Raw genomic sequence first — 57,671 nt, 5'->3', positions numbered from 1 at the left:
CCGGGCACCGGACGAACCGCCGCCGCTGCCGCCCGTGCACGCGCCCGCGCCTCTTCGAGATCGGCGCCCGTTGCGAGCGCGACACCCATGCGGCGCTTCACGAAGCTCTCCGGCTTGCCGAACAGGCGCAGGTCCGCGCCCGGCACGGCCAGCGCGTCCGCGACGCCTTCGAAGGCGATGCCGTGCGCGTCCATGCCGCCATAGATCACCGCCGACGCGCCCGGACCACGCGCCGTCGTGTCGACGGGCAAACCGAGAATCGCGCGTGCATGCAGTTCGAACTCCGAGAAACGCTGCGACGCCAGCGTGACGAGCCCCGTATCGTGCGGACGCGGGCTGACTTCCGAGAACCACACTTCGTCGCCGCGCACGAACAGCTCCACGCCGAACAGGCCACGGCCGCCCAGCGCCTCGGTGACCTTGTGCGCGATTTCACGCGAGCGCTCCAGCGCCTTCGCACTCATCGGCTGCGGCTGCCACGATTCGACGTAATCGCCGTCCACCTGCTTGTGGCCGATCGGGTCGCAGTAATACGTTTGCACCTGGCCGCTGACCGGCTCGGTCGCGCGCACGGTCAACTGCGTGATTTCGTATTCGAAGTCGATGAAGCCCTCGACGATCACGCGGCCATGATTGACGCGCCCGCCCGCGAGCGCGTATTGCCATGCGCGTTCGACGTCGGCGTCGCTGCGCAGCACCGACTGGCCCTTGCCCGACGACGACATCACCGGCTTGACCACGCACGGATAACCGACCTTGGCGATGCCGGCCTTCAGTTCGTCGAGCGAATCGGCGAAAGCGTACGGCGAAGTCGGCAGGCCCAGTTCTTCGGCGGCGAGGCGGCGGATACCTTCGCGGTTCATCGTGAGTTGCGCGGCGCGCGCGGTGGGGATGACTTCGGCCACGCCTTCGGACTCGACGGCCGCGAGCGCGTCGGTGGCGATCGCCTCGATCTCCGGCACGACGAGGTGCGGACGCTCGGCGTCGATCAGCGCGCGCAGCGCGAGGGGATCGGCCATGTCGATGACGTGTGCGCGATGTGCAACCTGATGGCCGGGCGCGTTCTCGTAGCGATCGACCGCGATCACTTCCACGCCGAGGCGTTGCAGCGCGATGATCACTTCCTTGCCGAGCTCGCCTGCGCCGAGCAGCATGACACGGGTGGCGGAAGCGGAAAGCGGCGTGCCGATGCGTTGGCCGGTCTGCATGATGTCTCCAGAAATCACGATGAAGAATGACGATGAAGCGGGCGTGCTTCACGAATGACGCACGAATGCGGATAAGCGTCGATGTTAACACGCGCAACGATGCATTTTGCCTGGCCAAACGGCCAGTACGGGGTGCGCACGGCCCGCATCGCAAGCGAGCGACATCGCCGCGATCGCGCGCAGAAGTCACCATTTGGCGAACGTTTGCGCTCGCATGGCGTCTCCTGGTGCGTTACCCTTACGCCTTCGCCAGTTACCAGGAAATGCGATGCCCCACCGCTCGAGCACACGTCCCACCGGGCACACGATGGCGCGCCTGCTCGCGTCGCGCGCGGCGCCGCTCGCTGCCGCCGCTGCCGCGGCGCTGATGCTTGCCGCCTGCAAGCTGCCGGTTCATCAGGACTCGTCGGCGCCCGCGCCCGATCCGTTCAATCCCGCGGCCACGCAATTGCTCGACAACACGCAATGGCAGCTCGCCGAATGGAAGCGCGCCGACGGCACGCTGCGCTCGATCCCCGGCCCGAATGCCGACGCAGGCGCAGCCGCGACGCCCGGCGCGCGCCCGATCACACTCGATCTGTCCACCGCGAACGGCCAGCGCCGCGCGAGCGGCTTCTCGGGCTGCAACCGTTACATGGGCCGCTACACGCTCAAGAACGGCCTGCTCTCGTTCGACCAGCTCGCGGGCACGCGCATGGCGTGCATCGGCGCGGGCGGCGAGATCGAAGGCCCCTACCTGGACGCGCTCACGCACATCGCGCGCACCGGCGTGCAGATGCGCACGCCGCAAGGCCTGCTGCTGATCCTCGACAACGGCGATCACCTGACCTTTACGCAGGTCGGCGCAAGCGCCGCTGCGGGTGTCGGTGCGAGCGCACCGGCTGGCGCATCCGCCACGCCGGGTCAGTGATACGTCGCACTGCCCCGCAGCCGCGCGCTCTCCCCGCGCGGCTGTTTTTTTTGCTGAGTGCCCCCGCGATTGCAGCGCCGCGGCAACGCGCATCGCGGCGCACGAGGGCCGAGCGGTTACACTCGGCAGATTGCCCATTCTTTAATCGTAGATCTCTGGCATGCACACGGTAGTTCCTGGCTGGTTCGGCTTATCGGCCGTCTGGTTCATCCCTCTGATCTGGCGTCTCGTGAAGTCGGTGCTGCCTGGCGGCGCGGGCCTGCGTGGACCCGGCACGATCCGGCTGTGGCTCGGCTTTTTCTGCGTGCTGCTGTCGAGCTGCGCGCTCGAAGCGTCGGTCCTCAATATCAATGGTTTCGATGCGCTCGGCCACGCACTCGCGGGCGGACTCGGCAAGTTGATCGGGCACGCCGCCGCGCCGCTCGTGATGGCTGCACTGTTCTTCGTGAGCCTGCCCTGGCTGATCGAATTCCGCTGGCGCGACTTCTTCGCGTGGGCCGACATGTCGCTCGGCCTCGGCCTGAATATCCGCCCCTCCAGCGACGACGATGACAGCGAGCGCCCGGCGCGCAGCAGCCGTCGCGCAGCGCAGGACGGCGCGAAAGCGTCGGGTGGCGTGAGCACGGGTCTCGCCGGGCTCGGCAGTCTCGGCAGCGCGCTCGGTCTCGGTGGCGGCCTCGCCGCCGGCGACGGTCCGAACATCGGCTCGGGCGCGGGCACGACCGAACCGCTCGACGGCCCGCGTCGTCAGCGTCCGACGGTGTGGCGTCCGCAGATGCCGGGCAAACGCGCGGCTGCCGCTGCGGGTGCGGCTGGCGTCTCGGGTGCCGCCGTTGCCGCGCAGGAGGCGCAAGGCGCCGCAGTCGCGACGATGGGCGGCTCGCCGTGGCGCGCCGAACCGGATTTCGCTTCGCCGCCGCCCAGCCCCGCCGCCGCGTGGGCACGCAGCGAGCCGACCGCGCCCGCTGGCTGGCTGCGCGAGGGACAACCCGGCGCGCGTGCGCCGATGGCGTCCGCGCCGCAGGGCGCTGTGGGCGGGTCGATGGCTGGGTCGATGGCCGGCGAGCTTCGCCGCCCCGCGCCCGCCGCGATGAATGGCGCGCCGCTGCCTTCCTCTGCTGGGATGCCAGGCGATGCGCGCCGCGCAGGCGTTGGCAGCCCGAATAGCATGCAACTGCCTACGCCGCCCGTCCCCTTGCCTACCGATGTGCATCGTCAGGCGATGGCAGGCCTCGGCGGGGTCGCCGTTGCGAGCGCCACGCAAGGCGCAGCACTCGCAGGCGCGGCGGCTGGCGCACCTGCGTGGCGCGTCGCGCCGCCGCCGCGCGCCGCAGCGCCGTCGCTCAACACTGTGGCCAACGCTTCAGCCAGCAAGCCAGGTATCGTTCAAGGCAGCGCACCGATTCGCGCGCCTTCGATGCGCCCGCCCGCGCCCATCGCGGCCCAGGCCGCGCCGCTCGCTTCGACCGCTTCGGTCACGCCACGCAGCGCAGCACCCGCGATCGACCCACTGGTCTCGCCGTACGCGAACCCCGCGCCCATGCGCCGCAGCACGCCGCCGCCGGTGGCGGGCAGCACAGCCGCGCGCGCCGCAGCCGCCGCTGCGCCGCAACCGCGCCAGACCAAAGCGCCGCGTCCCTTTGTGTGGCCGACGAAGACCACGCCCAGCAGCGCGCTGCGCGCGCCTTCGACGGTCGGCCCGCAGATCGGCGTGCCCGTGACGGCGCCAGTCGCCGACCTGAGCCCCGTCACGCCCGCCTATTCGCGTCCGACGCCGCCCGCACCCGCCGCCGAGCCCGCGCCGCTCTCCTCCAGCGTGCTCGAAACGCTGCGCTCGATCGAGGAGAACGCCGCACGCTGGACGTCGCTCGCGGGAGCCAGCCTCGCGCGACGCAATAGTGTCGACGAGACGATCGCGCAACCCGATGCGCCCGTTGACGCCGAAGCGAGCACGCCCGTGACGGCATCCGCAGTCCCCGCAATCGCCGATGCTGAAGTCGAGGAGTCGAGCTCCGCGACGCACGGCAAGTTGCCGCTGGCCTCGCCCCAGACTGCGCTGGCTGATGACCCGGCCACGCACGCCGAAACGGCAGCGACCGCGGCGCCTCATGAGTCAGTGGCGCGCGTCGATCCTGTCGTGGCTGTTGAGGCTGTCGAACCGTCGAGCAACGACATGGTTCAGGCAGCGCCCGACGTCTACGAGGCCCCCGTTTCGACATCCGAAGCGATCGAGACCAAACTCGAATTCACGCCTGTCGCCACGTTCGTGACCACGCAGGTACAAGCGTCCCCGGTCCACGCGCAGCCAGATGCGGACGATGCCCTGCCCGCGTTCCTGATCGGCGCGCAAGAGGAGGAACCTGCATCGGTAGAGACGCTCGCGCAGGAGACCACGCACGTCGAGCCGACACCGGCGCACGCGCCCGCCGCCGACCCGGTGAGCTGGCCGAGTTTCGACAACGGCATGCCGTGGGTTCTGCTGGACGACGAGCCCGCCGAATCCAGCAAGCCCACCGAGCCGGTCGCCGAAGCGCCCGAAGTCGCCGCTGCGTCGTCTGTCGCCGCTAGCGACGCAGCGCCGCACGCGCCTGAGTCGGTCCAGCAATCCGCCAGCCCGGTCGTCTCGACGCAGGATCGAACGCAGACGTTCGAAGACACGCCGGTTGCGCCGCCCGTCGAGCCCGCCAGCAACATCGTCCGCTTCCCGCGCCTCGCGACGCAAGCCGCGCGCGTCGAGGAGCCGGTAAGCGCACACGCCGCGGTGACGAGCTTCGAGGAACCCGAGCCCGAGCCCGACCTCGCCGAACCGTCGATTCCCGATGTGGACGCCTTCACGGCCGCATTCAGCGCCGCACTGCCGACGTTCATCGCCAAGGCAGCCGCCGAGGAAGCCAAAGCGGCCGAGGAACCGGCTGCGGCGGCCATTGTGGAATCGCCCGCACACGTTGAAACGGCAAGCGTCGATGAAGCCGTTCGAGACGCGGCGATTCAAGAAACCGTTGCGACCGTCGATCAATCAGTGCAGGAGGCCGTGCACGCGCCAACCCCGGTAATCGAAGTCGCGCCGGTTGAAGCCAAATGGACGGAGCCCGCGCCTGACGTCGAGCCCGCCGTTGAAGCCGCCCTTGTGGAATCCGCTTCGCTTGAAAGCACCACGCCCATCGCAGCGGATGAACCGAACGAACCGACGTTCGCGGCACAGCCGTTCGGCGCCGCCATGCCGTTCGCGGCCGCGACAGCAGCGACCATAGCCACCGCCGCCACCGCCACCGCAGCCACCCTCACGCCGACGATGGCCAGCGCTGCCGCGCTCGGCGCGATTGTGCCGGCCTTCGGCGCCATGCAGACGGTTGCGGCAGCAACCAGCGCAGCGACACCCGCGCCCGCCGCACCGATTGCCGAAACACCGGCCACGGCACCGGCCGCTGCCCCTGTTACCCCCGCTGCCGCGCAAACCCCGAGCGACGAGGTAGACGTCGACCCGGCAGACACCCTGCCCGAGGTGCTCCCCGAACCGGCCGCGCATGCGTGGCGGGTTCCGGTTGCGCCAACGCAGGAAACCGCCTCCGCTCCTGCCGTTGCGGGCACGCCCCCGTGGGAGCAGGTTCAAGCACCTGCACCTGTTGTCACGCCTGCGGCTTACGAGCCCATCGCACCGATCGAGGCCGCTGTGCCCGCGTGGCCCATGCCCGCCGTGCCCGCTCCGGCCGCTGCGCCCGCCCCGGTCGTTCCCACGCTGAACGCACTCAACGCACCGACGGCGCTGCCGACGCCGCCGTGGGAGCAAGCTCAAACAGCGCCGCCGGCAATCAAGCTCCCGGAGTTCGAGCCGGTCGTGCCATTCGAGGCGTTCACGCCCGTCGCGCCGCCGCCGATGGCGCCGCAGGCTTTTGCCGGGATGCCGACGCTGCCCCCTGCACTGGCCCCAACGCCGGCCCCGGCACCCGCCCCGACGCCTGCCCCGGCTCCCGAACCCGCTCGCCCGACCGTTCGCGGTCACGCACCGACGTCGTTCGAGTTCCAGCCGCTCAGCGCTTCGGCGGTCGAGTTGCCGGGCTTCGATCTGCTCGAACGCGCGTCGAGCGAAATCGAATACGTCTCCGAAGAGAAGCTCGCCGAAACCAGCCAGTTGATCGAACAGCGCCTGCAGGAATTCAAGGTGCCGGTCACGGTGGTCGGCGCCTCGGCGGGTCCGGTCATCACGCGCTTCGAAGTCGAGCCCGCGCTCGGCGTGCGCGGCAGCCAGATTGTCGGCCTGATGAAGGATCTCTCGCGCGGCCTCGGCCTCACGTCGATCCGCGTGGTCGAAACGATTCCGGGCAAGACCTGCATGGGTCTCGAATTGCCGAACGCCAAACGGCAGATGATCCGCCTGTCCGAGATTCTCGAATCCACGCCGTATCAGCGTTCGCAATCGAAGCTCACGATCGCGCTGGGCAAGGACATCGTCGGGCATCCGATCGTCACCGATCTCGCCAAGGCGCCGCACATGCTCGTCGCGGGCACGACCGGTTCGGGCAAGTCGGTGGCGATCAACGCGATGATCCTCTCGCTCCTCTACAAGGCGACGCCCGAGGACGTGCGGCTCATCATGATCGACCCGAAGATGCTGGAGCTGTCGGTCTACGAAGGCATTCCGCACCTGCTCGCGCCGGTCGTGACCGACATGAAGCTCGCGGCCAACGCGCTCAACTGGTGCGTCGGCGAGATGGAGAAGCGCTACCGGCTGATGTCGGCCGTGGGCGTGCGCAACCTCGCGGGCTTCAACCAGAAGATCCGCGACGCCGAAGCGAACGAGAAGAAGATCGGCAATCCGTTCTCGCTCACGCCCGAAGCGCCCGAGCCGCTCTCGCCATTGCCGATGATCGTCGTGGTGATCGACGAGCTGGCCGACCTCATGATGGTCGCGGGCAAGAAGATCGAAGAGCTGATCGCTCGTCTCGCGCAGAAGGCGCGCGCGGCCGGTATTCACCTGATTCTCGCGACGCAGCGTCCTTCGGTGGACGTCATCACGGGTCTCATCAAGGCGAACATTCCGACCCGCGTGGCGTTCCAGGTGTCGTCGAAGATCGACTCGCGCACGATTCTCGACCAGATGGGCGCGGAGTCGCTGCTCGGCCAGGGCGACATGTTGTTCCTGCCGCCGGGCACGGGCTATCCGCAGCGCGTGCACGGCGCGTTCGTCGCCGACGAGGAAGTGCATGCCGTGGTCGAGTATCTGAAGCAGTTCGGCGAACCCGAATACGTCGAGGGCATTCTCGACGGCCCGGCATCCGAAGGTGCGCCGCAGGATCTGTTCGGCGAGTCGCCCGAAGCCGAAGCCGACCCGCTCTACGACGAGGCCGTGGCCTTCGTCGTGCGCACGCGGCGCGCGTCGATTTCGTCGGTGCAGCGGCAATTGCGCATCGGCTATAACCGCGCCGCGCGTCTGGTCGAGCAGATGGAAGCGGCCGGCCTCGTCTCGCCGATGGGCATCAACGGCAGCCGCGAAGTGCTCGTGCCGGGGCAGCCCGACGCTTAACGTCACGCAGACGCTCAAGCTGGCCGGAAAGAAAAAACGCCGCGCGGAATCACTTCCGCGCGGCGTTTTTATTTGCCAGTCGAGTCTGGCTGCGTTACGGCATCAAGGCGTCACGAACTTGAAATCGACCGGCGAACCGATCTCGACCTGCTTCGGATTCGCTTCGAGCAGACCCGTTTCCTGATCGCGGCGGAACACATAGGCCGTGTCGCTACCCTGATTGCCGACGATCAGCCACTGACCCGACGGGTCGATCGCGAACTCGCGCGGCGACTTGCCGAGGCTCGCCTGCCGGCCCACGCGCTTGAGCTTGCCGCTCGTCTGATCGACCGCGAAGATCGAGATGTCGTTGGCGTCGCCGCGGTTCGACACGTAAAGGAACTTGCCGTCCGGCGAGAGGTGCAGCGCCGCTGCGCCCACCGCGCCCTTGAAGCCCGGCTCGGCGAGTTTTTCGACCTGCTCGAGCTTCAGATGACCATCGTCGTAGCTGAATGCGCTCACGGTGCCCGCGAGTTCGCTCGTGAGATACGCGTGGCGGCCATCGTTGCTGAAGACAAGGTGACGCGGGCCGGTGCCGGCCTTCACATCGGTATAGCGCCATTCAGCGGGGCTCAGGAGTCCGCGCGTGCCGTCCGGCGTGTAGCGGTAGGTCCAGAGCTTGTCGGTGCCCAGATCCTGCGTGAACAGGTAATGGCCGTCCGGCGAGAACACCGTCGAGTGCACGTGCGCATTGTCCTGGCGCCCCTTCACCGGGCCGCCGCCTTCGTGATGCACGGTCAGCACGGACTGGCCGAGCTTGCCGTCCTGCTCGACCGGCAGCACCGCGAAGCTGCCGCCCGGATCGGCCGCGACCGAGTAGTTGGCGACCAGCAGATACTTGCCGTCCGGCGACAGGCTCAGATAGCACGGGTCGTTGCCCTGGGCCGAGACCTTGTCGAGGAAGGTGAGCTGGCCGCTCGCGGCGTCGAAGCCGAAGGCGCTCACATCGCCGCGCAGACTTGCCGGGCCGTTGTCGCCGGGCAGTTCGTTCACGGCATAGACGAAGCGCTTGTCGCGGCTCACGACGAGATACGACGGGTTCACCGTCTTCGCGACGCTCACCTGCTTCATGTCGCCCGTCTTCGAATCGAAGCGATAGACGTAGATGCCCTCGCTCTTGGCACCCGTGTAGGTGCCGACGATCAGGTCGTACACCCCGTTGCCCGCGACATCGGCGGGGGCTGCGCCCGCGCCGGTTTGCGCGAACGCCTGGGTCGCGGCGACTGAGGCCATGATGGCGATACCCTTGATGATCTGATGAATGAGTCCGCGCTTGCGGGTGCGCAAAGCGCCCGAAGTGCGCGCGGGCATGGGCACGGCGATTGCGGCGGCATGGCCTTGGAACATGTCGACCTCCTTTCTTCTTGTCGAACCTGGAGCTGATCGGCAGCGCGCCGTGGCGTGTGTCCGCGAAAACCGGAAACACGCGTTGCGCGAGCGCGAATGTTATGAGGGTTGGAGGCGAAGTATACGAGAGGTTGTGCGCCATCGCGCTGCCAGCGCGCAGCGAGACCCGACATTGCGCCTCTCATGCGAGCCGACACCCTCGCCCCGTCACACACAAGGAGTGAAGATGAATATCCATGTCGCCATCGGCCCGCTCGTCGCGCTCATCGCCGGCATTCTGATCCTCGTCGTGCCGCGCCTGCTCAACTACATCGTTGCGCTCTATCTGATCATCATCGGGATCATCGGCCTGTTCGGCACGGGTGGGCATTTCTGAGCGCCGAACGCCCCTCAATCCCGCCTGTTCACCGCCTGCGCGCCCCGAGCGGCGCGCGGCGGCGTCCCCGCCACACGCTTTTGCGTGCGGCGTCATGCTGTGCGCCGCAAAACGCGTTGCGCTTTCGGCCCCGCAGCCACTAATCTTGTCCGTGCATGCGCCGCCGCTGTAAGGGTCGCGTCCGTACCGCACCACGCACGCTGTCAATCTGCTTACCATGCCCGCACTTATCGAAGACTATGCATTGATCGGCGACGGCCACACCGCCGCGCTCGTGTCCCGCGAAGGCTCCATCGACTGGCTCTGCTGGCCGCGTTTCGACTCCGGCGCCTGTTTCGCGGCGCTGCTCGGCACCGAGAAGAACGGCCGCTGGCAGATCGCACCCGCCCCCGCCGCCGACGGCACGCCGGCTCAGGTCAAATCCACGCGCCGCTATCGCGGCGACACGCTGATCCTCGAAACCGACTTCGAAACGCCCGAGGGCGCCGTCACGCTCATCGACTTCATGCCGCCCGGCAACGGCTGGACCGAACTCGTGCGCATCGTCGTGGGCCGCCGCGGCACCGTGCGCATGCAGTGCGAACTGATCCTGCGCTTCGATTACGGCTTTTCGGTGCCGTGGGTCAGCCGCCTGGCCTACGAGAGCGGCATCAAGGCCACGGTCGGCCCCGACACCGTCGTGCTGCGTACGCCCGTCGATCTGGAGGGCGAGAACATGCGCACGGTCGCCGAATTCGAGGTCAAGGAAGGCGAGCGCGTACCGTTTTCGATGGCCTATGCGGCCTCGCATCTGCGTCTGCCGCCGCCGCGCGACCCGTTCACGGCGCTCGCCCGCACCGAGAACTTCTGGGAAGAATGGGCCGCGCGCAGCACCGTCGAAGGCCGCTGGGCCGCACCGATCCGCCGCTCGCTCATCACGCTCAAGGCGCTCGCCTACGAGCCCACGGGCGGCATCGTCGCCGCGCCCACCACCTCGCTGCCGGAGCAACTGGGCGGCACGCGCAACTGGGACTACCGTTACTGCTGGCTGCGCGACGCCACCATCACCCTGCTCGCCATGATGCGCGGCGGCTACTACGACGAAGCACGCGCCTGGCGCGCGTGGCTCGGCCGCGTGATGGCGGGCTCGCCCTCGCAGTTGCAGATCATGTACGGCCTCGCCGGCGAACGGCGCCTGCCCGAGATCGAGATCGACTGGCTGCCCGGCTACGAGGGCGCCAAACCCGTGCGCGTGGGCAATAACGCGGTCGGGCAGTTGCAGCTCGATGTCTATGGCGAAGTGATGAACGCGCTGCACCTTGCACGCGTGGGCGGCCTGCAAGCCGACGACACGGCGTGGTCGATCCAGTGCGCGATGCTCGAACATCTGGAAACGATCTGGACCGAACCCGACGAAGGCATCTGGGAAACGCGCGGCGGTCGCCAGCACTTCACCTTCTCGAAGGTCATGGCGTGGGTCGCGTTCGACCGCTGCATCCGCTCGGCCGAGAAGTTCGATCTGCCCGGCCCGCTCGACCACTGGCGCGAAATGCGCGCCACCATCCACGCGCAGATCTGCGAGCGCAGTTTCAACCCCGAATTGAACTCCTTTACGCAGATCTATGGCGGCACCGACCTCGACGCGAGCCTGCTGCTGATGCCGCTGGTGGGCTTCCTGCCCGCCGACGATGCGCGCATCGCGGGCACGGTCAAGGCCATCGAGCGCGACCTGATGTGCGAAGGCTTCGTCATGCGCTACCGCACGACCGAGTTCAACGACGGCCTGCCGCCCGGCGAAGGCACCTTCCTCGCCTGTAGCTTCTGGATGGTCGATAACCTCGCGCTCCAGGGCCGCATGGACGATGCGCGCAAGATGTACGAACGCCTGCTCGCGCTCGCCAACGATGTCGGCCTGCTGGCCGAGGAATTCGACCCGGTCGCGGGCCGGCTTGTGGGAAATTTCCCACAGGCCTTCTCGCATGTCGCGCTCGTTCACACGGGGCTGAATCTGATGCGCCATGAGCAGGAAATGGCCAAGGAGACGGGCCATCCGGCGGGTATCCCAGCGATTGAGGCCGATATCGAAGCCGCAGCGTCGTGAAGGGGACGCACACGAGGAGAAACACAGGATGGCGAAACGCAGGACGGCGAAGCGGTCAACGTACGAAAGCGCCTACACGTTTGTATGAGGTGCGCTAAACTTGACTTGCTGCGTTGCACAACGTTCTGGGGTCCGATAGGATCGGTCCGCAATTCGTCGTCACGCGGCAGTTTCAAGCGGCGCACCGTAGATTTTCATTCAAGCGGCGCGATGCAAAGCCGATAAACAGCCTGACCGATCAACATGCGGGCCGCATCCGCGCCGCGCTTCGCCGCGCGACCTGGATTCGATCCGGCCCCTGATGCTGGAGCATCCATGCTCTACCAAATCCGCGAATACCAGCGCGCATTGCTTAGCCCACTCACCGCGTGGGCTCAGGCTGCTTCCAAATCGTTTTCGAATCCGTCGAGCCCGTTCTCGCTCGTGCCGGGCGCCACGCGCCTCGCCGCCGGCTACGAACTGCTCTACCGACTCGGCAAGGACTACGAAAAGCCCGAGTTCAATATCCGCCAGATCGAGAAGGATGGCTTCCACATCCCGATCGTCGAGCAGACCATCATCGAAAAGCCGTTCTGCCGGCTGCTGCGCTTCAAGCGCTACGCCGACGATCCGTCCGCGGTTACCGCGCTCAAGGACGAGCCTTCCGTGCTGGTGTGCGCGCCGCTGTCCGGCCACCACTCCACGCTGCTGCGCGACACCGTGCGCACGCTGCTGCAGGACCACAAGGTGTACATCACCGACTGGATCGACGCACGCATGGTGCCGCTGGAAGCCGGCGCGTTCCATCTGGACGACTACGTCGCCTACATCCAGGAATTCATCCGTCATATCGGCGCGAAGAATCTGCATGTGCTGTCGGTTTGCCAGCCCACGGTGCCGGTGCTCGCGGCAATTTCGCTGATGGCGAGCCGTGGCGAACCCACGCCGCTCACCATGACGATGATGGGCGGCCCGATCGACGCGCGCCGCAGCCCCACCGCCGTCAATTCGCTCGCCACCGAGCATTCGCGCGAGTGGTTTGCGAACAACGTGATCCATACGGTGCCGGCCAACTATCCGGGCGAAGGGCGCGAAGTGTATCCGGGCTTCCTGCAGCACGCAGGCTTTGTTGCGATGAATCCGGGCCGTCACACCACGGCGCACTGGGACTTCTACAAGAGCCTGCTGCGCGGCGACGAAGAGGATGCCGAAGCACATCGCCAGTTCTACGACGAATACAACGCGGTGCTCGACATGGCCGCCGAGTATTACCTGGAGACGATCCAGACGGTATTCCAGGACTTCAGCCTCGCCGAAGGCACCTGGGACGTCGCGGGCGAACGCGTGCGGCCGCAGGATATCCGCGACACGGCGCTCTTCACGATCGAAGGCGAGCTCGACGATATTTCGGGCTCCGGACAGACGCGCGCCGCGCACGACCTGTGCACGAGCATTCCGGAAAAGGACAAGCACCATCTGACTGCGGAAAAATGCGGCCACTACGGCATTTTCTCGGGCCGTCGCTGGCGCACCATCATCTATCCGCAACTGCGCGACTTCATTCGCCAGCATCAACCGCAGGCGAAGCAGACGGCAAAGGAAAGCGCTGTCGTGTAAGTGTGGCGGCGGGTGCGAACCCGCTCGCTCGATGAGCAGACCGAACAGACGCCGCGCCTCATCATGAGGGCGCGGCGTTTCTTCTTGCGGGCTCGACGACTACGGCGTGCCGCTTACTTGCGCATCAGGAACGCGAGCAGCATTTCCGTATTGAGCTGGATGATCTCGGCGCGTTCGGCGCTCGTGCTGAAGTCGCGGCCGAGCGTGGCGTTGAGCGTATAGCGGTTGGACACGATGTAGTAGCCCATGCCCGAGAGCGTCACGTACAGGCGCAGCGGATCGATGTTCGTGCGGAACAGCCCCGCGGCCTCCCCACGCGCGAGAATGCTGCCGAGCGTGGCGACGATCGGCGACACCATCTCGTGGATGCGCGTGGACTTCATCATATAGCGCGCTTCGTGCAGGTTCTCGTTGTTCACGAGCCGCAGCAGTTCGGGATGGTCGCGGTAGTAGTCCCAGACGAAATGCGCAAGCCGCGTGATGGCCTCGACGGGTGCGAGGCCCGCCAGATCGAGTGCGCGTTCGGCTTCGTTGAGCGCGCCGAAGGCGTGCTCGAGCACTGCGGTAAACAGTTGCTCCTTGCTGCCGAAGTAGTAATAGAGCATGCGCTCGTTGGTTTCGGCGCGTCGCGCGATCTGGTCGACGCGGGCACCGAACAGGCCCCCGCTCGCGAACTCTTCCGCCGCGGCTAGCAGGATGCGACGGCGCGTGCCTTCAGGATCTCTTTTGATTTTCGGCTGATTCATGGTGGCAGGATCGCTCGATAGGCGCGCGGGTTCCCACTGGGCACTGCCGGGTCTCTCCAAAAAACCCATGTAGCGGCAGCGATTTGCGGGGCGCGCCAGGTTAATGGACTGACACCCTTCGTTTTTCGATCTTCGTTATTGTGGTTCGCAGCCCGTCCGGAGCCCTCGTCCGGCGCCGCGTGTTTGAAGCCGTCCTCCATGCCCGATCCGATTGCCCCGCCTTTTGCGCGTACTACGCGTGCTGCGAACATTCGAATTAAGCGCTTTGATTATGGCACATGCCCTGCCGATGGCAATCCGGGAAATCGGCGATAATGCGGGCTTTGGCGCCGCACGTGCGCACCCCGGCAGGCGGCGACGCAACCGGGTCCACGTCAGCGCGACCTTGCACCGGCCAGGCCCTGGCCTGTACCTGGTCAGCGCGCGTGTGCGGGCCGCCCGCCTGTCCCGCTTGCCCCACTTTCCCCCTGTCGGGCCAGCGTAGAAATTGCGACCGTGAACGATTCCAGAACACTCGCAGATCGCATCGAAGATCTGCTGCCCCAGACACAATGCACCAAGTGCGGCTACGACGGCTGCCGGCCCTATGCCGAAGCCGTCGCCGCCGGCACCGCCAGCTATAACCAGTGCCCGCCGGGCGGCGCCGAGGGCGTCGTGCGTCTCGCGCACCTGCTCGGCAAGCCCGTCATTCCCATCAATCCCGATAACGGCGTCGAGCGGCCACGCCCCGTGGCGTTCATCGACGAGCAGTTGTGCATCGGCTGCACGCTCTGTATACAGGCGTGTCCGGTCGATGCGATCGTCGGCGCGCCCAAGCAGATGCACACCATCGTCCAGGACCTCTGCACGGGTTGCGACCTGTGCGTGGCGCCCTGCCCGGTGGATTGCATCGCGATGATCCCCGTGACCGGCGACGCGACCGGCTGGGACGCCTGGACCCAGCAACAGGCCGATGAGGCGCGCTTGCACCACGACCGCCATCAGGCGCGTCTGGCCGCTGAGCGTGACGCCGCAGAGGCACGCGCAGCCGCACGTCGCGCTGCTGCTTCTGTTGCTGCGCCTGCGCCCGTGGAAGCCGCGGCGGCAACGCCTGCTGCCCCCGCCGCCGACGCCCCCGCCGCCGACGCCGCAGCGAAGAAGAAAGCGATCATCCAGGCCGCGCTGGAACGCGCGCGCCAGAAGAAGGCGGAACTGGCCGCAAGCGGCGACGGCCCGCGCAATACGGAACATGTGAGCGCAGATGTACAGGCGCAGATCGATGCGGCCGAAGCGCGCCGCAAGCGTCTGGGCATCGACGAGCAAGCGCAGAAGGACGAAAGCGCCCCCGACGGCGACAAAGACAAGCCCGCCTGACAACAATCGGCCCCCGCCTACGAGCCATGAACGCCACCAAGCGCCGCGCCATCTACGAAACGCTGCAAAGCCTCAATCCGCATCCCACGACCGAGCTGGAATTTTCGACGCCGTTCGAACTCCTGATCGCCGTGTTGCTCTCCGCGCAGGCCACCGATGTGTCGGTGAACAAGGCCATGCGCAAGATGTTTCCGGTGGCGAATACACCCGCCACCGTGCTCGCGCTCGGCGAAGAAGGCGTGGCCGATTACATCAAGACGATCGGCCTGTACCGCACCAAGGCGAAGAACGTCATTGCCACCTGCCGGATCCTGATCGAGCAGTACGGCGGCGAAGTCCCGCAGACGCGCGAGGCACTCGAAGGTCTGCCGGGCGTGGGCCGCAAGACGGCGAACGTGGTGCTCAACACGGCCTTCGGTCATCCGACCATCGCCGTCGATACGCACATCTTCCGCGTGGCCAACCGCACGGGTCTGGCGCCCGGCAAGGACGTGAAGGCGGTCGAGATCGCGCTGGAGAAGTTCACGCCGCAGGAGTTCCTGCAGGACGCGCACCACTGGCTGATCCTGCATGGCCGCTACGTGTGCAAGGCGCGCCGCCCGGAATGCTGGCATTGCGTGATCGAGCCGCTGTGCGAGTTCCGGCCGAAGACCCCTGCGCCCGAACTCTGACAAAGCGCCCAGCGGCCCCCTGCGAGCACTCCGGCAGGCGCGCGCGGGGCGACGTAGAATGGCCCGTCAGAATCTCCGGATCCGCCGAAAAAGGTAGAGCCCGCGTCTTCTGGCCCCAGTAGTGCAAAGACGCCAAACCCCACGAACCACCGCACGACCCACGATGTTCAATCCCAGCCGCGACGAAGTCCGCCGATTTTTCACCGAGACCTGGCGCAAGCAGCGCGCAGGCGAAATCCTCACGCCTCTGGAGGCGATCGCCGCCGACTGGATCATCGAGCATCCGGAGTACCACGCGGAACTCGCCGATGCCGATCAGGCCGCCGCCCAGGACTATTCGCCGGAGCGCGGTCAGAGCAACCCCTTCCTGCATCTGTCGATGCATCTGGCGATCAGCGAGCAGTTGTCGATCGATCAGCCGCCGGGCATTCGCGCCGCGCACGACCGTCTCGCGGCGCGCATGGGCTCCACGCATGATGCGCAGCACGCCATCATGGAGTGCCTGGGCGAAACGATCTGGGAAGCGCAGCGCACCAACACGCCGCCCGACACCGACGCCTATCTCCAGCGCATCGAGCGCCGCGCCACGCGCGATTGAGCGTCGACCATTACGCAGCACCATGAAAAACACCCCGCTTGCCGCGCCACACAGCGCGCCGCAAGCGGGGTGTTTCGTCTCTGCGATCAGCGCGACCAGGAGAGATCGCGCACCTCATGCACCACGCATGAGACTCACTTCTTGTCGATCAGATCGCCCTTGAGCGACTCGATATAGGCCGCCAGGTCCTTCATATCGCTCTGCGACAGGCTCTGCACCTGCGCCTGCATGATCGGATTGTTGCGGCCGAGATGCGGATTGCCGTTGCCCATCTGATACTGGCGCAGCGCCCAGTAGACGTAGTCGGAATGCTGGCCGGCGAGCTTCGGATACTCGGGGCTCACGGGCTTGTTCAGGTTCACGCCGTGGCAAGCCGCGCAATTGTGGCTGTCGGAGAGCACCTTGCCGTTGGACGCGTCGGCGGCATGCGCCGGATGCAACGCGAGCGAGGCGACGAGCGCAGCCGCGCCCGACGCCAGCATGGCAGTCTTGAAAAACGCTTCGCGCTTGCTCGAAGCAACACGCAAGCGCGCACCGGAGCGCACGGCCGTATAGGGCTTGTTCATGGATTCTCGTCTCCCGTGCCGGTTACTTCTCGGGGTTGTTTTTGGAGGTGGCCGTTTGCGACGAGTAATAAGCCGCGATATCGGCGATATCCTGGTCGGTGAGCGTGGCCGCGATCGCATGCATCGTCTCGAAGTGGCGATCGCCCTTCTTGTAGCCGTGCAGCGCGTTCTGGATGTACTGCGCGTTCTGGCCGCCCAGGATGGGCACGTGATAGACCTCGGGATAGGCGGTGCGGTAGTCGGGAATACCATGACAGCCGATACACATCGCAACCTTGCCTTGACCTGCCTTCGCGTCGCCCACGACATCCGCGTGTGCCGTGGCCGCGAAGCCCGCCAGCACGGTCACTGCACCGAGCATGACGTGCTTGCCGACAATTTTTTTCATAGCATCCAACCTGGCTTGAGGGGATTCGAACGCCCGAATCGCAGGCCACGGCCTGCGCCGCATTACTGCTGTTTTACTTTTGGGTCGCCGTGCAGGCCGAAAAAAATCGGTCTGAGTATACCGCGACGCCGCCTGGCCCGTCCACGGGCTGCCGCCCGCCCCGCGCCCGCTAAGGCCCGCCCCACGGGGCTCGGGCGTTGTGCGAGCGGCCTTTGAGGCGGGTCGTGCGGGTGATCCCTGATGTGCTGCGCGCGACACGCGCGGCACCGCAACGGGCGATGCAAACCTGGCGATTCGGACCGGAAAAGGTACGGATGCGGCGCTGAATCAGTACCGCATCGGGCGGACCCAACGATACGCGAGCGCCCTCCGACGCAACACCCCATCTGACTTATACTGGGATTTTTTTCAGCGAGCGGTTCATCATGCGCGCCACGCGTTTCGAAGGCTCTTCGCAGTACGTCGCCACCGACGATCTCAAGCTCGCGGTCAACGCCGCGATCACCCTGAAACGGCCGCTGCTCATCAAGGGCGAACCGGGTACGGGCAAGACCATGCTGGCCGAGGAAGTGGCGGCCGCGCTGGACATGCCGCTGATGCAATGGCACATCAAGTCCACCACCAAGGCGCAGCAAGGCCTCTACGAGTACGACGCGGTCTCGCGCCTGCGCGACTCGCAGCTCGGCGACGAACGCGTGAAGGACATCGGCAACTACATCGTCAAGGGCGTGCTGTGGCAGGCGTTCGAGTCGGAGCAGCAAAGCGTGCTGCTGATCGACGAAATCGACAAGGCCGACATCGAATTCCCCAACGACCTGCTGCGCGAACTCGACCGCATGGAGTTCTACGTCTACGAGACGCGCGAGCTCGTGAAGGCGAAGCAACGCCCGCTCGTCATCATCACGTCGAACAACGAGAAGGAACTGCCGGACGCCTTCCTGCGCCGCTGCTTCTTCCACTACATCAGCTTCCCCGATCCCGCCACGATGCAGCGCATCGTCGAGGTCCACTATCCGGGCATCCGCCGCGACCTGCTCAGCGCGGCCATGGAAAGTTTCTTCGAACTGCGTAACGTCGCGGGCCTGAAGAAAAAACCTTCGACCTCCGAACTGCTCGACTGGCTCAAGCTGCTGCTCGCCGAAGACATTCCGCCCGAGGCGCTGCGCGCGGTGGACGGCTCGAAGTCGATGCCGCCGCTCGCGGGCGCGCTGCTCAAGAACGAACAGGACATGACGCTGTTCGAGCGGCTCATCTACATGAACCGCCACAACCGCTGATGCCCACCGCGCACGCGAGCGCCGGAGAACCCGCATGCTGATCGACTTCTTCTACACCCTGCGCGACGCGAAGCTGCCGGTCTCCGTGAAGGAGTACCTGACGCTCGTGGAGGCGCTCAAGGAGCGCGTGATCGCACCCTCGCTCGACGACTTCTACTACCTCGCGCGCATGACGCTGGTGAAGGACGAGCAATACTTCGACCGCTTCGACCAGGCGTTCGGCGCGTATTTTCGCGGCATCGAGGCGAAGTCGGCGCAGGCCTTCGAGATTCCCGAAGACTGGCTCAAGAAGAAGCTCGAACGCGATTTCACGCCCGAGCAGCGCGCGCAGATCGAAGCGATGGGCGGGCTCGACAAGCTCATGGAGCGCCTGAAGGAACTCTTCGAGGAGCAGAAGGAGCGCCACGAAGGCGGCAGCAAGTGGATCGGCACGGGCGGCACCTCGCCCTTCGGCAACGGCGGCTATAACCCCGAGGGCATCCGCATCGGCGGCGAAGGCGGCCAGCGCAGCGCCGTGAAGGTGTGGGACGCGCGCGCCTACCGTGACTACGACGACCAGGTCGAAATCGGCACGCGCAACATCAAGGTGGCCTTGCGCCGCCTGCGCCGTTTCGCACGCGAGGGCGCGGCCGAAGAGCTCGACCTCAACGACACGATCCGCAGCACGGCCGCCAACGCGGGCTGGCTCGATCTCAAGATGGTCCCGGAGCGCCACAACAAGGTGAAGGTGCTGATGCTGCTCGACGTGGGCGGCTCGATGGACGATCACATCCGGCGCACCGAAGAGTTGTTCTCGGCGGCCAAGGCCGAGTTCAAGCATCTGGAGTTCTACTACTTCCACAACTGCGTCTACGACTACCTGTGGAAGAACAACCGCCGCCGCCACGCGGAGCGCACGCCCACGTGGGACCTGCTGCACAAGTTCACGCCCGACTACAAGCTCATTTTCGTCGGCGACGCGACCATGAGCCCCTATGAAGTGCTGCAGCCGGGCGGCTCGGTCGAGTACAACAACCCTGAAGCCGGCGCCGTCTGGCTGCGGCGTCTGGCCGACCAGTTCCCGCATTTCGCGTGGCTCAATCCCGAGCCCGAGCGGCTATGGGAATACCGTCAATCGGTGTCGATCATCCGCGAGATACTCGGCCACCGCATGTATCCGCTCACCGTCGCCGGGCTGGAAACGGCCATGCGCGTGCTGAGCAAATAACGGGCATATCCGCCGCTTACACGCCTTTCACCACGCGCAACACGAACCATCGAGCCGACCACGAAGGTCGGCTCGTCCGTTGCGCGCACAACAAAAACGAGGAGAATTCCAGCATGACCGCGCCTTCATCCCCCGACCTGCCGGCGAACCTCCGGCCGGGACCGCTGCGGCCTTTGGCCGACACATCGGTTGCCACGATCGTGGCCGGTTTCGTCGCGATGATGACGGGCTACACCAGTTCGCTGGTCTTGATGTTTCAGGCAGGCCAGGCGGCCCACCTCACCGACGCGCAGATCTCCTCGTGGATCTGGTCGCTTTCGATCGGCATGGCGGTGACCACCATCGGGCTGTCGCTGTGGTTTCGCGCGCCCACTGTGGTCGCGTGGTCAACGCCGGGCGCGGCGTTGCTCATCAGTTCGCTGCCGCATGTGCCTTATGCGGAGGCAATCGGCGCCTATATCGTCTGCGCCCTGCTGCTCACCGCCGTCGGCCTGACGGGCTGGTTCGACACGCTCATGAAACGCATTCCAGCGGGCATCGCGGCGGCATTGCTCGCGGGCATCCTGTTCGAGATCGGCATCGAGATCTTTCACGCCGCCCAGGTGCAGACGCCGCTCGTGCTCACCATGTTCTTCGCCTACTTGCTGATGAAGCGCTTCGTGCCGCGCTATGCGATCGTCGGCACGCTTGTCGTGGGGATCGCGGCGGCGGCGGCGCTCGGGTTGCTCGACTTCAGCCACTTCCGCGTGGCCGTGGCCAAGCCCGTGTTCACGATGCCCGCGTTCTCCGTTCAGGCCATCGTCAGCATCGGCATTCCGCTGTTCGTGGTCGCGATGGCGTCGCAGAACGTGCCTGGCATCGCCGTGATCCGCGCCGACGGCTACGACACGCCCTCCTCCCCGCTGATCGCCACCACGGGTCTTGCTTCGCTCGTGCTCGCGCCGTTCGGCTCGCACGGCATCAACCTCGCGGCCATCACGGCGGCCATCTGCACCGGCCCGCATGCGCACGAGGACCGCACCAAGCGTTATATGGCGGCGGTCTGGTGCGGCATTTTCTATCTGATCGCCGGCACCTTCGGCGCGACCATCGCGGCACTGTTCGCAGCGTTTCCGCAGGCGCTCGTCGTGTCGATCGCGGCGCTCGCGCTGTTCGGCTCGATCATGAGCGGCCTGACCAACGCGATGCAGAACCCGAAGGAGCGCGAGGCGGCGCTCGTGACCTTCATGGTGACGGCCTCGGGCCTCACGCTGCTGTCTATCGGCGCGGCGTTCTGGGGGCTGGTGGCGGGCGTGATCACCCAGATCGTGCTCAACGCGCGGCGAGCCTGAGGACGATCCAGGCGTGCGGCCGGGCACGGCAATGGCGCCCGATTTTTTTCGAAACGCGCGCGTCATCGCACCGCCTCCCGATCCGCCATAAAATGATGCAGTGAGCCGCGCGGGTCCAACCGATCGGCGCGGCACCGCCTTTCGCGTACAGGCGTAAGCATTTAGCGTTCCGCCCTGCGCGCCACGAGCCAGCCTCGGGCGCGCAGGCCGTTCAACTTCCACCGACGCCGGCGCGCATGCGCCCACAAGGCCAGACATGACTACCGCACTCGATCAGCTCAAGCAGTACACCACCGTCGTCGCCGATACGGGCGACTTCCAGCAGTTCGTCCAGTACAAGCCGCAGGACGCGACGACCAATCCGTCCCTGATCCTCAAGGCCGTGCAGAAGGCGGAATATCGTCCGCTGCTCGAAAAAACCGTGCGCGATCACGCGGGCGAATCGGTCGAATCGATCATCGACCACCTGCTGATCGCCTTCGGCACCGAAATCCTCAAGATCATTCCGGGTCGCGTCTCGACTGAAGTCGACGCGCGTCTGTCGTTCGACACGAAGAAGTCGATCGACAAGGCCCACCACATCATCGACCTCTACAAAAAGGCGGGCATCGAGAAAGAGCGCGTGCTCATCAAGCTCGCCTCGACGTGGGAAGGCATCCGCGCCGCCGAAGTGCTGCAGAAGGAAGGCATCCGCTGCAACATGACGCTGCTGTTCTCGCTCGCCCAGGCCGCCGCCTGCGCCGAAGCGGGCGCACAGCTGATCTCGCCGTTCGTCGGCCGCATCTACGACTGGTACAAGAAGGCCAAGGGCGCGGACTGGGACGACGCGAAGGACGGCGGCGCCAACGATCCGGGCGTGCAGTCGGTGCGCAAGATCTACGCGTACTACAAGAAGTTCGGCTACAAGACCGAGGTGATGGGCGCGAGCTTCCGCAACACCAGCCAGATCGTCGAGCTGGCCGGTTGCGACCTGCTCACCATCAGCCCGGACCTGCTGCAAAAGCTTCAGGACAGCACGGAAAAGGTCGAGCGCAAGCTCTCGGCCGACGCGTTCGCTAACGAGAAGATCGAGCGCGTGGGCGTGGACGAGCCGACCTTCCGCTTCCTGCTCAACGAAGACGCGATGGCGACCGAAAAGCTCGCCGAAGGCATCCGCGCTTTCGCCGCCGACGCCGTCAAGCTCGACAAGATCGTCGACGAACTGCGCGCGAAGTAAATTGTTTTAAGCGCTCGCTGACCGGGCGCCAGTTACACCAGAAGGCCGCACACTTCGCGTGTGCGGCTTTTTTTCATGCCGGCGCGCCCGGCAAACTCCATTCCTGTCTGCGCTCTCGCAAACCCTGGCGACATGCCGTGCCGAAGCGGGCATGCGCACGCCTAGAATTCAGGGCAGCGGCCAACGAGCCGCGCGATTCCGGTCCTCGATGTCGTGCGACGCCTCCCCACAACGCGCAACGGCGCGCCCAAGAGCGCAGAAGACCGGCCAACCTGGGGTCCCCCAAGGTCCAATCCGCAAGGAAGATGACGATGCAAATCCAGCCCTATCTGTTCTACAACGGCACCTGCGAGGAAGCGATCGCGTTCTATCACGAAGCGCTCGGCGCCACGGAGCTGTTCAAGATGCGCTTCAAGGACGGTCCACCCGATCCGCAGCGCCCGTTGCCGCCCGAACTGGCCGACAAGATCATGCACGCGACGATCCAGATCGGCGACGCGCATTTGATGATGTCGGACGGCGGGTGTATGACGCAGACCGACAAGTTCACCGGCTTCAGCGTCTCGCTCACCGCGCCCGACGCCGCCACGGCGCAACGCTATTTCGATGCGCTGTCCCAGGGCGCGCAGGTCGGCATGCCATTCCAGAAGACCTTCTGGTCGCCAGGCTTCGGCATGCTGACCGACAAGTTCGGCGTGCCGTGGATGGTCACCGCGCCGCCGCTCGAAAACCCGGCGCCTTGAACGGCTGGCCCATCGGCCCGCACAGCGCGCGTCACACCATGCGGTGCAGATGCGCGCGCTCGATGTTCCATCTCGGTTCGATTTCGAGGAGCAAGGCACGCAGTTGCCCCACCTGCTCCTCGAAACGTTGTTCGAGCCAGTAAGGCCCCTGCATTTCCGGTGCGAGCGGCACAGCGGCAGGTTGCGCGAGCGGCTCGCAGCCACGGGCCGCGCCCGCATCCAGCGGACTCGAGCGCAAGGCTCGGGCTGCGGCCTCCGGATGCCGCCCGCCGCCAAAACGTAGCGCCCGCGCCGTCGTCAACAGCGCCTCGCGCACGCATGCGCTGCGCTGTGCGAAGGCCACGCGCACGCGCTGCTGCTCGTAGCCCCCTAGCCCCGTCGACATCATCTCCAGCGAACTGAGCAGCGAGCGATGCAGCCGCTGCACCTGCTCCAGGCGCGCGACCGGCACGTCGATCTCCTTGGCCACCGAAGGCATCAGCGCGCGCAACTGCACGAGACGTGTGTTCAGGCGGCGGAACTGCTCGACCTGCGCGTCGCTATCGAGGTGCACGCCGCTCACCACCTGCGCATAGACGCGCGCGCACTCGCGCAGATTGTCGGCGAGGCGGTAGCGCCACGAATACGTGGCGTGCAACGGCAGCGCGAACGAGAACGCCAGTGCGATCACAATGCCGATCATCACGTTGAGCGTGCGCCACAGGCCCACATCGATGAGGTTATCGCCATGACCGGCGACGATGCACATCGTAATGGCCGTCAGGAGCGCGACGTAACCGGGCTTGCCGATCGCGTAATAGCTACAGATGGCCGCGACGATCGACATCAGCGAATAGGTGAGCCACGTGGAGCCCGTGACCGCCTGCACGACGATCAGCGTGAGCCCGATCAACGCGCCGAGCAGCGTGCCCAGCGCGCGCTCGGTGGCCTTCTTGCGGATATTGCCGTGATGCTGGAGCCCGCCGATCACCACGAGCAGCGTGACCGACGCCCAGATGCCGTGCGGAATGTCGATCCCCGTGGTGGCGAGGATCGACACCAGCATCGCCAAGCCCACACGCACCGCGTGAATGACGCCCGCGTTGCGGTAGCGATAGAACGGCGACGTGAGCGCGCGCCACATGCGCGCCGCGCGCGAGCGCCGGCGCACGGAACGGGTCTTGGCAGGCACGTCGATTCCGGATTCAGACGAAGTCATGGCGCGAAGAAAGTTGCCGACACGGCGAACATCGTGCACCAGAAAAACAACAGCCCGCAACCGTGACGTTGCGGGCCTGGCCTCACCACCCCGTGGGCAGGAAGAAACGGATCAGCTTTCGATCACGTCGAGATAATCCTCGGGGCGGGTGCGATCCTCGCCCTTGCGCATGCCGAGCACATGCACCAGCGCCGAGACCACCACCGCCACCACGAGATTCACGATCAGCGACCACACCGCCGCGTAACCGGGCACGTCCATGCCGAACAGATGCACGACGAAGATCGAGCCCTTCAGATGCAGCGAGATAGCCATCCACGTGCCGGTGGCGATGCCCACGGCCCAGCCGATCAACAGACCGCGCCAGTCGAGCATGCGCGTATAAAGGCCGAGCACGATGGCGGGCAGCGTCTGGATGATCCAGATGCCGCCGAGCAGTTGCAGCTGGATCGCGTAAGTCAGCGGCAGCCCGAGGATGAACGCCACCGCCCCCACCTTCACGATCAGCGAGACCAGCTTGGCGATATTGGTCTCCTGCTCGTGATTCATGTTGCGGTTGATGAACTCCTTGTGGATGTTGCGCGTGTAGAGATTCGCGGCGGCAATCGACATGATCGCCGCGGGCACCAGCGCGCCGATGCCGATGGCCGCGAACGCCACGCCCACGAACCACGACGGGAAGAAGTGCAGGAACAGCGCCGGGACCGCGAAGTTCGGGCCGAACGCCTTGAAGTACGGCGCATATTCCGGCATGTCCTTCACGCCCGAGGCGAGCGCCATGAAGCCGAGCAGCGCGAGCAGGCCGAGCACGAGCGAGTACGCGGGCAGCATCGCCATGTTGCGGCGGATGGTGTTGCCCGACGACGACGACAGGATCGCCGTGACCGAGTGCGGATAGAGGAACAGCGCGAGCGCGGAGCCCACCGCGAGCGTCGCGTAGGCGCTATAGCCATTCAGGCTCGACGCATCGGGCGCCTTGAGCAGCAGCTTCGCCGGCGGCACCGAGGCGAAGATGTGGCCAAAGCCGCCCATCTGCGCGGGGATCACGATGATCGCCACGGCGATCGTGATGTAGATGAGCAGGTCCTTCACGACCGCGATCATGGCCGGCGCGCGCAGGCCCGACGTATACGTGTAGGCCGCGAGAATCGCGAACGCGATGATGAGCGGCAGGTCGCCGACAAAGCCCGTCGTGTCGAAACCGAGCGCGCCGATCACCACTTCGATCCCCACCAGTTGCAGCGCGATATACGGCATGGTCGCGACGATCCCGGTCACCGCAATGGCGAGCGCGAGCATGCGGCTGCCGTAGCGCGCGCTCACGAAGTCGGCGGACGTCACGTACTGATGACGCTTGGCGATGGCCCAGAGTTTCGGGAACACCACGAAGGCGAACGGATAGATCAGGATCGTATAGGGCAGCGCGAAGAAGCCCGTTGCGCCCGCGCCGAACACGAGCGCCGGCACCGCGACGAAGGTGTAGGCCGTGTAGAGATCGCCGCCCAGCAGGAACCAGGTGACGATGGTGCCGAAGCGGCGCCCGCCCAGGCCCCACTCTTCCAGATGCGCGAGATCGCCCTTGCGCCAGTTGGCCGCCAGGAAGCCGATGATCGTCACGCCGACGAAGAACAGGATAAAGACGAAGGTTGCGATGACATTCATTGCGCACCTCCGGCCCGGCCGCCCTTCGAGCGGTCCTTGGTCTTGAAATAGACGAGCGCGGTGATGACGGCACTGATCAGCACCCAGAGGAGCTGATACCAGTAGAAGAACGGGAAATCCCACAGCGTGGGTTCGACCTTGTTATACGACGGCACCCAGATCATGGCGATCCAGGGCAACAGCAACAGCCATAGCCAGTGCTTGCTGGCTTTTGCGGCGTCGGCGTCGTGAGCCATGACGTCTCCTCCTCGTACCTTATGTGTTGTTATGCGGCTTCAAAGTGGCCGATGGCCCGCGAGCTCGTGCCTCGCAAGGTCCCCGAAAGCGCTGAAAAGCGTACCGATGCCACTGCCGTGGGTCAACCGGGGCGGACCCCAACACTTCGGACCGGAAATCGTCAGCTATCCGAAAGCATTATGCGATTCAGAATCGAGGGACGAAAAAAAACCGGCCCCGCATGACACGGGGCCGGTTCTTGTCGCGTTTTCGCTTAGGCGCTAAAAGCGTCAGATCGCGAAGGTCTCGCCTTCCTTGCCGATTTCCTTGCACGCTGCGCGCAGCGCCTTCACCCACAGATGCGCGGGCAGGCCGAGCTTGCTTTCGAGCAGACGCGCGCGCTTGTCGAGCGCGGTCCAGCTCACGTCGAGCGCCGGACCCGAGAACGCCAGCGCGACGCGGTTGCCGTCGTGCACTTCCGGCAGCGCGATCACGCGACCGTCGAAGGCTTCCTTCAGGCGCTTCATGTTGCGCACGTAGCTCGGGTGATCGCCGAACAGGTTGATGGTCGCGACGCCCGCGTCGGTCAGACACGCGCGCACGGCGCGGTAGAACGCAACGCTGTCGAGCACCGGACCGCGTGCGGTCGCGTCATAGATGTCGATTTGCAGCGCGCCGATCGTGCCGTGGTTCGCGCGATCCTGCACGAAGTCCCACGCGTCGAGTTCGCGCACGGTGAGGCGCGCATCGTCGGCGGGCAGCGAGAACATCGTGCGGGCAGCCACGACGACGGCCGGGTTCAGCTCGACCGCCTCGACCTTCGCCGGACGCAGATAGCGGTGCGCGAACTTGGTCAGCGCGGCGGCGCCCAGACCCAGTTGCACGATGCGCGCGGGCGTGGCGAGGAACAGCAGCCAGGACATCATCTGCTGCGCGTATTCGAGCTCGATGTGTTGCGGCTTCGACAGACGCATCGCGCCCTGCACCCATTCGGTGCCGAAGTGCAGGTAACGCACGCCGCTCTCTTCCGAGAACGTGACCGGCGCGAAACGCGGCTTGCGCGGCGCTTCGATGACGGGTGCGTTGTCGAGATCGTCTTCCGCTGCGGCGGCTGCGCGACGGCCGCGCTTCGTGATCTTTTCGATTTTCGGTGCGACTTCGGCTTGAGCGGCCCTGGCGCGCTTCACGCGCGCGGGCTTGGTGGCTTCAGCCGGTTTTGCCTTGGGTTCTGCGGCGGCCTTCACTGCTGCCTTCGCCTTCGGTTCTGCGGCGGCCTTCACTGCTGCCTTCGCCTTCGGTTCTGCGGCGGCCTTCACTGCCGGCTTTGCCTTCGGTTCCGCTGCGGCCTTCACTGCCGGCTTTGCCTTCGGTTCCGCTGCGGCCTTCGCTGCCGGCTTCGCCTTCGGTTCCGCGGCGGCCTTCGCTGCCGGCTTCGCCTTCGGCTCTGCTGCGACCTTCGCTGCCGGCTTCGCCTTCGGCTCTGCTGCGACCTTCGCTACGGGCTTCGCCTTCGGCTCTGCTGCGACCTTCACTGCGGCTTTGGCCTTCGGCTTCGCTGCGGCCTTCACTGCCGGCTTCGCAGCCGGCGTTTCAGCTTGCGGTGCGTCCGCCTTTTCAGCTTGCGCTTCAACCTGAGGCGCAACTTGCGCTACGGCTTGATCCGCAGCCGGTTCAGTCGAAGCGGCCTCGTCGGTTTGCGTGGCGGGCGTCTTGCTGAATGCGCGCGCCTCGGCCGAAGCGCGCTTGATGAGAGTCGTCATTTAAAGATGTCTTGCTTGTGAGGAGCAGGTGCAGATGCGCAATCCGCTGCGTTGACGGTGTGGTTTCAGCCGCGAGATCGCATGCGAATTCGGACGCATTTGCGCGGGCGAACGAGAGCATAGCATTCGGCACGCATTACGCTCGTTTTAGACGGCATAAACAGCGGTTTTACACACGTTCGCGTTGCACCCATTTCGCGAAATTCGCGACGCATTGCGCGTCAATCGCACGCCTTCACGTTGTTCGCCGTGTTGCAATCCTGCACCCGCCAATGGGTCTCTCCAGAGAGTCCCACGCCCGCTTTCGTGCCGCCAATCGCACTCGCGCCATCCTTGAGCATGAGCGGGTCCACACGCACCGGATGGAAGTGCATGTCGATGCGCGCAAGATGCAAGGCGAGCGGCGCGCGCGGCAACGGTGAAGCCGCGTCGATCGCGTGCTGGACATCCTCGTCGTAGTCGTCGTTGCCGGTCGAATGCAGCAGCTTCACCGCGACGATCGAGCCATCGGCCGCAAGCCGGATCGATACGATCGCCTCGCTCTCGAGCGGCACTTTCTTCGGATTCGAGAGCATGTTGCCGCCCAGCTTGCAATCCACGTAGCGCCGCCACTGCCACGAACTCAAGGTCGCCTCAGTGGGCGGCGCAAAACCCGCCGTCGCGACGAACGCCAGACAGCGGTTCATCACCTGCTCCGGCGTCGGGCGTGCATGTGGACCTACGGTGGCGACGTCGTCGGAGGCGCAGCCGCTCAAGGCAAAAAGGATGGGAAAAACGATCAGGAGCCAGCGATTCTTTTTCATTGTGGTGGTCTCGTGTCCCGTCGATTCGATGTGTCGATTCAGGGCGCGCACTCTGGCGTGCGCGAGACCATGCTAGCCCGGCGAGATTGCAGGGCGCTTACGCGTCGATGTGGCGGCGTTAGCAGGCGTGTCCGGCGTAGTGCTAAACGCATCGAGCGCACGCCACGCCACTAGCTTGGTGGCGAAGTTCATCGACGCATAGGCAGGACTACTGGACGGCAAACGCAGAATTTCAAGGCGCTGTGCGTCCACGCCAAGTATCCGCTCGCCGATGCGCGAAGCCGTGCCGCCGTTGAATGCGATCGCTTGCAGCGCGGGCAGGCGCTCGATCAGCGTGATGAGATCGTTGCCCGCATGGTCGCGAATATTGCCGTCGAGGCTGCCTTCGCGACGCGCCTGCGCGACCACATCCCAGAGGCCAATGCGGTGATCGAGCAGCGTTTGCAGACGCGCTTCATAGTCGAGCGCGGGCAGATCCACGCCGATCACTTCGCCGACCAGATGCCAGAACTTGTTTTGCTTGTGCGCGTAGTACTGCTGATGCGCGAGCGACGCTTCGCCCGGCAAGCTGCCAAGAATAAGCACGCGCGTATGCGCATCGACGACAGGCGGAAAACAATGCTTGAAGCTCATGGCGAAACCTGGCGATCAGCGCACGATGGATTGCGGCGACGGATGCGCGCGCGACGCCGTATGTCCGAGTGGGCCGCGCTCGCGGGCAGAGTGAGTTGCATGCGCGGGCTGTGTCTCGCGCGTGGAATCGGCGAGGTGCGCCCACAACGCGGGCAGCATGCATTCGGTCACGAGCAATGGCGCGCCGTGGCGCTCGAATACCGATCGGCGTGCGACGTAGGCGTGTGGAACCTGCCCTATCGTCTCGCGCGCGGCGAGCGCATGCAGCGGATGTCGTGCGCTCACGCGACGGCTCACCAGCGCCGAACGTGCCACGCCGCTATCCGTATAGAGAAGCTCCGCTAGCGGCCGCGTGCGCAGGCGGCGCATGGCCTGCCAGATGCCGTGGCTCGCGACAATCGGCGTTGCGCTGTGCGCCGCCACGTAGGGCACGCCGTCGACAGCCAGCACGATTTCACGCACCCATGCGCGCTCCCGGGGCGCAAGGCCCAGCGCCGTGCATTCGTCTGGCCACGGTAAGGCAACCGCTTCGCGCGTCACGCGCACTTCCACAGCGCCGAGCTTGCGTAGATGCGCGGTCAGCGAGCCGCCTCGTGTGAGCCAGTCTTTCTGATCAGCGCTAAAGGCCGCAAGGGGCGCGATACGCCAGTGCGCGTCGGTGGCGTCGTATCGGTTGGGCATGGCGGTCATTATAGGGGGTGGGGGCTGCCGCCAGTCTCGGGGTTGTCGGCGTTCTGGCCGCGTTGGCCTTTCCTTGTTTTCGCGTGGGTATGCATGCGTTGCCCCTGTGCGGGGCGGCACCTACTTTCTTTGCCGCGGCAAAGAAAGTAGGCAAAGAAAGCCGCTCACACCGCCAGTGTGACGCCGTCCACAAACCGACTTATACGGGGAAAGGTATAGGAGCGTCTGTCTCCTCGCGCCACCCCACGAAGTGACAAGGCCGTCATTCATCCGGCGGCGCTACGCGCCCCGTGGGGCATAACCACAAACCAGTACCAGTGGTTTGCCAGGATCGCGCTTCACTTCACGGCTCCGCCGAAATAAAAACGCGCCGCTGGTTGCCCAGCGGCGCGTTTCGTTGCTACTTCTCTTTGTCGTCTTAGCGGGACAGCAGCAGCGCGTTCGTGCGCTTCACGAAGCTCGCCGGATCTTCCAGCGCACCACCCTCCGCCAGCAGCGCCTGGTCAAACAGCAAGTGGCACCAGTCGCCAAAGTTCGCGTTGTCCGCATTCAGGCCCTTGACCAACGGATGCTCCGGGTTCACTTCCAGGATCGGTTGCATCTCCGGCGCCTGTTGGCCCGCGGCCTTCAGCATGCGCTGCAAGTTGCCGCTCAGGTCGCCTTCGTCAGCCACCAGGCACGACGGAGAATCCGTCAGGCGGAACGTCAGGCGCACGTCCTTCGCCTTGTCCTTCAGCGCGTCCTTCATCTTCTCGACGAGCGGCTTGAGCTCTTCGCTCACCTTCTCCTGTTGCTGCTTTTCCTCGTCGTTGAGCGCGCCCAGGTCCAGGTCGCCTCGCGCCACGCTCGCGAGCGGCTTGCCGTCGAAGTCGTTCAGGAACGACAGCATCCATTCGTCCACGCGATCCGTCAGCAGCAGCACTTCCACGCCCTTCTTGCGGAACACTTCCAGGTGCGGGCTGTTCTTCGCGGCCTGCCACGTGTCGGCGGTCACGTAGTAGATCTTCGTCTGCTCAGGCTTCATGCGCGCAACGTAGTCGGCCAGCGAGACGTTCTGCTCCGACGTGTCGTTTTGCGTCGACGCAAAGCGCAGCAGCTTCGCGATGCGCTCCTTGTTCGCGTGATCTTCGCCGATGCCTTCCTTCAGCACCTGGCCGAATTCGCCCCAGAAGGTCGCGAACTTCGCCTTGTCTTCGTCCGAAGCTTCCGCATCGGTTTGCGCCGCGGCCAGGTCTTCCAGCATCGACAGCACGCGCTTGGTCACGCCGTCGCGGATCGCCTTCACGTCGCGGCTTTCCTGCAGGATTTCGCGCGAAACGTTCAGGGGCAGATCCGCCGAGTCAACCACGCCCTTCACGAAGCGCAGGTAGTTCGGCAGCAGCTGGTCGGCGTCGTCCATGATGAAGACGCGCTTCACGTACAGCTTCAAGCCGCTCTTGTGGTCGCGGTTCCACATGTCGAACGGCGCGTGCGCGGGCACGTAGAGCAGTTGCGTGTACTCGCTGCGGCCTTCGACGCGGTTATGCGTCCACGCGAGCGGGTTCTGGTGGTCGTGCGCGAGGTGCTGGTAGAACTGCTGGTACTGCTCGTCGCTGATGTCGCTCTTCGAGCGCGTCCACAGGGCGCTCGCCTGGTTGATGGTCTCGAATTCGTCCTTCGTGACCATCTCGCTCTTTTCGGCGTCCCACTCTTCCTTCTTCATCTCGATGGGCAGGCCGACGTGATCCGAGTACTTCTGGATGATCGACTTCAGCTTCCATGCGGAGAGCAGTTCGTCTTCGCCTTCGCGCAGATGCAGCGTGATGGTCGTGCCGCGTTGGGCGCGCTCGATCTTGTCGACCGAGAATTCGCCTTCGCCCGCGCTTTCCCAGCGCACGCCTTCGCTTGCGGCGAGGCCCGCGCGGCGGCTTTCCACCGTGATCTTGTCAGCGACGATAAAGCCCGAGTAGAAGCCCACGCCAAACTGGCCGATCAGCGCGGCGTCCTTCTTCTGGTCGCCCGAGAGCTTGCCGAAGAATTCCTTCGTGCCCGAGCGCGCGATCGTGCCCAGGTTCGCCACGGCTTCGTCGTGGCTCATGCCGATGCCGTTGTCTTCGATCGTGACGGTGCGTGCCGCCTTGTCGAAACCCACGCGAATGCGCACGTTCGGATCGTTTTCATACAGCGCGTTGTTTTCGAGCGCTTCGAAACGCAGCTTGTCGGCGGCATCCGAGGCGTTCGAGACGAGCTCGCGCAGGAAGATTTCCTTGTTGCTGTACAGCGAATGGATCATCAGGTGCAGAAGCTGTTTCACTTCCGCCTGGAAGCTCATGGTTTCTTGTGCCATGGTCAGAGGTCCTCTTTCGTTACAGTTGCAGTGCTGATCGGTGGATTTTTATGCGTGGCGCGCATGCGCGACGCGTTGCCCGCCCATATGGGGGCCGAGCCTGACGTTTCAAGGGGGCGCGCTCCGTCGCCGGTTCAACCGCGCCGCGCCGCGCCGTCCAGATAGCTGGCGAGAAAACCCGGCAGCGCCGGATCGCCGCAGTTCGCGATGTTAAAGCGCATCCATGTCGTCGGCGACTGGTGCGGCGAGAACAGGCTGCCCGGCGTCAGCAAAAAGCCCGCTTCGTGGCCGGCGGCGGTCAGCGCGTCGGCGTCCACGCCCGTGTCGGCCCACAGGAACATGCCCGCGCCCGGCGCGATGAAGAGCTTGCAGCCCGCCCGCTCCAGCATGCGCGCAGCCTTGTCGCGCACGGCGTCCAGACGCGCGCGCAGGCGCTCCACATGGCGGCGGTAGTGGCCTTCGGTGAGCACGCGAAACAGTACGCGCTCGTTGAGTTCGGGCGTTGTCATGCCGACCAGCATCTTCTGGTCGGCCACCGCCTGCGCCACGTCGAGAGCGCTGGCGATGTAGCCCACGCGCAGATTGGGCGCGAGCGTCTTCGAAAAACTGCCCAGATAGATCACGCGGCGCAACTGGTCGAGGCTCGCGAGACGCGTCGCCGGATAGCCCGACGGGCACAGATCGCCGTAGATATCGTCCTCGACGACGATGAAGTCGTACTGTTCCGCGAGGCGCAGGATGCGGAAGGCCTGCGCCGCCGTGAGCGAGGTGCCGGTGGGGTTTTGCAGCACCGAGTTGATGACGAGCATCTTCGGCCGCCACGTCTCGACCAGCGCTTCGAGCGCGTCGAGATCCGGGCCGTCGGGCGTGTACGGCATGCCCACCAGCCGCGCGCCCTGCGAGGCGAAGCGCCCGAACATCTGGAACCAGGCGGGGTCGCCCACCACGACGGTGTCGCCGGGTTGCACGTAGAGGCGCGCGAGCAGGTCGATCGCCTGGGTGATGCCCGACACCAGCACGATCTGGTCGGGCGTCGCGCCAATCTCCAGTTCGGCCATGCGAGTCTGCAATTGCTGGCGCAGCGGCAGAAAACCCTGCGGCGAACCGAAGCCCAGCAATTGCGAGCCGCTCTGGCGGCCGAGCGAGCGCATCGCGCCCGCGAGCAGTTCGCCGTCGAGCCAGCGCGCGGGCAGATAGCCCAGTCCCGGTCCTTTTTCCGGATGCGTCGATTGATGGAGCATGTTACGCAGCAGCCAGACCACGTCGATGGTCGGCGGCGCGGGCGGCGCCTGATCCTGCGCGGCGGCGCCGTCCACGCCAGACAGCGGGCGGCGCTCCAGCGGCGTGACGGCGGCGAGGCGCTCGCGCACGTAGAAGCCCGAGCCGCGCCGCGAGTCCAGATAGCCCTGCGCGACGAGGCGCTCATAGGCCTCGACCACGGTAAAGCGCGACACACCCTTGTCGAGCGCGAGCTTGCGGATGGACGGCATGCGCATGCCGGGGCGGAACACGCGCTCCTCGATGCGACGACGCCCCCACTGCACGAGCTGGTCGACGAGCGTGAGGGTGGCCGCGTCATGCGGCGCGGGAATCTGGTCGAGCGGGACGGACGACATGGCGGCTCCAATGCTCCAACTGTACCGAATACTATCGGGCCGATTGTACCGTTACTGTCTGCCACCATACCGGTACATTTCATTGCATGCGTACCGGTAAGCTTTCCGGTTCAACCGACTTCCCCGCTCTCCTCGTGACCGCCTCATGACCGCCACGCCACTGCGCCTCGATCACCTCGTCGTTTCCGCCCGTACGCTGGAGGAAGGCGTCCAGTACGTCGCCGATACGCTGGGCGTGGCGCCCGCGGGTGGCGGCGCGCATCCGCTCATGCGGACCCATAACCGGCTGCTCGGCCTGTGGGGCGATACGTATCTGGAAGTGATCGCGATCGATCCCGGCGCACGCAGCCCGGCGGCGTCCCAGCCTGCCCGCGCGCGCCTCTTCGCGCTCGACGATCCGGCCGTGCAGGCGCGCCTGGAAAAAGGGCCTTATCTTTCGCATTGGGTGGTGCGCGTCGAGCCGCCGAAAAACCTCGAACGCTGGCGCAGCCAATACCCGCAGCGCATCCCCGATCTCGTGCCGATGACGCGCGGCGAGCTGAACTGGCAACTGTCCGTGCCGCTCGACGGCGCGTTCCCGTCCTGGCAAGGCGCGGGTGACGGCGTGCTGCCCTCGCTGATCCAGTGGGACACGCCACGCCATCCGTCGCAAACGCTCGCCGACACCGGCATCGCGCTGCGCTCGCTTACCGCGTTTCACCCGCAAGCGCAGGCCGTGCGCGAACAGCTGGACTGGCTCGGTGCGGCGCATCTGATCCAGATTGAAGAAGCCGAAAGTCCTGCGCTCGTCGCGCAGTTCGAAACCCTGTCGGGAACGCGATCGCTCGGCGCGCCCCGATCCTCTGTTTGACGAGCGCGATACATCACCATGAAAGCACGTGAAACCCAGGGCATGCTGCTCGGCCTCGTCGGCGTCATGATCTTCAGTCTGACCCTGCCGATGACGCGCATCGTCGTCCTCGAATTCCATCCGCTGCTCAACGGTCTCGGACGCGCGCTCGCCGCCGCCGTGCCCGCCGCCATCCTGCTCTACGTGCGCCGCGAGAAACGGCCCACCTGGCCGCAGGTGAAAAGCCTGGCTGTCGTCTCGCTGGGCGTGATCGTCGCGTATCCGGTGTTTTCCGCCTGGGCGATGAAGAGCGTGCCCGCCTCGCACGGCGCCATCGTCAACGGGCTGCAACCGCTTGCCGTGGCGATCTACGCGGCGTGGCTCTCGCACGAACGCCCGTCGAAGGCGTTCTGGGTGAGCGCGCTCATCGGCAGCGCGCTGGTGGTGGCGTTCGCGCTTCAGGCGGGCGGCGGCGCACTGCACGCGGGCGATGCGTGGATGCTGATCGCCGTGGGCATCGGCGCGCTCGGTTATGCCGAAGGCGCGCGCCTCGCCCGGCAACTGGGCGGCTGGCAGGTGATCTGCTGGGCGCTGGTGCTGTCCGCGCCGTTCCTCGTGCTGCCGGTCGGCTGGCTCGCCTGGGCGCACCACGTCGCGCATCCGGAGCCAGTCGCGCTCAAGACCTGGCTGGCGTTCGGCTACGTGACGCTGTTTTCGCAGTTCATCGGCTTCTTCGCCTGGTATGCAGGCCTCGCGATGGGCGGCACGGCGCGCGTCGGCCAGGTGCAGCTGCTACAGATTTTCTTCACGATGGCGTTCTCCGCGCTTGCCTTTGGCGAGCAGGTCGCGCCCTCGGCGTGGCTCTACGCCGCCGCCGTGATCGCCACCGTCATGCTGGGCCGCCGCGCCGCGATTCGCACGGCTCCCGCGCCGGCGCGCGCCGCTTGAATAGTTTTCGCGTCATAATCGAAGGTTTTCGGCGGTGCCAGGCTTTACGCCGCGCACCGCCTCCGGATTCACTCGCCCGACCCTAAAAAGGAGACCCCATGGACCAGAGCGATCTCAAGGCCGCGCCCGCGTGGCAACTGTCCGAGCGCGCAATCAAGCTGACCAGCTCGGCGATTCGCGAAATCCTGAAGGTCACCGAACGGCCCGAAGTCATCTCGTTCGCGGGCGGCCTGCCCGCTCCGGCCAGCTTCCCGGTCGAGGAAATGCGCGCGGCCGCCGACCGCATCCTGCGCGACGACCCGTTTGGCGCGCTCCAGTACAGCGCGACCGAAGGCTATATGCCGCTGCGCGAATGGATCGCCGAGCGCCACTCGGTGGGCGGCGTGAAAGTGCGTGCCTCGCAGGTGCTGATCACCACGGGTTCGCAGCAGGCACTCGACCTGATCGGCAAGGTGCTGGTCTCGCCCGATAGCCCCGTGCTGGTCGAAACGCCCACGTACCTGGGCGCGCTGCAATCGTTCTCGCTCTACGAGCCGAAGTACGTGCAAGTGCCGACCGACGAAAAAGGTCTGATCCCCGAAGCGCTCACGCCCGAGCTGACCGCAGGCGCCCGTCTGCTCTACGCGATCCCGAACTTCCAGAACCCGACGGGCCGCCGCCTGCCGCTCGAACGCCGCCAGGCGCTCGCGGCCTTCGCGCAAAGCTCGCCGTTCCCGGTGATCGAAGACGATCCCTATGGCGCGCTCCTCTACGAGGGCGAGCCGCTGCCGACGCTGCACTCGATGGCGCCGGAGCACATCGTGCATCTGGGCTCGTTCTCGAAGGTGCTGGCGCCGGGCCTGCGCGTGGGCTACATCATCGCGCCCGAGGACCTGCACTTCAAACTCGTGCAGGCCAAGCAGGCCACCGACCTGCACACGCCGAGCTTCACGCAACGCATCGTCTACGAAGTCGTGAAGAACGGCTTCCTCGACACGCATATTCCGAAGGTGCGCGCGCTGTACCGCGATCAGTGCGAAGCGATGCTGGATTCGCTCACGCGCAACATGCCCGAAGGCGTGAGCTGGAACCGCCCCGAAGGCGGCATGTTCGTGTGGGTCACGCTGCCGCAACACATCGACAGTATGAAGTTGCTGGAAGAAGCGGTTGCGCAGAACGTGGCCTTCGTGCCGGGCGCGCCGTTCTTCGCGAGCGAGCCGCAGATCAACAAGCTGCGCCTGTCGTTCGTCACGGTGCCGCCGGCGAAGATCGAAGAAGGCGTGACCAAGCTCGCCAAACTGATTCGCGCGCGCATGTGAGGCGCACGGCCGGGCGCATCCGGGATGCCGGCCCGGCCGACTCGAATCGATCGACCTGAATTGACGTATCAACCCGCTAATTCCGTAAAAGGACTCCTGATCATGGCAGACATCAACATCTACGACCGTCTCGAACAGCTCGGCATCGAACTGCCGCAGGCAGGCGCGCCCGCCGCCGCTTACGTGATGAGCGCGCAGAGCGGCAACACGGTGTACCTGTCCGGTCACATCGCGAAGAAGGACGGCAAGGTGTGGGCCGGCAAGCTCGGCGACTCGCTCTCGACCGAAGAAGGCAAAGCCGCCGCGCGCTCGATCGCGATCGACCTGATCGCGACGCTGCACGCTCACACGGGCGACCTCAACAAGGTCAAGCGCATCGTCAAGCTGATGAGCCTCGTGAACTCGACGTTCGATTTCACGGAACAGCACATCGTCACCAACGGCGCGTCGGAACTGGTCGCCGACGTGTTCGGCGAGAAGGGCAAGCATGCCCGCTCGGCATTCGGCGTGGCGCAGATCCCGCTCGGCGCGTGCGTCGAGATCGAACTGATCGCCGAAGTCGAGTAAGCGTTCAGTGCGAAGCGAACCGCATTAAGGGTTCGCTGAACCGCACCGCTATCTCGGGCCGCGCCGCAGGGTGCGGCTTTTTTTCGTCCTCGCTTTTTGTCTTGATATTCACGGTCATGACTCTTCGCAGCGTTCGCTTCAAACAGGTCGACGTGTTCACGTCGCAACCCTTCAAGGGCAATCCGCTCGCCGTGGTGTTCGACGCCGACGAGCTCGACACCGCGCAGATGCAGGCCATCGCGCGCTGGACCAATCTGTCCGAGACGGCCTTTCTGCTCGCTCCCACCGATGCGCGCGCCGACTATCGCGTGCGCATCTTCACGACCCAGGGCGAACTGCCGTTCGCGGGCCATCCGACGCTAGGCTCGGCGCACGCGTTCCTCGACAGCGGCCGCGCGGCGAAGACCCCCGGCCGGCTCGTGCAGGAATGCGCCGCGGGACTGATCGAACTGGCGCAGCAAGGTGAAGAAGATGCAGGCGCGCAATGGGCCTTCGCCGCGCCGCCCGCCACGGTCACGCCCTTGCCCGCCACGCAGTACGGCGCCCTGCGCGCCGCGCTGCGCTCCGAGGCGATCGACTTCACCGCGCAGCCCTGCGGCGTCGATAACGGCGCGCCCTGGCTGGTCGTGCGGCTTGCCTCGGCGCAGGACGTGCTCGCGCTCGACATCGACTACGATGCGCTCGCCGCCGTGGCGTCGGGCGTGGGCGCGCAAGGTCTCGCGGCCTACGGCGCGCACGCGGCCGACGGGCCTGCCACGTTCGAGGTGCGCTGTCTCATGACCGGCCTCGGCAAGGGCGAAGATCCGGTGACCGGCAGCGCCAACGCCGCCATCGCCCTGTTGCTTGCGCAGCAGAATCGCCGCCCGGGCGCGCACTACACTGTGCGTCAAGGCACCGTGATGGGGCGTGACGGGCGCGTCGCGATCAACTACGACGATATGGCGGGAAAGATCTGGATTGGCGGCGCGGCCATCACGGTCGTCGACGGTTCGATTCAGCTCGCATGAGTGCGGACGAAGCGAACGCTTCATTCAGATGTCTCGCAACATGATTTAACCCGCGACCCGGCGCACCCTTGACACAGCCCAGTGTGGGCGCATTGACAATGCACCCACACCGCTTCCACCCTTGCGGCGGCGCTATGCACGCCTTCGCGTCTATGCACAGCACATCGCGCGCAGCCACGCTCCCTCCTGCAACTCGCGTATACCCGAGGGGGGACCGCTTCCTTAATCATTCCCCAACCATTAAGATCGAAACATCGGACGCAAAGCGCGCGTCCGCCGTGTCTTGATCCGCGCGTCCCGCGCCTTTTCCAAAGCCGTTGTGCAACCGATGCCGCCGATCCAACCGAGCGCCTTGCTGTCGTCCCGGCCGCCGCATCTGCGGCGCGGCAATCCGCATGCGCGGCGGGCCAGATGAGCACAAACTGGCTCCCCTTGTCGCGCGAAGCCGCCCTGCGCGGCGCACCCGGGCCGGCCTACACGCGCCCGCGCACGCTGCTCGCGATTCCCGTGCTGGGTGTGCTCGTGCTGGTGCTCCTGTGGGCGGTGATCTTCACGCGCCTCTCGGTCGAAAAGGAAGCCACGCAGCGCGAAGCGACGGCCTCCGCCGCGATTCTCTCGGCGGCGCTCGAGCAGCACACCGTCAAGGCGATCCATCAGGTCGACCAGATCACGCGCTTCGTGAAGTACGAGTTCGAGAAGACGCCCGATCATTTCAATCTCACCACGACCGTCGAGAAAGGCGTGGTGCAGAGCGACTCGCTCGTGCAGGTGTCGATCATCGACGAGCACGGCAAGCTGGTCGCCAATACCGCCGACCCCAATCCCAAGCCCATCGACCTCTCGGACCGCGAGCACTTCAAGGTGCACGAGCACGAGAACGACGATCAGCTCTTTATCAGCAAGCCGGTGCTCGGCCGGGTCTCGGGTCACTGGACCCTGCAGATGACGCGCCGCCTCAATCATCCGGACGGCTCGTTCGCCGGCGTGGTGGTGGTCTCGGAAGACCCGGGCTACTTCACGAGCGACTTCTATAACAATGCGGCCATCGGCCGTGACGGCGTGATCGCCGTGATTTCGGACACCGGCGCCGTGCTCGCGCGCCGCACCGGCGCCGCCGACCGCGCCGCGGGCGCGTTCTCGGCCAGCGGCGTCTATCCGATCTCGGAACACGCCTCGGGCACCTATGTCGATCCGATCGACCATGTGACGCGCATCGTCTCGTACCGCCATATCGACGGCTATCCGCTCGCGGTGCTGGTCGGTCTTTCGCAGGCCGAAGAGTTCGCCGATTACAACCACACGCGCGACGTCTATCTGATGATGGCGACGTTCATCTCGCTCGCCATGCTGTCGTTCTTCGCCGTGGCGACGGGCCTGATCGGCAAGCTGCTCGGCCGCGAGCGCGAGATGTCGCAACTCGTGCAGTACGACCTGCTCACCGGACTGCCCAACCGCTACGCCACGCTGCAACGCCTGCGTCACGAAGTCTCGCAGCCAGGCAATCTCGGGCGTCTCGCGATCCTCTTCATCGACCTCGACAACTTCAAGACCGTCAACGACACGCTTGGCCACAACGCGGGCGATATCGTGTTGCAGATGAGCGCCGCGCGTCTGGCCGATGCGGTCGGCGGCGGCGGCACGCTCGCGCGCATCGGCGGCGACGAGTTCGTGGTGATCGTCAAGGGCGACGACATCGAGAAGCGCGCAAGCACGCTGGCCGAGACGACCAACGCCGCCTTCACGCATCCGTTCGACGTGCGCGGCAGCGCATTCGTGCTGCACGCGAGCACGGGCATCGCGCTCTTCGCGGTGGCGCACGAAAGCGAGATCGACCTGCTCAAGAAGGCCGACCTCGCGATGTACGCCGCCAAGGAAGCGGGCCGCAACTGCTTCCGCTTCTACTCGCCGCAGCTCGCGCATCGCGCCGATCATCTGATGAAATGGGAGCAGCAGCTCCGTGTGGCGCTGGCCGAAAATCAGCTGTTCCTCGCCTATCAGCCCAAGATCGATCTGCGCCGGCGCTGCATCACGGGTTTCGAGGCGCTCGTGCGCTGGAACCATCCGCAGTACGGCCTGATCCCCGCGAGCGAATTCATTCCGGTGGCCGAATCGACCGGCCTGATCGTGCCGGTGGGCGACTTCGTGATCCGCACGGCCTGCGCGCAGCTCGCGCAGTGGCAGCAGCAAGGCTTCGAGACGCTCTCGCTCGCCATCAATATTTCGGCGGTGCAGTTCTGGCGCGGCGATCTCTACGAGACCATTTCGCACGCCATCGAAGAGACCGGCATCGCCGCGCACAAGCTCGAACTCGAAATCACCGAGACGGCGATGATGGAGTACCCCGAGCTGGTCTCCGAGAAGATCTTCGCGCTCAAGCGCCTGGGCGTGCGTGTGGCCCTCGACGACTTCGGCACCGGGTATTCGTCGTTGTCCTATCTGAACCGCTTCGCGGTGGACACGCTCAAGGTGGATCGCTCGTTCGTGCAGGCGATTCCCGCCGATCGCAGCGTGTGCGTGATGGTCTCGGCGATCGTCAATCTGGCGCGCTCGCTCGGGCTGACCGTGGTCGTGGAAGGCACCGAAACCGAGGAGCAGATTGCCTGGCTCGCGGCGCTCGGGCCGATCGAGGCACAAGGCTTCCTGTTCTCGCGCCCGGTGCCGGTGGAAGGCGTGCCCGCGCTGATCGAACGCTTTGGCGTGTGTGGCGCGTCGCCCTCCGAGGTCAACGAGCAGCGTAACGAACGCGTGAGCGACGCGTCGCAGCCGCGCTGATTCTTTTTCTTTTACGTCGAAAAACATTGCGGGGCAGTGCGACGAATCGCACTGCCCCGCTGTGCTTGTTGCGGCCTTAGCGTGTCCTGGCGCCGCTAAAACCGCCGAAGAACGCGCGGGCGTTGTCTTCGAGACTTTCGAGGTGGTAGCCCCCTTCCTGCACGATCACCGAAGGCAGATCGAGTGCGCCAATCGCCTGGCCGAGCTTGCCGAAACCCTCGGTGCTCACGGCCACCTTCGACTGCGGGTCGTCCTTGTAGATGTCGAAGCCCAATGCGAGCACCAGCGCATCGGGCTCGAAGCGCTTGAGCACGCGCAGCGCGGCTTCCACGCGCTCGAAGAACTGCGCTTCGGACGCGCCATGCGGCATCGGCAAATTGACGTTGTAGCCCTCGCCCGCGCCCGCGCCCCGCTCCTCCTCGTAGCCCGCGACGACCGGGTAGAAGTTGGTCGGGTCGCCGTGGATCGAGATATAGAGCACGTCGTCGCGGCCGTAGAAGATTTCCTGCACGCCCTGGCCGTGGTGCATGTCCGTGTCGAGGATCGCCACGCGCTTGAAGCGGCTGCGCAACGACTGCGCCGCGATGGCCGCGTTGTTCAGGTAGCAGAAGCCGCCCGCTGCATCGGCGCGCGCGTGGTGGCCGGGCGGACGGCTGATCGCATAGCTCTCGCGCTCGCCTTCGTTCACGCAGGCCGCAGCCGCCAGCGCGCTCTGCGCCGACCAGTACGCCGCGCGCCACGTATTCGCGCCCACCGGGCAACTGCCGTCGGCGAGATAGCGCGCCGCCTGGGCGAGCACGCCGCGCAGCGGGTTGGGCTCGCGCACGAAGATGTTCGACATCACTTCGTCGCCCCAGTCGTCGGGCATGCGCTTCCAGTCGGCGTGCGCTTCTTCCAGGAAGCGCAAATAGTTCATGTCATGCACCGCGGCGATAGGCGCCGTGCCGAAGTCGGCGGGTTCGCGCACCTCGAAGTCGAGCGAGTGCGCCGCCGCGACGAGGCGCGCAGCGCGTTCGGGCACTTCCTGCGGCTCGCGCATCTGGCCGCGCGAGAGATAGCTGCGCGGATGGTGCAGCAGTTGCTCGGGGTGAAACCAGGTTTTCATAGTCAGCTCTCCTGCCAGTCGGATTTGATCGCGCTCAGGCCGCCACGGTCTGCGGCACGCGCACGCCCGCGCGCGCGGCAACCGCGTTGAACAGCACGTTGGTGCCCGCCGTGACGTCCTCGGGCAAGGCGTCTTCGGCTTCGTTGTGCGAGAGGCCGTCCACGCACGGAATGAACACCATCGCCGTCGGGCAGTAGCGCGCCAGGTGGATCGCATCGTGGCCCGCACCGCTCACGATGCGTTGATTCGAGTAGCCCAGACGCTCGACCGCGTCGGCCACGAGCGCGACGCAGGCCGGATCGAACGGCGTGGCGGGGCTGGTCCAGCAATGCGCGATGTCGACGCCAAGCCCGCGCGAGCCGCCCACCGATGCGCAAACGGCGCGCAGGTCGCGCTCCATTGCGTCGAGTTGAGCGTCGTCGGGGTGGCGCAGATCGACCGTGAAAGTGAGATTCGCGGCGATGGTGTTGCGCGACGAATTCGCAATCTGCATCTGGCCGATCGTCACCAGCCCGAGCGGTGCGTAGCGCGCCATCACGCGCTCGATTTCCAGCGCCATCTGCGCCGCGCCGAAGAACGCGTCCTTGCGGTAACGCATCGGCGTCGTGCCCGCATGCGCGGCCACGCCCGTCACGTTGACGTCGAACCAGCGGATCGCCTGGCCGCCCGTGACCACGCCGATGGTCGTGCCGTTGGCCTCCAGGATCGGACCTTGTTCGATATGCGCCTCGAAATAGCTGTCCACGGCCACCCCTTGCACCGCACGCGTGCCGCGCGCGCCGCAGGTGTCCAGCGCCGCGCCGAGCGTCACGCCATCGGCATCTTCACGGGCGAGCGCGTCGTCGAGCGTCATCGCGCCCGCGAACACCGCCGAGCCCAGCATCGCGGGCGTGAAACGCGCGCCCTCCTCGTTGGTCCAGGAGCAGATCTCGATGGGCTTTTCCGTGGTCGCGCCGACGTCGTTGAGCGCGCGCACCACTTCGAGCGCGGCCAGCACGCCGTAGACGCCGTCGAAGCGGCCACCCTCGGGTTGCGTGTCGAGGTGGCTGCCCATCAGCACGGGCGCGGCGTTGGCGTCGGTGCCCGCGCGGCGCGCGAACAGGTTGCCGACTTCGTCGGTCCACACCGTCATGCCCGCTTCACGGCACCAGCGCGCGAACAGCTCGCGGCCCTGACGGTCTTCTTCGGTGAGCGCGAGGCGGCGCACGCCGCCGCCCGCCGTCGCGCCAATGCGCGCCATTTCCGTGAGGCTCACCCACAGACGCGGGCCGTCGATTTGCAAGAGGTCTTTCATCGGTTGTTCCGTTTCGATCGATTGATGTCGCTGGTTCGTCAGCAAAGCTTATTGATGGGAGCCGAGCGCCTGCACGGCAGCCGCGTCGTGCGCATGCTGACGGCGGCGCGCGTCGAGCGCGACGATGCACAGCAGCGACACACCCGCGAGGCCCGTATAGAACACGGCGAGCGGCCACCACTGCCCGGCATAGCGATGCGCGAGCCAGGTGCCGACGAGCGGCGTCATGCCGCCCGCGATCGCGCCACATACCTGGTACGAGAGCGAGATCGCCGAGTAGCGCACGCGCGTCGGAAACACGTCCGCGACGAAGCCCGCGATCACCGAGTAGTAGCTCGCCATGCAGACCACGGCGATGGCGATGCCGATCACCATCGGCACCACGCGGCCGCTCTGCACCAGCATGAACATGGGATACGGCGAGAGCATCGCGCCAAGGGCCGCGAGCTTGAGAAAGCGCGCGCCGCCCAGACGCTCGGCGAGCCAGGCCGCGAGCGGTTGCGAGAAGAACTGGATGAAGGCGACGACGAACAGGCAGTCGAGAATCATCGAACGCGTGATGCCGACGTACTGCGTCGTGTACGCGATCATGAAGGTGTTGGTGAAGTACACGCCCGCGATACCGATGGTGTTCGCGCCGATGCACAGCAGCACGAGGCCCCAGGCCGAGCTGAACACTTCGGCGATCGGCAGTTTGGCGGTACGGCGCTGCTCCTTGAGCTTCGCGAATTCAGGCGATTCGTTCACGCCCAGACGGATCATGATGCCCACCACCAACAGCACGGCCGAGACGAGGAACGGCAAGCGCCAGCCCCAGGAGAGGAAATCGGCCTTATCGAGCGACGTGACCGAGCGAAACGCCAGCAGCGAGAGAATCAGCCCCGCCGGCGAGCCCAGTTGCGCGAACGAGGCGAAGAAGGTGCGACGGCCTTCGGGCGCGTGTTCGCCCGCCATCAGCACCGCGCCGCCCCACTCGCCGCCCACGGCGATGCCCTGCACCACGCGCAGCAGGACGAGCAGCACCGGCGCGAGCGCGCCCACCTTCGCGTACGAGGGCAAGAGGCCCACGCACACGGTCGCGACGCCCATCATCATGAGCGTGGTCATGAGCGCCTTCTTGCGGCCGATGCGGTCGCCCAGATGCCCGAAGATCACGCCGCCGAGCGGCCGCGCGAAGAAGCCCACCGCGAAGGTCGCGAATGAGGCCATCGTGCTGACGAAGCGATCCTCGGACGGGAAATACAGGTCACCGAAAACGAGCGCGGCGGCCGTGGCATAGATGTAGAAGTCGTACCACTCGATCATGGTGCCGATGAACGCGGCGGCGGCGGCGCGTACCGGCTGTCGGGCCGCCGGGGCGGCGGATTGGGGGGTGGCCATGGGTCAGTCTCCTTCGGGCGCGTACGGTATTGGCAGAGGTCGATGCGCGTAAAAACCGCGCATTCGCCATGCATCCTTTATCGCCAGCCAGAAAACATTAGTCAAATTTCGAGTTATTATCTTCTGTATAAATCTGGCTAATACCTCACGCGGACTGCCGCCCGAAAGACCCCCCATGCGCCCCGACACCGCCCGCTTTCTCAACGACCGCCTCGACTGGAACCTGCTGCGCACGTATCTGGCGATCATGCAGGAGCGCAGCCTGAGCCGCGCCGCCGCGCGCCTCTACGTCACGCAACCAGCCGTGAGCCAGGCGCTCAAACGCCTCGAAGACGCTCTCGGGCGCAAGCTGATCGAGCGGCGCGGCGCGCAGTTCGTGCCGACCCAGGCGGGCGAAGAGGTCTACCGGATCGCGAGCGACATTTACGGCAATATCTCGCGGCTGGAGACGGAACTCGACGAGCGCACCACCGACATCACCGGCTCGATCCGCCTGCTCACGGTGAGCCGGATCGAGTCGCGCGTCTACGACGAATTCCTCGCGGAATTCCACGTCGCGTATCCGCGCATCGATCTGCAAATCGAAGTGATGCGCTCAACCGACATCATTTCCTCGCTGCTGCAAAAGACCGCGACGGCGGGCCTGGGCCTGTGCCGCACGCCGGTCGACAAGCTGGAAATGCGCTGCTTCCTGCGCCAGCGCTATGCGATCTTCTGCGGCCGGCATCACCGGCTTTTCGGGCTCTCGCAACTGACGATGGAAGACCTGCTCGCGGAAAATTTCGTCTCATTCACGAGCGACCAGATCGGCGACAGTCTCTCGCCGCTTACGGTGTTTCGCGATCAACGCGGCTTCACGGGACGCATCGTGGCGTCATCGGCGAGTCTGGACGAAGTGCGGCGGCTGATCTTCGCGGGCTATGGCATCGGCTGCCTGCCCGAGCATACGGTGAAGGACGATCTGGCGCGCCAGCGGCTGTGGCGGCTGCCGCCGGAGGAAGGTCTCGCGGATGTCGATATCCACCTGCTGTGGCATCGCGAACGCAAGATGAATGTGGCCGAAGCGGTGTTCTTCGACGCGATGGAGCGCTGCATGCAGCTCTATGCGCTCGCGGAGCGTCTATGAAGGACGCGTCCGCGAACGTTGTTAAAACAACGATATAGCGATAAGCGCGCTCAATACCCGCGCGCCAGCACCGCGACGCCGATCGTCACGATACCCAGCACGAGATTGACCACCACGAGGCGGCGCATCGTCCCCACGGCGCGCGCGCCGTCGGGCCACTTCTGCGCCTGCACCGCACGGCGGATGCGCGGAAAGAGCGCAAACCGGATATGGCCGAAGATCAGCATCATGATCACGCCAAGACCCGCCATCGCATGCAGCTGCCACGTGGCATGGCCGCCGCCGAACTGCATCAGCAGAAAGCCGCCGCTCAGCAGGATCACGATGATGGCGATGCCCACCCAGTTGAAGAAGCGGCCGAACACCGATTCGATGAGCGGCAGGCGCAGTTGCGGCGAAAGATCTTCGAGCGCGGGGCGCAGACAATAGTGTGCGAAGACCATGCCGCCCACCCAGACGGCAACGCTCAGCAGATGCAGAAACAGCGCGATTTCGATCGCGTGACCCATGCTGGTAATTCCTCTACGTAAAAGTATCCGGCGCGAACGCGTGTGTGCAACGCTGTTGCTGCACCACGCGCCGCATCAAGTGCGCGGCATTATTCCATGCGGTTGAACGATACGCGCCGGATGTGTGCACGCTGCAACGAGCGTGCATTGGCTGGCTTGACGAGCTGGCCCATGACGAACACGGGCCAGCCCCGGCTGGCTCGACGTGCCGCCGCTTATTGCGGCAGCACCGGGCGCATGCCCTGAACGACCTTGAGCTTCGAGTCCGGCGTGCGGCCCTTGCGCGCGCGCTTGCCGATCTGCGGCGCGAGCACCGGCCCGGCCATGAGGTCTTCGCCCGGCTTGTTGCCGCGGCCCAGGCCGATCAGCACGACGCCCGCCGCGCTGATCCCCAGCGCCTGGACCAGCGTTTCCTTGTCTTCGAGCTGCATCAGGATCACGCCGCGCCCGCCGCCCGAGAGCGTCTTCATCTCGTCGAGACCGAACACCAGCACGCGCCCGCCCGACGACAGACACGCCACCTGCAGCGCACCCGGCACCATCGGCATCGGCGTGAGCGGCACGCAGCCTTCGTCGATCGTCATGAAGGCCTTGCCCGCCTTCACGCGGCTCACCATGTCGCCGATCTTCGCGATAAAGCCAAAGCCGTTGCTCGATGCGAGCAGCAGTTGCTGCTCGGCATTGGCCGCGAAGTAATGCAGCAGATGCGTGCCCGATTCGAGCTCGATCAGCGAAGTGACGGGCACGCCGTCGCCACGGCCGCCGGGCAGTTGCGCCACGGAAACCGAATAGACGCGCCCGTTGCTGCCCCACGCGATGAGCATGTCGGGCGTGCGGCACTGGAACGCCGCATAGAGGCCGTCGCCGGCCTTGAACGTGAAGCCCTGCTGGTCGAGGCCGTGCCCCTTGAGCGCACGCACCCAGCCCTTCTGCGACACGACCACCGTGACCGGCTCGTCCACCACGCGCACTTCGAAGCTCGCGCGCTTTTCCTGCTGGATCAGCGTGCGGCGATCGTCGCCGTACTGCTTGGCGTCGGCTTCGATTTCCTTGACGATGAGTCGCTTCATCGACGACTCGTTGGCGAGCAGTTCTTCGAGCTTCGCCTTCTCTTCGCGCAATTCGGACAGTTCCTTCTCGATCTTGATTCGCTCCAGTCGCGCCAACTGGCGCAGACGGATTTCAAGAATGTCCTCGGCCTGGCGCTCGGAGAGACCGAACGCGCTCATCAGCGCCGCCTTCGGCTCGTCCGACTCGCGGATGATGCGGATGACTTCGTCGATATTGAGGAAGACGATCATCCGCCCTTCGAGGATGTGGATGCGGTCGTCGACCTTGGCCAGGCGATGCTGCGTGCGGCGCGTGACCGTGGCGAAGCGGAAGCCGATCCACTCGCCCAGGATCTCGCTGATGCCCTTCTGGCGCGGACGGCCGTCGGCGCCGATCATCACGAGATTCAGCGACGCGTTCGATTCGAGGCTCGTGTTGGCGAGCAGCGAATTGACGAATTCGCCCTGGTCGATCTTGCTCGTCTTCGGCTCGAACACGAGGCGCACGGGCGCGTCCCGGCCCGACTCGTCGCGCACGGCGTCGAGCAGGCCCAGCATGGTCTGCTTGTTCTGCAACTGCTCGGGCGTGAGCGCCTTCTTGCCGAGCTTGAGCTTCGGATTGGTCAGCTCCTCGATCTCTTCGAGCACCTTCTGGCCCGAGGTATTCGGCGGCAGTTCGGTGACGACGAGTTGCCACTGGCCGCGCGCGAGATCCTCGATCTTCCAGCGCGCGCGCACCTTCAGGCTGCCGCGACCCGATTCATAAGCTGCGGAGATTTCCGCTTCGCTCGAAATGATCTGGCCGCCGCCCGGGAAATCGGGCCCCGGCAGGCGCTCCATGATCTCCGCGTGCGAAAGCTTCGGATTCTTGATCATCGCCACGGCTGCCGTCGCCACTTCGCGCAGATTGTGCGAAGGGATTTCGGTGGCGAGGCCGACCGCGATACCGGATGCGCCGTTGAGCAGCAGCATCGGCAGGCGCGCGGGCAGCGTCTTGGGCTCCTGGAACGAACCGTCGTAGTTCGGCATGAAATCGACGGTGCCCATGTTGATTTCATCGAGCAGCAGCTTCGCGATGGGCGTGAGGCGCGCTTCCGTGTAACGCATGGCCGCCGCGCCGTCGCCGTCGCGCGAGCCGAAGTTGCCCTGACCGTCGATGAGCGGATAGCGCATCGAGAAGTCCTGGGCCAGACGCACGAGCGCGTCGTAGGCCGACTGGTCGCCGTGCGGGTGGTACTTACCGAGCACATCGCCGACCACGCGCGCCGACTTCACAGGCTTGGCGTTGTCGCCGAGCCCCATTTCGTTCATCGCGTAGAGAATGCGGCGCTGCACCGGCTTCTGGCCGTCGCAGACGTCGGGCAGCGCACGGCCCTTGACCACGCTCACCGCGTAGTCGAGATACGCGCGCTCCGCGTAGTGGCCGAGCGTGAGCGTGTCGCCGCCTTCCGCGGCGCCATTCGCTTCAACAAAAAGATCGTCCATGTTTCAATCAGTCCGTAATCTGGTGTGGGCTGTTATGTCTGAAGGCGCGGATCAGATGTCCGCTTCGACTTCGTTGCCCTTCTCTTCGATCCACGAGCGGCGCGAAGCCGCTTCGCCCTTGCCCATCAGCATCGTCATGCGCGAGACGGTGGACTCGTAGTCGAGGTCGCCGAGCACGATGGGCGACAGGCGGCGCGTGTCGGGGTTCATCGTCGTGTCCCAGAGCTGTTCGGCGCTCATTTCGCCGAGACCCTTGAAGCGGCTGATGGACCATTGCGTCTCGCGCACGCCGTCCTTGCGCAGCTTGTCCAGGGTCGCTTCGAGCTCGCCCTCGTCCAGTGCGTAGAGCTTCTGCGCGGGCTTCTTGCCGCGCGCGGGCGCATCGACGCGGAACAGCGGCGGGCGCGCCACGCACACGTGACCACGCTCGATCAGTTGCGGGAAATGCTTGAAGAACAGCGTGAGCAGCAATACCTGGATGTGCGAACCATCGACGTCCGCGTCCGAGAGAATGCAGATCTTGCCGTAGCGCAGGTTCGAGAGATCGACGGTGTCGTCCGGGCTATGCGGATCGACGCCGATCGCCACCGAAATGTCATGCACTTCGTTGTTGGCGAAGAGGCGATCGCGCTCCGTTTCCCACGTGTTGAGCACCTTGCCGCGCAGCGGCAGGATGGCCTGATATTCCTTGTCGCGGCCCATCTTCGCGGAACCGCCCGCCGAATCGCCCTCGACGAGGAACAGTTCGTTGCGCGCGATATCGGTCGACTCGCAGTCGGTGAGCTTGCCGGGCAGCACGGCCACGCCCGAGCTCTTGCGCTTCTCGACCTTCTGGCCCGCACGCGTGCGCGCCTGCGCCTGCTTGATGACGAGATCGGCGAGCTTCTTGCCGTGCTCGACGTGCTGGTTGAGCCAAAGTTCGAGCGCCGGACGCGTGAACGACGACACCAGCTTGACGGCGTCGCGGCTGTTCAGGCGTTCCTTGATCTGCCCCTGGAATTGCGGGTCGAGCACCTTGGCGGAGAGCACGAACGAGACGCGCGCGAAGACGTCTTCGGGCAGCAGCTTCACGCCTTTCGGCTGAAGATTGTGCAATTCGACAAAGCTCTTCACCGCCTGGAACAGGCCGTCGCGCAGGCCGCTTTCGTGCGTGCCGCCCGCGGGGGTCGGAATCAGGTTGACGTAGGACTCGCGCGTGAGCGAGCCTTCCTCGCACCAGGCCACCACCCAGGCGGCGCCCTCGCCTTCGGCGAAGGTGTCGTCGTTGGTGCGGCCGTCGGCGTAGCGCTCGCCTTCGAACAGCGGGATCAGCAGATCGGCGCCGCCCATGCCTTCGAGCAGATAGCCGCGCAGGCCGTCTTCGTATTTCCAGCTCAGGCGCTCGCCGGTCTTTTCATTGACCAGTTCGACTTCGACGCCGGGCAGCAGCACGGCCTTCGAGCGCAGCAGGCGTTGCAGTTCGCCGAACGGCAGATTGGGCGAGTCGAAATACTTCGGATCGGCCCACGCGGTCACGCGCGTGCCAGTCTTCTTTTCGTCGCGCGAGGCATTGCGTACGGTCAGCGGCTTGACGACGTCGCCGTTCGAGAAACCGAGTTCAGCGACCTTGCCGTCGCGCCAGACGGTCACGTCGAGGCGCTTCGAGAGCGCATTGGTGACCGAGACGCCCACGCCGTGCAGGCCGCCCGAGAACGTATAGGCGCCGCCGGCGGCCTTGTCGAACTTGCCGCCCGCGTGCAGGCGGGTGTAAACGATTTCGACGACCGGCACCTTTTCTTCGGGATGCAGGCCGAACGGGATGCCACGGCCGTCGTCCTCGACGGAGACCGACTGGTCCGCATGCAGCGTGACGGTGATGCGCTTGCCGAAGCCGCCGAGCGCTTCGTCCGAAGCGTTGTCGATGACTTCCTGAATGATGTGCAGCGGATTCTCGGTGCGCGTGTACATGCCCGGCCGTTGCCGGACGGGCTCGAGGCCCTTGAGCACCTTGATCGACGCTTCGCTATATCCAGCGTTCGCAGCGTTTGACTTCTTCGTTGACATGGTGATCCGCAGGGAGTGGTCCGCGCGCTTGTCCACAGATGCTGTGGACATCTGCGGGGAAAACGCGTTGAGTGTTCAAAAAAACCGTGACGAAACAAAGGCGTGAGCGGGCTGCTCGCAGGGCGCGCAAAACGCGCGCAGCAGCCCGGTCGACCGTATTCGCGAGGTATTGTACTGATTTGGGACCGCGCGGCAATTTGCTTGAGGGTCGGCCGTTCGGCCAGGGGGCGGTGGGAAACGTGACTCGCGTAGAATCGGACGCGTGCGGCAAGGGGTTTCGAGCTGCGCCGCCTGCGGGTTTTTGGACCAGATTTTGCTGGACCGTTCGTTGCAAGGATTCCCGGAATCGAGAGGAGCATGGAGCCGTCATGAGACCATCCGAAGCTTTGCGCGCGCATCGCGCGGAAATCCGCGAGATCGTCGCGAGCCATCACGCGATGAATGCGCGCGTGTTCGGTTCGTCGGCGCGGGACGAGGACGACGAAGATAGCGATCTTGACCTGCTGGTCGATACCACGCCGGAAACGACGCTGTTCGATCTCGCACGAATGCAAAGACAGCTGGAAACGCTATTGGGCGTGCCGGTCGATATCGTCACGTCGGGCGGCCTGCCTGACACCCTGCGCGAGCGGATCGTTGCAGAAGCGGTGCGGATATGAAAGGCGAACTTCGCACGCCACACTTCATCGAGCACATGCTGACAGCGATTGCGCGCATTCGCGAATACACGGCACCACTTTCCGTGCAATCGTTCAAGGCAACGCCGATGGCAATCGACGCCGTTGTGCGCAATTTTGAGATCATCGGCGAAGCTTCGCGCAACATCATGCGCGTCGATCCAGACTTTGTTGCTCGCCATGGCGATATTCCCTGGCAAGACATGTACGGCATGCGCAACCAGATGTCGCACGCGTATTTCGCGGTCGATCTCGATCTTGTGTGGCAAACGATCCAGCGAGATCTTCCTGAGCTCGAACGAGCGCTGCAGCGCTCGCGCCAGCCATAAAAAAGCGGCCCTCACAGGCCGCTTCTCTCGCATCGCGTTACTTCCGCTTCGCTTCCAGCTCTTCCCACCGTTCCAGCGCCACGAGCAGTTCCTCGTCGATCTGCGCAAAGCGCTCGGTCAGTCGCGTGGCTTCCCGGCCGTCCTTCGCGAAGATCGAACCGTCCTCGATCTGCGCGCCGATGGTCTTCTGCTCCGTCTCCAGCGCCTCGATGCGCTTGGGCAGCTCGTCCAGCTCGCGCTGCTCCTTGAACGAAAGCTTGACGCCGCGCTGCGCGTTGCGCCCCGCCGCGCTGTCCTTCGACGCCGCGGCGGCCGGCGCGGCTTCCTTCGGCGCACGCGCCTCGGCGATTTCCTGCGAGCGCGCGCTCTGCGTCTGCCAGTCGGTGAAGCCACCGACATACTCGCGCCAGCGCCCGTCGCCCTCGGAAGCGATCACCGAGGTCACCACGTTGTCGAGGAACGCGCGATCGTGCGAGACCAGCAGCACGGTGCCGTCGTAATCGGCGAGCAGTTCTTCGAGCAGTTCGAGCGTCGGGATATCGAGGTCGTTGGTCGGCTCGTCGAGCACCAGCACGTTCGCGGGCCGCGCGAACAGGCGCGCGAGCAGCAGACGGTTGCGCTCGCCGCCCGAGAGCGACTTCACGGGCGAACGCGCGCGCTCGGGGGCGAACAGGAAGTCGCCCAGATAGCTCATCACGTGCTTCTTCGTGCCCGCGATTTCGACCCAGTCACTACCCGGGCTGATGGTATCGGCGAGACTCTTTTCGAGGTCGAGCTGCGCGCGCATCTGGTCGAAGTACGCGACTTGCAGGTTCGTGCCGACCCGCACCGTGCCCTCATCGGGCTTCAGTTGGCCGAGGATCAGCTTGAGCAGCGTGGTCTTGCCCGCACCGTTAGGACCGACGAAGCCGATCTTGTCGCCGCGCATCACCGTGCCCGAAAAACGGTCGACGATCCGGCGGCCGCCATATTCCTTCACGACGTCCGTGAGTTCCGCGACGATCTTGCCCGACTTGTCGCCCTGGGCAACGTCGAGCTTCACATTGCCCTGCACGTTGCGGCGCTCGGCGCGCTCGCCGCGCATCTGCACGAGGCGCGCGATGCGGCCCACGCTACGCGTGCGGCGTGCTTCCACGCCCTTGCGGATCCACACTTCTTCCTGCGCGAGCAGCTTGTCGAACTTCTCGTTCTCCACGCGCTCGACTTCCAGTTGCAGCGCCTTGCGCTCCTGATACTGCGAAAAGTTGCCCGGATACGAGAGCAGCTTGCCGCGATCGAGTTCGACGATGCGCGTGGCCACGCGGTCGAGGAACGCGCGGTCGTGGGTGATGAAGAGCAGGCTCGAGCGCTGCGAGACCAGCAGCTCTTCGAGCCAGCGGATGCCGTCGAAGTCGAGGTGGTTGGTCGGTTCGTCGAGCAGCAACACGTCGGGTTGCAGGACGAGCGCGCGCGCCAGCGCCACGCGCTTTTGCATGCCGCCCGAGAGCGCACCCACGCGCGCCTCGCCTTCGAGGCCGATCTGCGCGAGCGTCGTCGCCACGCGCGTGCGCCAGTTCCAGCCGTCGGCGGTGTCGAGCGACGATTGCAGCGTGTTCATGCGCGCGAGCAGCGCGTCGTGTTCCGCGCCTTCGGGCGTTTCCGCCAGCTGGTGCGCGACGACGTCGAACTCTTCGAGCAGCGTTTGCACGTGTGCGAGGCCCGAGGCGACCGCTTCGAACACCGTGTGGTCGGTGTCGAAGTCCGGCTCCTGCGGCACGTAGACGGTCGTGAGGTTCTGCTGGCGCGTGACGAGGCCGTCGTCGGGTTTGGCGAGATCGGCGACGATTGTGAGCAGCGACGACTTGCCCGCGCCGTTGCGCCCGATCAGCCCGACGCGCTCGCCGGCTTCGAGCGAAAAGTCCGCGTGATCGAGCAGCGCGACGTGGCCGAACGCGAGTTGCGCGCCGGTGATGGTGTAAAGCGACATGGATGGAGACCGTGGCCTGCGTTGGAGAGCAAGCGCGTATTGTACCGGGGCGCGCGGCACGGCCCGTTGCGCCGTGGAAGCGTCGCCCCGCTTGGGGTACGAAAGCGTTGCCGCGTTACTTCACGTGAACCGTGATCGTCTGGCTCCACTCGGGGCCATAGGACTGGTGCGCGCCGTTCGCGAACTGCGCCGTGAGCGTGTGGTCGCCGGGCGGCAGCGTGATGTCGGCCTCGGTCTGGCCTTTGCCGTAGTGGATCGACTTGTCGTTGACCGGCACGACCTGGCCTTGCGGCAGCGCCTGCCCGTCGATCAGCAGATGATGATGGCCGGTATTGGGCGTGACGGTGCCGGCGGGCGCGACCGTCATGCCATCGATGCCGAATTTCACGTGCACCGGATTGCTCACCGTTGCGCCGTCCTTCGGCTCGACGAAGTACACGCCTTCGGCGCGCGCGACGCCACTCGCCGCCAGGCACACCGCGAAGGTCATGCCGGCCAGCCAGGTTCTTTTCATCATTGTTCGCTCCTGTGGATTGACGTTTGCAGGGGTCCAGATCCCCTCGCGGCCAGCATACACCGCGGCCATGACGCTACGCTTCACCCGCTGCAGGGTGCGCGAAAAGCGGGCGGCGACGCTGCGGCATATGCGCCAATACAACGTGGTTCACGAGGCGTGCGAACGGTGCTCCTGTCATTTTCCGGTAACATCGCGGGTCGCCCTGCCCCGGCTAAACGGGGCCATATGAAAGGGACTCTCCGCGGCCGTGCGCCGCGAACTGCAATGAATAAAGGTGTGTTGTGAGCGAAGTCATCGAGTACAAGAGCTGGGTCTGCCTGATCTGCGGCTGGATCTATAACGAAGAAGAAGGCTTGCCCGACGAGGGCATCGCCCCCGGCACGCGCTTCGCCGATATTCCGGAAGACTGGCGCTGCCCGCTGTGCGATGTGGGCAAGACCGATTTCGCTGTCGTCGAGTTCTGAGCGGCACGCTGGCGAAGGCTTTGGCGCGGTTCCAGCGCTGGCGCGGGAGACATTTTCCAGCCGGATTGCGTTTGCTATACTCTTGCGCCTGCGCAGGCAAAGTCCTCGCGCAGACTCCGCGCCATGACGGGTGACTTGGGAAACATGGCGGCTGGGCGGAGTCGGGGCTTCTGCTCCCCACAGCGGTTTTGACCGCTCCCTGTAGTTCAATGGATAGAACAAGTGCCTCCTAAGCGCTAGATGCAGGTTCGATTCCTGCCAGGGGGACCAGATGCTTTCACCCGATTGGTTTTCACCCGCCAGCCACCCGGTTTGCGCCTGCTTCGACCTTTCCTCACCCGTTCAGCCAGCGCCGCTTGCTGCTAGTTGCAGCACCCGGGCACGGCATTCCTGTTTCCGCTTTCCCTTTTTCCTGTGCTGCGCGGCGCGCATGTCGCCTCAGAACCGTCTTTCGAGTTCGAGCCGCGTCCGACTTTCCACGCGCCGCAGCGCTCCATTTCCAGGCAGATCCCTATGGACATCAACAAGCAAGTCGCCGCCCTCACCCATTCCGAATTGCAGACGGCTGGCGCCAGCCAGGCCACCGCGATCGCCGTGAGCGTGCTGCTGCGCCACCTGAGCTCGCCGGAGCTGATCAAGCTGCTGTCCTCGGCGTTCGAAAACCATCAGGCCGTGATGCTGCAAACGCCGTGGCCCGAGACGATGCTGCAATCGTTCGACGCCACGCGCCGCTTCCTCGAAGGCGCTGCGCAAGGTCCGGCGCCCGCGCCTGCGACGCCGGCCGAGTAAGCCCGACGCCGCCTGCAAAGGCAGTCGATGCGGGCGTTTGGCGGTTGCGTCCGCCAGCCCGGCGGGGTTTGTCAATTGTTAACTTTCGCCTCGCCCCGCATCGCCTACGATGCTCTCCAGCACGACCGGATCACCACGGAGCTGCCGGAGACCACCGCCATGACCTCGCCCTACGTTTTCGCCCTCATCGCCGCACTCACCACCGTGGTGTTTTCGTCGCTGACGATGCTGCTGCTGCGCTGATTTCGCGCCGCCCGGCGCTCCTCCAGGGCAATCTGGAATGATTCAGGCAAACCCAGGGTAAACGAGGGGTCCAATCTCGCTAAAGTTGGGGTCGGAGCTGTCGTAATCTCCTTACATGGACACACTCCGTCCCCTCCCCCCTGGCTACCTGATGTCGAATCTCATCGATCAGGACATTGCCCACATCCGTCGCGTCATGCCACTCTCCCTTTCGGGCGACTTCGGCGGACCGATCCTCTCCGGCAATTATTGGCGCGCCCGCCTGCACAGACTGCTCGACACCGGGCACGTCAACAAAGGCCAGCTTGCCGATATCGACAGCCTGCTGGTGCAGATCGATCTGCACGAGTTGAACGTCGCGTCGATGACGGCCGGCCTGGCGCAGCAGTCGCTCGGCCACGCCGCGAACCACTAGCCTCACGCAGTCTCTTCTCAGCTCTGGCCAGGTATTGGCCGGGGTCGCTCGCGCGTGCCCGGCACGCGCGAAGCACATTGGCGTCCGGAATTCCTGGTGTCGCGGGTCAGGCATCGGTCATAATGTCCGCCAAAATACCCAGAGAGGACTTCGTGCACCCGGCCCATTCGCGAAACCTGCTTGCGCAGGCACGTCAGCGCTTCACGCAGCAGCAGATCGCCGCTCATGTCGGCAAGGACGTCAAGACCGTGCGCCGTTGGGAAAAAGGCGAAACGCCTTGCCCCGCGATGCTCGAAGCCGCGCTGCGCGAACTGTTGCGCAGCACAGAGCCCGATGCGCAGACGGCGGCCCACGCGGCCCCCTCGCCTGGCGCGAGCGCGCGCTTTCGTTTCGTCGATCTGTTCGCCGGCATCGGCGGCATCCGCATGGGCTTCGAGGCGCAGGGCGGCGCCTGCGTCATGACGAGCGAGTGGAACACGTTCTCGAAGAAGACCTACCTGGAGAACTACGGCCCGAAGGATGGCGAGGATCACGCCTTCGTAGGCGATATCGTCGAGTTTCCGGCGGCCAATGTGCCCGACCATGACGTGCTGCTCGCGGGCTTTCCGTGCCAGCCGTTTTCGATCGCGGGCGTCTCCAAGAAGAACGCACTGGGGCGTCCGCACGGTTTCGAGTGCAGCACGCAAGGCACGCTTTTCTTCGACGTCGCGCGCATCATCGCCGAAAAGCGGCCCGCCGCCTTTATGCTCGAGAACGTCAAGAACCTGCTCTCGCACGATCACGGCCGCACC

At 65.5% G+C, this 57,671-nt stretch carries 49 protein-coding genes and 1 tRNA gene (2 of these 50 running past the window's edge); 28 read left to right on the top strand and 22 right to left on the bottom strand.

All coding sequences use genetic code 11. The features are described from left to right. Positions 1–1,208 carry the 5' portion of a formate-dependent phosphoribosylglycinamide formyltransferase gene (gene purT, locus U5782_RS06420; RefSeq protein WP_322042976.1) on the bottom strand. Its footprint begins 16 nt before the window's first position, so only the first 1,208 of its 1,224 coding nucleotides appear in the window; the start codon lies at positions 1,206–1,208; the stop codon falls past the left edge of the window. 268 nt (positions 1,209–1,476) lie between these two features. Here purT and U5782_RS06415 point away from each other — a divergent pair, with 268 nt between their 5' ends. Beyond that, positions 1,477–2,118: an META domain-containing protein gene (locus U5782_RS06415; protein WP_415914257.1), complete on the top strand. Its 642-nt coding sequence runs from the start codon at positions 1,477–1,479 to the stop codon at positions 2,116–2,118. A gap of 160 nt (positions 2,119–2,278) precedes the next feature. Next, on the top strand, positions 2,279–7,639 hold the full coding sequence (locus tag U5782_RS06410; RefSeq protein ID WP_322042975.1) for a DNA translocase FtsK: 5,361 nt from the start codon (positions 2,279–2,281) through the stop codon (positions 7,637–7,639). Between the two features lie 102 nt (positions 7,640–7,741). Here the strand turns inward: U5782_RS06410 and U5782_RS06405 are convergent, their stop codons facing one another. After that, complete coding sequence (locus tag U5782_RS06405; RefSeq protein ID WP_322043092.1) at positions 7,742–8,989, bottom strand: lactonase family protein; 1,248 nt, start codon at positions 8,987–8,989, stop codon at positions 7,742–7,744. Between the two features lie 262 nt (positions 8,990–9,251). On the opposite strand from U5782_RS06405, the gene U5782_RS06400 reads away from it, so the two are divergent. From U5782_RS06400 to U5782_RS06390, 3 genes are all read left to right on the top strand, one after another. Next, the gene (locus tag U5782_RS06400) at positions 9,252–9,401 is read left to right on the top strand and encodes a DUF3096 domain-containing protein (RefSeq protein WP_103701522.1); all 150 of its coding nucleotides are present in this window, start codon (positions 9,252–9,254) and stop codon (positions 9,399–9,401) included. 217 nt (positions 9,402–9,618) lie between these two features. Then, positions 9,619–11,481, top strand: a complete 1,863-nt coding sequence (locus tag U5782_RS06395) for a glycoside hydrolase family 15 protein (protein WP_322042974.1) — start codon at positions 9,619–9,621, stop codon at positions 11,479–11,481. A gap of 315 nt (positions 11,482–11,796) precedes the next feature. After that, on the top strand, positions 11,797–13,077 hold the full coding sequence (locus tag U5782_RS06390; protein WP_322042973.1) for a polyhydroxyalkanoate depolymerase: 1,281 nt from the start codon (positions 11,797–11,799) through the stop codon (positions 13,075–13,077). Positions 13,078–13,190: 113 nt separating this feature from the next. On the opposite strand, the gene U5782_RS06385 is transcribed toward U5782_RS06390, so the two are convergent. Further along, complete coding sequence (locus U5782_RS06385) at positions 13,191–13,823, bottom strand: TetR family transcriptional regulator (RefSeq protein ID WP_322042972.1); 633 nt, start codon at positions 13,821–13,823, stop codon at positions 13,191–13,193. Positions 13,824–14,318: 495 nt separating this feature from the next. Here U5782_RS06385 and rsxB point away from each other — a divergent pair, with 495 nt between their 5' ends. The 3 genes from rsxB to U5782_RS06370 all read left to right on the top strand — a co-directional run bounded on the left by rsxB (position 14,319) and on the right by U5782_RS06370 (position 16,445). Then, a complete protein-coding gene (gene rsxB / locus U5782_RS06380) occupies positions 14,319–15,176 on the top strand; it encodes an electron transport complex subunit RsxB (RefSeq protein ID WP_322042971.1) in 858 nt (285 codons plus the stop codon). Positions 15,177–15,202: 26 nt separating this feature from the next. Continuing rightward, positions 15,203–15,847, top strand: coding sequence for an endonuclease III (gene nth, locus U5782_RS06375; protein WP_322042970.1), 645 nt, complete (start codon positions 15,203–15,205; stop codon positions 15,845–15,847). A gap of 163 nt (positions 15,848–16,010) precedes the next feature. After that, positions 16,011–16,445 (top strand): DUF1841 family protein, encoded by a 435-nt coding sequence (locus U5782_RS06370; protein ID WP_322042969.1) that lies wholly within the window; start codon positions 16,011–16,013, stop codon positions 16,443–16,445. 134 nt (positions 16,446–16,579) lie between these two features. On the opposite strand, the gene U5782_RS06365 is transcribed toward U5782_RS06370, so the two are convergent. Both U5782_RS06365 and U5782_RS06360 read right to left on the bottom strand, forming a co-directional pair. After that, entirely contained in the window at positions 16,580–16,927 is a 348-nt protein-coding gene (locus U5782_RS06365; RefSeq protein ID WP_322043091.1) for a cytochrome c, read from the bottom strand. A gap of 106 nt (positions 16,928–17,033) precedes the next feature. Further along, complete coding sequence (locus U5782_RS06360) at positions 17,034–17,399, bottom strand: cytochrome c (RefSeq protein WP_322042968.1); 366 nt, start codon at positions 17,397–17,399, stop codon at positions 17,034–17,036. A gap of 425 nt (positions 17,400–17,824) precedes the next feature. Here U5782_RS06360 and U5782_RS06355 point away from each other — a divergent pair, with 425 nt between their 5' ends. From U5782_RS06355 to U5782_RS06335, 5 genes are all read left to right on the top strand, one after another. Continuing rightward, positions 17,825–18,676, top strand: coding sequence for a MoxR family ATPase (locus U5782_RS06355; protein ID WP_322042967.1), 852 nt, complete (start codon positions 17,825–17,827; stop codon positions 18,674–18,676). A gap of 34 nt (positions 18,677–18,710) precedes the next feature. Further along, positions 18,711–19,883 (top strand): VWA domain-containing protein, encoded by a 1,173-nt coding sequence (locus U5782_RS06350; protein WP_322042966.1) that lies wholly within the window; start codon positions 18,711–18,713, stop codon positions 19,881–19,883. 113 nt (positions 19,884–19,996) lie between these two features. Continuing rightward, complete coding sequence (locus U5782_RS06345) at positions 19,997–21,214, top strand: benzoate/H(+) symporter BenE family transporter (protein ID WP_322042965.1); 1,218 nt, start codon at positions 19,997–19,999, stop codon at positions 21,212–21,214. Positions 21,215–21,470: 256 nt separating this feature from the next. Beyond that, positions 21,471–22,430 (top strand): transaldolase, encoded by a 960-nt coding sequence (gene tal, locus U5782_RS06340; RefSeq protein ID WP_322042964.1) that lies wholly within the window; start codon positions 21,471–21,473, stop codon positions 22,428–22,430. 311 nt (positions 22,431–22,741) lie between these two features. Further along, positions 22,742–23,173 (top strand): VOC family protein, encoded by a 432-nt coding sequence (locus U5782_RS06335; protein WP_322042963.1) that lies wholly within the window; start codon positions 22,742–22,744, stop codon positions 23,171–23,173. Positions 23,174–23,204: 31 nt separating this feature from the next. On the opposite strand, the gene U5782_RS06330 is transcribed toward U5782_RS06335, so the two are convergent. From U5782_RS06330 to U5782_RS06290, 9 genes are all read right to left on the bottom strand, one after another. Continuing rightward, positions 23,205–24,371, bottom strand: a complete 1,167-nt coding sequence (locus tag U5782_RS06330) for an FUSC family protein (protein ID WP_415914256.1) — start codon at positions 24,369–24,371, stop codon at positions 23,205–23,207. A 111-nt stretch (positions 24,372–24,482) separates the two neighbouring features. Then, complete coding sequence (gene mctP / locus U5782_RS06325) at positions 24,483–26,033, bottom strand: monocarboxylate uptake permease MctP (protein WP_322042962.1); 1,551 nt, start codon at positions 26,031–26,033, stop codon at positions 24,483–24,485. Beyond that, positions 26,030–26,269, bottom strand: coding sequence for a DUF3311 domain-containing protein (locus U5782_RS06320; protein ID WP_322042961.1), 240 nt, complete (start codon positions 26,267–26,269; stop codon positions 26,030–26,032). Before U5782_RS06320 ends, mctP begins: the two co-directional genes overlap by 4 nt. 270 nt (positions 26,270–26,539) lie before the next feature. After that, positions 26,540–27,493, bottom strand: coding sequence for a spermidine synthase (locus tag U5782_RS06315; RefSeq protein WP_415914263.1), 954 nt, complete (start codon positions 27,491–27,493; stop codon positions 26,540–26,542). A gap of 737 nt (positions 27,494–28,230) precedes the next feature. Next, the gene (locus tag U5782_RS06310) at positions 28,231–28,812 is read right to left on the bottom strand and encodes an energy transducer TonB (RefSeq protein ID WP_322042960.1); all 582 of its coding nucleotides are present in this window, start codon (positions 28,810–28,812) and stop codon (positions 28,231–28,233) included. Between the two features lie 72 nt (positions 28,813–28,884). Further along, on the bottom strand, positions 28,885–29,445 hold the full coding sequence (locus tag U5782_RS06305; RefSeq protein ID WP_322042959.1) for a DNA-deoxyinosine glycosylase: 561 nt from the start codon (positions 29,443–29,445) through the stop codon (positions 28,885–28,887). A gap of 15 nt (positions 29,446–29,460) precedes the next feature. Further along, positions 29,461–30,126, bottom strand: coding sequence for a chorismate--pyruvate lyase family protein (locus U5782_RS06300; protein WP_322042958.1), 666 nt, complete (start codon positions 30,124–30,126; stop codon positions 29,461–29,463). A 418-nt stretch (positions 30,127–30,544) separates the two neighbouring features. Then, positions 30,545–32,452 carry a molecular chaperone HtpG gene (gene htpG / locus U5782_RS06295; RefSeq protein ID WP_322042957.1) on the bottom strand — a complete coding sequence of 636 codons (1,908 nt, stop codon included), beginning with the start codon at positions 32,450–32,452 and terminating at the stop codon, positions 30,545–30,547. A 134-nt stretch (positions 32,453–32,586) separates the two neighbouring features. Next, positions 32,587–34,068, bottom strand: a complete 1,482-nt coding sequence (locus U5782_RS06290) for a PLP-dependent aminotransferase family protein (RefSeq protein ID WP_322042956.1) — start codon at positions 34,066–34,068, stop codon at positions 32,587–32,589. 145 nt (positions 34,069–34,213) lie between these two features. Between U5782_RS06290 and U5782_RS06285 the strand changes: the two genes are divergently transcribed. The 6 genes from U5782_RS06285 (at position 34,214) to U5782_RS06260 (ending at position 41,489) form a co-directional block, all read left to right on the top strand. Beyond that, complete coding sequence (locus U5782_RS06285; protein WP_322042955.1) at positions 34,214–34,918, top strand: VOC family protein; 705 nt, start codon at positions 34,214–34,216, stop codon at positions 34,916–34,918. 18 nt (positions 34,919–34,936) lie between these two features. After that, positions 34,937–35,845, top strand: coding sequence for a DMT family transporter (locus U5782_RS06280; protein ID WP_322042954.1), 909 nt, complete (start codon positions 34,937–34,939; stop codon positions 35,843–35,845). Positions 35,846–35,943: 98 nt separating this feature from the next. Next, entirely contained in the window at positions 35,944–37,143 is a 1,200-nt protein-coding gene (locus U5782_RS06275; RefSeq protein ID WP_322042953.1) for a PLP-dependent aminotransferase family protein, read from the top strand. A 102-nt stretch (positions 37,144–37,245) separates the two neighbouring features. Beyond that, complete coding sequence (locus U5782_RS06270; protein WP_322042952.1) at positions 37,246–37,710, top strand: RidA family protein; 465 nt, start codon at positions 37,246–37,248, stop codon at positions 37,708–37,710. A gap of 116 nt (positions 37,711–37,826) precedes the next feature. Next, entirely contained in the window at positions 37,827–38,717 is an 891-nt protein-coding gene (locus U5782_RS06265) for a PhzF family phenazine biosynthesis protein (RefSeq protein ID WP_322042951.1), read from the top strand. Between the two features lie 411 nt (positions 38,718–39,128). Further along, positions 39,129–41,489: an EAL domain-containing protein gene (locus tag U5782_RS06260; RefSeq protein WP_322042950.1), complete on the top strand. Its 2,361-nt coding sequence runs from the start codon at positions 39,129–39,131 to the stop codon at positions 41,487–41,489. A gap of 76 nt (positions 41,490–41,565) precedes the next feature. Here U5782_RS06260 and U5782_RS06255 read toward each other — a convergent pair whose 3' ends face one another. Genes U5782_RS06255 through U5782_RS06245 form a run of 3 tightly spaced genes read right to left on the bottom strand, consistent with a single transcriptional unit; the run spans position 41,566 to position 45,268 of the window. Beyond that, positions 41,566–42,594 carry a histone deacetylase family protein gene (locus U5782_RS06255; protein WP_322042949.1) on the bottom strand — a complete coding sequence of 343 codons (1,029 nt, stop codon included), beginning with the start codon at positions 42,592–42,594 and terminating at the stop codon, positions 41,566–41,568. A 34-nt stretch (positions 42,595–42,628) separates the two neighbouring features. Then, on the bottom strand, positions 42,629–43,888 hold the full coding sequence (locus tag U5782_RS06250) for a Zn-dependent hydrolase (protein ID WP_322042948.1): 1,260 nt from the start codon (positions 43,886–43,888) through the stop codon (positions 42,629–42,631). A gap of 48 nt (positions 43,889–43,936) precedes the next feature. After that, the gene (locus U5782_RS06245) at positions 43,937–45,268 is read right to left on the bottom strand and encodes an MFS transporter (protein ID WP_322042947.1); all 1,332 of its coding nucleotides are present in this window, start codon (positions 45,266–45,268) and stop codon (positions 43,937–43,939) included. Positions 45,269–45,443: 175 nt separating this feature from the next. Here U5782_RS06245 and U5782_RS06240 point away from each other — a divergent pair, with 175 nt between their 5' ends. Continuing rightward, positions 45,444–46,394: a LysR family transcriptional regulator gene (locus U5782_RS06240; RefSeq protein WP_322042946.1), complete on the top strand. Its 951-nt coding sequence runs from the start codon at positions 45,444–45,446 to the stop codon at positions 46,392–46,394. 50 nt (positions 46,395–46,444) lie between these two features. Here U5782_RS06240 and U5782_RS06235 read toward each other — a convergent pair whose 3' ends face one another. The 3 genes from U5782_RS06235 to U5782_RS06225 form a co-directional block, all read right to left on the bottom strand. Continuing rightward, entirely contained in the window at positions 46,445–46,903 is a 459-nt protein-coding gene (locus tag U5782_RS06235) for a CopD family protein (protein WP_322042945.1), read from the bottom strand. A gap of 215 nt (positions 46,904–47,118) precedes the next feature. Then, positions 47,119–49,437 (bottom strand): DNA topoisomerase IV subunit A, encoded by a 2,319-nt coding sequence (parC, locus tag U5782_RS06230; RefSeq protein ID WP_322042944.1) that lies wholly within the window; start codon positions 49,435–49,437, stop codon positions 47,119–47,121. 51 nt (positions 49,438–49,488) lie between these two features. Continuing rightward, positions 49,489–51,480 carry a DNA topoisomerase IV subunit B gene (locus U5782_RS06225; RefSeq protein WP_322042943.1) on the bottom strand — a complete coding sequence of 664 codons (1,992 nt, stop codon included), beginning with the start codon at positions 51,478–51,480 and terminating at the stop codon, positions 49,489–49,491. Between the two features lie 368 nt (positions 51,481–51,848). Here U5782_RS06225 and U5782_RS06220 point away from each other — a divergent pair, with 368 nt between their 5' ends. Next, entirely contained in the window at positions 51,849–52,139 is a 291-nt protein-coding gene (locus tag U5782_RS06220) for a nucleotidyltransferase family protein (RefSeq protein WP_322042942.1), read from the top strand. Beyond that, positions 52,136–52,486: a DUF86 domain-containing protein gene (locus U5782_RS06215; protein WP_322042941.1), complete on the top strand. Its 351-nt coding sequence runs from the start codon at positions 52,136–52,138 to the stop codon at positions 52,484–52,486. Before U5782_RS06220 ends, U5782_RS06215 begins: the two co-directional genes overlap by 4 nt. 37 nt (positions 52,487–52,523) lie before the next feature. Here the strand turns inward: U5782_RS06215 and U5782_RS06210 are convergent, their stop codons facing one another. Together U5782_RS06210 and U5782_RS06205 are read right to left on the bottom strand one after the other, a co-directional pair. Continuing rightward, entirely contained in the window at positions 52,524–54,452 is a 1,929-nt protein-coding gene (locus U5782_RS06210; protein ID WP_322042940.1) for an ATP-binding cassette domain-containing protein, read from the bottom strand. 115 nt (positions 54,453–54,567) lie between these two features. Beyond that, positions 54,568–54,969, bottom strand: a complete 402-nt coding sequence (locus U5782_RS06205) for a DUF4399 domain-containing protein (protein WP_322042939.1) — start codon at positions 54,967–54,969, stop codon at positions 54,568–54,570. 281 nt (positions 54,970–55,250) lie between these two features. Here U5782_RS06205 and U5782_RS06200 point away from each other — a divergent pair, with 281 nt between their 5' ends. From U5782_RS06200 to dcm, 6 genes are all read left to right on the top strand, one after another. Beyond that, positions 55,251–55,433: a rubredoxin gene (locus U5782_RS06200; RefSeq protein WP_322042938.1), complete on the top strand. Its 183-nt coding sequence runs from the start codon at positions 55,251–55,253 to the stop codon at positions 55,431–55,433. Positions 55,434–55,628: 195 nt separating this feature from the next. Then, a tRNA-Arg gene (locus U5782_RS06195) sits at positions 55,629–55,703 on the top strand. Positions 55,704–55,946: 243 nt separating this feature from the next. Continuing rightward, positions 55,947–56,222, top strand: a complete 276-nt coding sequence (locus U5782_RS06190) for a hypothetical protein (protein ID WP_322042937.1) — start codon at positions 55,947–55,949, stop codon at positions 56,220–56,222. A 75-nt stretch (positions 56,223–56,297) separates the two neighbouring features. Continuing rightward, positions 56,298–56,465, top strand: a complete 168-nt coding sequence (locus U5782_RS06185) for a hypothetical protein (RefSeq protein WP_322042936.1) — start codon at positions 56,298–56,300, stop codon at positions 56,463–56,465. 151 nt (positions 56,466–56,616) lie between these two features. Beyond that, positions 56,617–56,880, top strand: coding sequence for a hypothetical protein (locus tag U5782_RS06180; protein ID WP_322042935.1), 264 nt, complete (start codon positions 56,617–56,619; stop codon positions 56,878–56,880). Between the two features lie 122 nt (positions 56,881–57,002). Further along, positions 57,003–57,671, top strand: partial view of a DNA (cytosine-5-)-methyltransferase gene (gene dcm / locus U5782_RS06175; RefSeq protein ID WP_322042934.1) — the 5' portion only. It continues 813 nt past the right edge of the window; 669 of the gene's 1,482 nt are visible here — the first part of the coding sequence; the start codon lies at positions 57,003–57,005; the stop codon falls past the right edge of the window.

Source organism: Paraburkholderia sp. J67, from assembly GCF_905220265.1.
In the GTDB taxonomy this organism is placed as follows: Bacteria; Pseudomonadota; Gammaproteobacteria; order Burkholderiales; family Burkholderiaceae; genus Paraburkholderia.
This window is presented reverse-complemented; position numbering and strand designations above follow the sequence as displayed.

Bases quoted from the DNA above. Each gene is read 5' to 3' on its own strand.
- U5782_RS06180 (WP_322042935.1), top strand. From the start codon at position 56,617: ATGTCGAATCTCATCGATCAGGACATTGCCCACATCCGTCGCGTCATG.
- U5782_RS06300 (WP_322042958.1), bottom strand. From the start codon at position 30,126: ATGCCCAACCGATACGACGCCACCGACGCGCACTGGCGTATCGCGCCC.
- U5782_RS06235 (WP_322042945.1), bottom strand. From the start codon at position 46,903: ATGGGTCACGCGATCGAAATCGCGCTGTTTCTGCATCTGCTGAGCGTT.
- U5782_RS06370 (WP_322042969.1), top strand. From the start codon at position 16,011: ATGTTCAATCCCAGCCGCGACGAAGTCCGCCGATTTTTCACCGAGACC.
- parC (WP_322042944.1), bottom strand. From the start codon at position 49,437: ATGGACGATCTTTTTGTTGAAGCGAATGGCGCCGCGGAAGGCGGCGAC.
- mctP (WP_322042962.1), bottom strand. From the start codon at position 26,033: ATGAATGTCATCGCAACCTTCGTCTTTATCCTGTTCTTCGTCGGCGTG.
- U5782_RS06415 (WP_415914257.1), top strand. From the start codon at position 1,477: ATGCCCCACCGCTCGAGCACACGTCCCACCGGGCACACGATGGCGCGC.
- U5782_RS06220 (WP_322042942.1), top strand. From the start codon at position 51,849: ATGAGACCATCCGAAGCTTTGCGCGCGCATCGCGCGGAAATCCGCGAG.
- U5782_RS06390 (WP_322042973.1), top strand. From the start codon at position 11,797: ATGCTCTACCAAATCCGCGAATACCAGCGCGCATTGCTTAGCCCACTC.
- tal (WP_322042964.1), top strand. From the start codon at position 21,471: ATGACTACCGCACTCGATCAGCTCAAGCAGTACACCACCGTCGTCGCC.
- U5782_RS06345 (WP_322042965.1), top strand. From the start codon at position 19,997: ATGACCGCGCCTTCATCCCCCGACCTGCCGGCGAACCTCCGGCCGGGA.
- U5782_RS06310 (WP_322042960.1), bottom strand. From the start codon at position 28,812: ATGAAAAAGAATCGCTGGCTCCTGATCGTTTTTCCCATCCTTTTTGCC.
- U5782_RS06365 (WP_322043091.1), bottom strand. From the start codon at position 16,927: ATGCTGGCGTCGGGCGCGGCTGCGCTCGTCGCCTCGCTCGCGTTGCAT.
- U5782_RS06225 (WP_322042943.1), bottom strand. From the start codon at position 51,480: ATGTCAACGAAGAAGTCAAACGCTGCGAACGCTGGATATAGCGAAGCG.
- U5782_RS06190 (WP_322042937.1), top strand. From the start codon at position 55,947: ATGGACATCAACAAGCAAGTCGCCGCCCTCACCCATTCCGAATTGCAG.
- U5782_RS06275 (WP_322042953.1), top strand. From the start codon at position 35,944: ATGGACCAGAGCGATCTCAAGGCCGCGCCCGCGTGGCAACTGTCCGAG.
- htpG (WP_322042957.1), bottom strand. From the start codon at position 32,452: ATGGCACAAGAAACCATGAGCTTCCAGGCGGAAGTGAAACAGCTTCTG.
- U5782_RS06285 (WP_322042955.1), top strand. From the start codon at position 34,214: ATGACCGCCACGCCACTGCGCCTCGATCACCTCGTCGTTTCCGCCCGT.
- U5782_RS06385 (WP_322042972.1), bottom strand. From the start codon at position 13,823: ATGAATCAGCCGAAAATCAAAAGAGATCCTGAAGGCACGCGCCGTCGC.
- U5782_RS06255 (WP_322042949.1), bottom strand. From the start codon at position 42,594: ATGAAAACCTGGTTTCACCCCGAGCAACTGCTGCACCATCCGCGCAGC.
- U5782_RS06280 (WP_322042954.1), top strand. From the start codon at position 34,937: ATGAAAGCACGTGAAACCCAGGGCATGCTGCTCGGCCTCGTCGGCGTC.
- U5782_RS06355 (WP_322042967.1), top strand. From the start codon at position 17,825: ATGCGCGCCACGCGTTTCGAAGGCTCTTCGCAGTACGTCGCCACCGAC.
- U5782_RS06350 (WP_322042966.1), top strand. From the start codon at position 18,711: ATGCTGATCGACTTCTTCTACACCCTGCGCGACGCGAAGCTGCCGGTC.
- U5782_RS06305 (WP_322042959.1), bottom strand. From the start codon at position 29,445: ATGAGCTTCAAGCATTGTTTTCCGCCTGTCGTCGATGCGCATACGCGC.
- nth (WP_322042970.1), top strand. From the start codon at position 15,203: ATGAACGCCACCAAGCGCCGCGCCATCTACGAAACGCTGCAAAGCCTC.
- U5782_RS06395 (WP_322042974.1), top strand. From the start codon at position 9,619: ATGCCCGCACTTATCGAAGACTATGCATTGATCGGCGACGGCCACACC.
- U5782_RS06410 (WP_322042975.1), top strand. From the start codon at position 2,279: ATGCACACGGTAGTTCCTGGCTGGTTCGGCTTATCGGCCGTCTGGTTC.
- U5782_RS06335 (WP_322042963.1), top strand. From the start codon at position 22,742: ATGCAAATCCAGCCCTATCTGTTCTACAACGGCACCTGCGAGGAAGCG.
- U5782_RS06265 (WP_322042951.1), top strand. From the start codon at position 37,827: ATGACTCTTCGCAGCGTTCGCTTCAAACAGGTCGACGTGTTCACGTCG.
- U5782_RS06360 (WP_322042968.1), bottom strand. From the start codon at position 17,399: ATGAAAAAAATTGTCGGCAAGCACGTCATGCTCGGTGCAGTGACCGTG.
- U5782_RS06320 (WP_322042961.1), bottom strand. From the start codon at position 26,269: ATGGCTCACGACGCCGACGCCGCAAAAGCCAGCAAGCACTGGCTATGG.
- U5782_RS06405 (WP_322043092.1), bottom strand. From the start codon at position 8,989: ATGCCCGCGCGCACTTCGGGCGCTTTGCGCACCCGCAAGCGCGGACTC.
- U5782_RS06245 (WP_322042947.1), bottom strand. From the start codon at position 45,268: ATGGCCACCCCCCAATCCGCCGCCCCGGCGGCCCGACAGCCGGTACGC.
- U5782_RS06290 (WP_322042956.1), bottom strand. From the start codon at position 34,068: ATGTCGTCCGTCCCGCTCGACCAGATTCCCGCGCCGCATGACGCGGCC.
- U5782_RS06260 (WP_322042950.1), top strand. From the start codon at position 39,129: ATGAGCACAAACTGGCTCCCCTTGTCGCGCGAAGCCGCCCTGCGCGGC.
- U5782_RS06270 (WP_322042952.1), top strand. From the start codon at position 37,246: ATGGCAGACATCAACATCTACGACCGTCTCGAACAGCTCGGCATCGAA.
- U5782_RS06400 (WP_103701522.1), top strand. From the start codon at position 9,252: ATGAATATCCATGTCGCCATCGGCCCGCTCGTCGCGCTCATCGCCGGC.
- U5782_RS06330 (WP_415914256.1), bottom strand. From the start codon at position 24,371: ATGACTTCGTCTGAATCCGGAATCGACGTGCCTGCCAAGACCCGTTCC.
- U5782_RS06210 (WP_322042940.1), bottom strand. From the start codon at position 54,452: ATGTCGCTTTACACCATCACCGGCGCGCAACTCGCGTTCGGCCACGTC.
- U5782_RS06215 (WP_322042941.1), top strand. From the start codon at position 52,136: ATGAAAGGCGAACTTCGCACGCCACACTTCATCGAGCACATGCTGACA.
- U5782_RS06250 (WP_322042948.1), bottom strand. From the start codon at position 43,888: ATGAAAGACCTCTTGCAAATCGACGGCCCGCGTCTGTGGGTGAGCCTC.
- U5782_RS06240 (WP_322042946.1), top strand. From the start codon at position 45,444: ATGCGCCCCGACACCGCCCGCTTTCTCAACGACCGCCTCGACTGGAAC.
- U5782_RS06205 (WP_322042939.1), bottom strand. From the start codon at position 54,969: ATGATGAAAAGAACCTGGCTGGCCGGCATGACCTTCGCGGTGTGCCTG.